At 66.1% G+C, this 53,634-nt stretch carries 72 protein-coding genes (1 of these 72 running past the window's edge); all 72 read right to left on the reverse strand.

Translation table 11 applies throughout. The annotated features are described in order from the left end of the window. Nucleotides 1-77 carry the 5' end (the start) of a hypothetical protein gene (locus ABFX54_RS10100; RefSeq protein WP_346103486.1) on the reverse strand. 208 nt of this gene lie to the left of the window's left edge, so only the first 77 of its 285 coding nucleotides appear in the window; it begins with the start codon at nt 75-77; its stop codon lies beyond the left edge, outside the window. Nucleotides 78-763: 686 nt separating this feature from the next. After that, nucleotides 764-1,090: a hypothetical protein gene (locus tag ABFX54_RS10105; protein ID WP_346103488.1), complete on the reverse strand. Its 327-nt coding sequence runs from the start codon at nt 1,088-1,090 to the stop codon at nt 764-766. A gap of 125 nt (nt 1,091-1,215) precedes the next feature. Then, nucleotides 1,216-1,530, reverse strand: a complete 315-nt coding sequence (locus tag ABFX54_RS10110) for a hypothetical protein (protein WP_346103489.1) — start codon at nt 1,528-1,530, stop codon at nt 1,216-1,218. A gap of 36 nt (nt 1,531-1,566) precedes the next feature. Next, nucleotides 1,567-1,980 (reverse strand): hypothetical protein, encoded by a 414-nt coding sequence (locus ABFX54_RS10115; RefSeq protein ID WP_346103491.1) that lies wholly within the window; start codon nt 1,978-1,980, stop codon nt 1,567-1,569. 165 nt (nt 1,981-2,145) lie between these two features. Continuing rightward, nucleotides 2,146-2,340, reverse strand: coding sequence for a hypothetical protein (locus ABFX54_RS10120; protein WP_346103493.1), 195 nt, complete (start codon nt 2,338-2,340; stop codon nt 2,146-2,148). 103 nt (nt 2,341-2,443) lie between these two features. Further along, the gene (gene dprA, locus ABFX54_RS10125) at nt 2,444-3,355 is read right to left on the reverse strand and encodes a DNA-processing protein DprA (RefSeq protein ID WP_346103494.1); all 912 of its coding nucleotides are present in this window, start codon (nt 3,353-3,355) and stop codon (nt 2,444-2,446) included. 229 nt (nt 3,356-3,584) lie between these two features. Continuing rightward, entirely contained in the window at nt 3,585-4,064 is a 480-nt protein-coding gene (locus ABFX54_RS10130; protein ID WP_346103496.1) for a hypothetical protein, read from the reverse strand. A 21-nt stretch (nt 4,065-4,085) separates the two neighbouring features. Further along, nucleotides 4,086-4,838: a hypothetical protein gene (locus tag ABFX54_RS10135; RefSeq protein ID WP_346103498.1), complete on the reverse strand. Its 753-nt coding sequence runs from the start codon at nt 4,836-4,838 to the stop codon at nt 4,086-4,088. A 465-nt stretch (nt 4,839-5,303) separates the two neighbouring features. Continuing rightward, nucleotides 5,304-5,597 carry a hypothetical protein gene (locus ABFX54_RS10140; RefSeq protein ID WP_346103500.1) on the reverse strand — a complete coding sequence of 98 codons (294 nt, stop codon included), beginning with the start codon at nt 5,595-5,597 and terminating at the stop codon, nt 5,304-5,306. Between the two features lie 290 nt (nt 5,598-5,887). After that, nucleotides 5,888-6,580, reverse strand: coding sequence for an Lsr2 family DNA-binding protein (locus tag ABFX54_RS10145; protein WP_346103502.1), 693 nt, complete (start codon nt 6,578-6,580; stop codon nt 5,888-5,890). Between the two features lie 235 nt (nt 6,581-6,815). Continuing rightward, nucleotides 6,816-7,208: a hypothetical protein gene (locus tag ABFX54_RS10150; protein WP_346103504.1), complete on the reverse strand. Its 393-nt coding sequence runs from the start codon at nt 7,206-7,208 to the stop codon at nt 6,816-6,818. 129 nt (nt 7,209-7,337) lie between these two features. Further along, complete coding sequence (locus ABFX54_RS10155) at nt 7,338-8,084, reverse strand: hypothetical protein (protein ID WP_346103506.1); 747 nt, start codon at nt 8,082-8,084, stop codon at nt 7,338-7,340. Nucleotides 8,085-8,401: 317 nt separating this feature from the next. Then, nucleotides 8,402-8,752, reverse strand: a complete 351-nt coding sequence (locus ABFX54_RS10160; RefSeq protein WP_346103508.1) for a hypothetical protein — start codon at nt 8,750-8,752, stop codon at nt 8,402-8,404. Nucleotides 8,753-8,916: 164 nt separating this feature from the next. After that, nucleotides 8,917-9,255, reverse strand: coding sequence for a hypothetical protein (locus ABFX54_RS10165; protein ID WP_346103509.1), 339 nt, complete (start codon nt 9,253-9,255; stop codon nt 8,917-8,919). A gap of 848 nt (nt 9,256-10,103) precedes the next feature. Then, a complete protein-coding gene (locus ABFX54_RS10170; RefSeq protein WP_346103511.1) occupies nt 10,104-10,505 on the reverse strand; it encodes a DUF6197 family protein in 402 nt (133 codons plus the stop codon). After that, complete coding sequence (locus ABFX54_RS10175) at nt 10,502-11,011, reverse strand: DUF4262 domain-containing protein (RefSeq protein WP_346103513.1); 510 nt, start codon at nt 11,009-11,011, stop codon at nt 10,502-10,504. The genes ABFX54_RS10170 and ABFX54_RS10175 overlap by 4 nt, the downstream gene beginning before the upstream one ends. Next, nucleotides 11,004-12,326, reverse strand: coding sequence for a vWA domain-containing protein (locus ABFX54_RS10180; RefSeq protein WP_346103515.1), 1,323 nt, complete (start codon nt 12,324-12,326; stop codon nt 11,004-11,006). Before ABFX54_RS10180 ends, ABFX54_RS10175 begins: the two co-directional genes overlap by 8 nt. A gap of 78 nt (nt 12,327-12,404) precedes the next feature. Then, on the reverse strand, nt 12,405-12,884 hold the full coding sequence (locus tag ABFX54_RS10185; RefSeq protein WP_346103516.1) for a hypothetical protein: 480 nt from the start codon (nt 12,882-12,884) through the stop codon (nt 12,405-12,407). Next, nucleotides 12,881-13,561 carry a hypothetical protein gene (locus ABFX54_RS10190; protein WP_346103518.1) on the reverse strand — a complete coding sequence of 227 codons (681 nt, stop codon included), beginning with the start codon at nt 13,559-13,561 and terminating at the stop codon, nt 12,881-12,883. The genes ABFX54_RS10185 and ABFX54_RS10190 overlap by 4 nt, the downstream gene beginning before the upstream one ends. Nucleotides 13,562-13,639: 78 nt before the next feature. Continuing rightward, the gene (locus tag ABFX54_RS10195; RefSeq protein WP_346103520.1) at nt 13,640-14,116 is read right to left on the reverse strand and encodes a hypothetical protein; all 477 of its coding nucleotides are present in this window, start codon (nt 14,114-14,116) and stop codon (nt 13,640-13,642) included. A gap of 28 nt (nt 14,117-14,144) precedes the next feature. After that, the gene (locus tag ABFX54_RS10200) at nt 14,145-14,750 is read right to left on the reverse strand and encodes a hypothetical protein (protein ID WP_346103521.1); all 606 of its coding nucleotides are present in this window, start codon (nt 14,748-14,750) and stop codon (nt 14,145-14,147) included. Nucleotides 14,751-14,753: 3 nt separating this feature from the next. Further along, a complete protein-coding gene (locus ABFX54_RS10205) occupies nt 14,754-14,930 on the reverse strand; it encodes a hypothetical protein (protein WP_346103523.1) in 177 nt (58 codons plus the stop codon). 43 nt (nt 14,931-14,973) lie between these two features. Then, nucleotides 14,974-16,878: a hypothetical protein gene (locus tag ABFX54_RS10210; protein ID WP_346103525.1), complete on the reverse strand. Its 1,905-nt coding sequence runs from the start codon at nt 16,876-16,878 to the stop codon at nt 14,974-14,976. Continuing rightward, nucleotides 16,875-18,065 carry an AAA family ATPase gene (locus tag ABFX54_RS10215; protein ID WP_346103527.1) on the reverse strand — a complete coding sequence of 397 codons (1,191 nt, stop codon included), beginning with the start codon at nt 18,063-18,065 and terminating at the stop codon, nt 16,875-16,877. Before ABFX54_RS10215 ends, ABFX54_RS10210 begins: the two co-directional genes overlap by 4 nt. 26 nt (nt 18,066-18,091) lie before the next feature. After that, a complete protein-coding gene (locus tag ABFX54_RS10220; RefSeq protein WP_346103528.1) occupies nt 18,092-18,490 on the reverse strand; it encodes a WGR domain-containing protein in 399 nt (132 codons plus the stop codon). Between the two features lie 149 nt (nt 18,491-18,639). Beyond that, nucleotides 18,640-19,395 carry a hypothetical protein gene (locus ABFX54_RS10225; RefSeq protein ID WP_346103530.1) on the reverse strand — a complete coding sequence of 252 codons (756 nt, stop codon included), beginning with the start codon at nt 19,393-19,395 and terminating at the stop codon, nt 18,640-18,642. Nucleotides 19,396-19,550: 155 nt separating this feature from the next. Next, a complete protein-coding gene (locus tag ABFX54_RS10230; RefSeq protein ID WP_346103532.1) occupies nt 19,551-20,300 on the reverse strand; it encodes a hypothetical protein in 750 nt (249 codons plus the stop codon). 38 nt (nt 20,301-20,338) lie between these two features. After that, on the reverse strand, nt 20,339-20,725 hold the full coding sequence (locus tag ABFX54_RS10235) for a hypothetical protein (protein ID WP_346103534.1): 387 nt from the start codon (nt 20,723-20,725) through the stop codon (nt 20,339-20,341). After that, entirely contained in the window at nt 20,722-20,964 is a 243-nt protein-coding gene (locus tag ABFX54_RS10240; RefSeq protein WP_346103536.1) for a helix-turn-helix domain-containing protein, read from the reverse strand. The genes ABFX54_RS10235 and ABFX54_RS10240 overlap by 4 nt, the downstream gene beginning before the upstream one ends. A gap of 164 nt (nt 20,965-21,128) precedes the next feature. Continuing rightward, nucleotides 21,129-22,898, reverse strand: a complete 1,770-nt coding sequence (locus ABFX54_RS10245) for a ParB/RepB/Spo0J family partition protein (protein ID WP_346103538.1) — start codon at nt 22,896-22,898, stop codon at nt 21,129-21,131. A 164-nt stretch (nt 22,899-23,062) separates the two neighbouring features. Continuing rightward, complete coding sequence (locus ABFX54_RS10250; RefSeq protein WP_346103539.1) at nt 23,063-23,593, reverse strand: hypothetical protein; 531 nt, start codon at nt 23,591-23,593, stop codon at nt 23,063-23,065. A 19-nt stretch (nt 23,594-23,612) separates the two neighbouring features. Beyond that, complete coding sequence (locus tag ABFX54_RS10255; RefSeq protein WP_346103541.1) at nt 23,613-24,563, reverse strand: sigma-70 family RNA polymerase sigma factor; 951 nt, start codon at nt 24,561-24,563, stop codon at nt 23,613-23,615. After that, the gene (locus ABFX54_RS10260) at nt 24,560-25,621 is read right to left on the reverse strand and encodes a DUF4192 domain-containing protein (RefSeq protein ID WP_346103543.1); all 1,062 of its coding nucleotides are present in this window, start codon (nt 25,619-25,621) and stop codon (nt 24,560-24,562) included. The genes ABFX54_RS10255 and ABFX54_RS10260 overlap by 4 nt, the downstream gene beginning before the upstream one ends. Before the next feature lie 184 nt (nt 25,622-25,805). After that, complete coding sequence (locus tag ABFX54_RS10265) at nt 25,806-26,615, reverse strand: hypothetical protein (RefSeq protein ID WP_346103545.1); 810 nt, start codon at nt 26,613-26,615, stop codon at nt 25,806-25,808. 250 nt (nt 26,616-26,865) lie between these two features. Further along, nucleotides 26,866-27,549, reverse strand: coding sequence for a hypothetical protein (locus ABFX54_RS10270; RefSeq protein ID WP_346103547.1), 684 nt, complete (start codon nt 27,547-27,549; stop codon nt 26,866-26,868). Between the two features lie 669 nt (nt 27,550-28,218). Continuing rightward, nucleotides 28,219-28,467 carry a hypothetical protein gene (locus ABFX54_RS10275; protein WP_346103549.1) on the reverse strand — a complete coding sequence of 83 codons (249 nt, stop codon included), beginning with the start codon at nt 28,465-28,467 and terminating at the stop codon, nt 28,219-28,221. 243 nt (nt 28,468-28,710) lie between these two features. Beyond that, nucleotides 28,711-29,499, reverse strand: a complete 789-nt coding sequence (locus ABFX54_RS10280; RefSeq protein WP_346103551.1) for a hypothetical protein — start codon at nt 29,497-29,499, stop codon at nt 28,711-28,713. A 146-nt stretch (nt 29,500-29,645) separates the two neighbouring features. After that, nucleotides 29,646-30,170, reverse strand: coding sequence for a single-stranded DNA-binding protein (locus ABFX54_RS10285; protein ID WP_346103553.1), 525 nt, complete (start codon nt 30,168-30,170; stop codon nt 29,646-29,648). 306 nt (nt 30,171-30,476) lie between these two features. Beyond that, nucleotides 30,477-33,575, reverse strand: coding sequence for a hypothetical protein (locus ABFX54_RS10290; RefSeq protein WP_346103555.1), 3,099 nt, complete (start codon nt 33,573-33,575; stop codon nt 30,477-30,479). A 9-nt stretch (nt 33,576-33,584) separates the two neighbouring features. Further along, the gene (locus ABFX54_RS10295) at nt 33,585-33,884 is read right to left on the reverse strand and encodes a hypothetical protein (RefSeq protein WP_346103556.1); all 300 of its coding nucleotides are present in this window, start codon (nt 33,882-33,884) and stop codon (nt 33,585-33,587) included. Between the two features lie 161 nt (nt 33,885-34,045). Further along, the gene (locus ABFX54_RS10300) at nt 34,046-34,501 is read right to left on the reverse strand and encodes a hypothetical protein (RefSeq protein ID WP_346103558.1); all 456 of its coding nucleotides are present in this window, start codon (nt 34,499-34,501) and stop codon (nt 34,046-34,048) included. 220 nt (nt 34,502-34,721) lie between these two features. Next, on the reverse strand, nt 34,722-34,979 hold the full coding sequence (locus tag ABFX54_RS10305; protein ID WP_346103560.1) for a hypothetical protein: 258 nt from the start codon (nt 34,977-34,979) through the stop codon (nt 34,722-34,724). A 403-nt stretch (nt 34,980-35,382) separates the two neighbouring features. Beyond that, nucleotides 35,383-35,523 (reverse strand): hypothetical protein, encoded by a 141-nt coding sequence (locus ABFX54_RS10310; RefSeq protein ID WP_346103562.1) that lies wholly within the window; start codon nt 35,521-35,523, stop codon nt 35,383-35,385. A gap of 578 nt (nt 35,524-36,101) precedes the next feature. Then, nucleotides 36,102-36,569, reverse strand: coding sequence for a hypothetical protein (locus ABFX54_RS10315; RefSeq protein WP_346103564.1), 468 nt, complete (start codon nt 36,567-36,569; stop codon nt 36,102-36,104). Then, a complete protein-coding gene (locus ABFX54_RS10320) occupies nt 36,566-37,282 on the reverse strand; it encodes a hypothetical protein (RefSeq protein WP_346103566.1) in 717 nt (238 codons plus the stop codon). Before ABFX54_RS10320 ends, ABFX54_RS10315 begins: the two co-directional genes overlap by 4 nt. A gap of 125 nt (nt 37,283-37,407) precedes the next feature. Further along, complete coding sequence (locus ABFX54_RS10325) at nt 37,408-37,701, reverse strand: hypothetical protein (protein WP_346103568.1); 294 nt, start codon at nt 37,699-37,701, stop codon at nt 37,408-37,410. Between the two features lie 251 nt (nt 37,702-37,952). Next, the gene (locus ABFX54_RS10330) at nt 37,953-38,297 is read right to left on the reverse strand and encodes a hypothetical protein (RefSeq protein ID WP_346103570.1); all 345 of its coding nucleotides are present in this window, start codon (nt 38,295-38,297) and stop codon (nt 37,953-37,955) included. Nucleotides 38,298-38,362: 65 nt separating this feature from the next. Next, nucleotides 38,363-39,589, reverse strand: coding sequence for a hypothetical protein (locus ABFX54_RS10335; protein WP_346103572.1), 1,227 nt, complete (start codon nt 39,587-39,589; stop codon nt 38,363-38,365). Between the two features lie 8 nt (nt 39,590-39,597). Continuing rightward, nucleotides 39,598-40,398 (reverse strand): hypothetical protein, encoded by an 801-nt coding sequence (locus tag ABFX54_RS10340; RefSeq protein WP_346103574.1) that lies wholly within the window; start codon nt 40,396-40,398, stop codon nt 39,598-39,600. Nucleotides 40,399-40,505: 107 nt separating this feature from the next. Then, on the reverse strand, nt 40,506-40,844 hold the full coding sequence (locus tag ABFX54_RS10345; protein ID WP_346103576.1) for a hypothetical protein: 339 nt from the start codon (nt 40,842-40,844) through the stop codon (nt 40,506-40,508). A 159-nt stretch (nt 40,845-41,003) separates the two neighbouring features. After that, nucleotides 41,004-41,300 (reverse strand): hypothetical protein, encoded by a 297-nt coding sequence (locus ABFX54_RS10350; protein WP_346103578.1) that lies wholly within the window; start codon nt 41,298-41,300, stop codon nt 41,004-41,006. A 711-nt stretch (nt 41,301-42,011) separates the two neighbouring features. Then, nucleotides 42,012-42,305, reverse strand: a complete 294-nt coding sequence (locus ABFX54_RS10355; RefSeq protein WP_346103580.1) for a hypothetical protein — start codon at nt 42,303-42,305, stop codon at nt 42,012-42,014. A gap of 32 nt (nt 42,306-42,337) precedes the next feature. Then, on the reverse strand, nt 42,338-42,532 hold the full coding sequence (locus ABFX54_RS10360; RefSeq protein ID WP_346103581.1) for a hypothetical protein: 195 nt from the start codon (nt 42,530-42,532) through the stop codon (nt 42,338-42,340). Between the two features lie 123 nt (nt 42,533-42,655). Beyond that, the gene (locus tag ABFX54_RS10365) at nt 42,656-43,090 is read right to left on the reverse strand and encodes a hypothetical protein (RefSeq protein ID WP_346103583.1); all 435 of its coding nucleotides are present in this window, start codon (nt 43,088-43,090) and stop codon (nt 42,656-42,658) included. A 242-nt stretch (nt 43,091-43,332) separates the two neighbouring features. Further along, on the reverse strand, nt 43,333-43,641 hold the full coding sequence (locus tag ABFX54_RS10370) for a hypothetical protein (protein ID WP_346103585.1): 309 nt from the start codon (nt 43,639-43,641) through the stop codon (nt 43,333-43,335). 393 nt (nt 43,642-44,034) lie between these two features. Next, nucleotides 44,035-44,415: a hypothetical protein gene (locus tag ABFX54_RS10375; protein ID WP_346103587.1), complete on the reverse strand. Its 381-nt coding sequence runs from the start codon at nt 44,413-44,415 to the stop codon at nt 44,035-44,037. Further along, entirely contained in the window at nt 44,412-44,636 is a 225-nt protein-coding gene (locus ABFX54_RS10380; RefSeq protein WP_346103588.1) for a hypothetical protein, read from the reverse strand. Before ABFX54_RS10380 ends, ABFX54_RS10375 begins: the two co-directional genes overlap by 4 nt. A 1-nt stretch (nt 44,637) precedes the next feature. Then, nucleotides 44,638-44,979 carry a hypothetical protein gene (locus ABFX54_RS10385; RefSeq protein WP_346103590.1) on the reverse strand — a complete coding sequence of 114 codons (342 nt, stop codon included), beginning with the start codon at nt 44,977-44,979 and terminating at the stop codon, nt 44,638-44,640. Between the two features lie 68 nt (nt 44,980-45,047). After that, nucleotides 45,048-45,332 (reverse strand): hypothetical protein, encoded by a 285-nt coding sequence (locus ABFX54_RS10390; protein ID WP_346103591.1) that lies wholly within the window; start codon nt 45,330-45,332, stop codon nt 45,048-45,050. Nucleotides 45,333-45,527: 195 nt separating this feature from the next. Further along, on the reverse strand, nt 45,528-45,662 hold the full coding sequence (locus ABFX54_RS10395) for a hypothetical protein (RefSeq protein ID WP_346103593.1): 135 nt from the start codon (nt 45,660-45,662) through the stop codon (nt 45,528-45,530). A 166-nt stretch (nt 45,663-45,828) separates the two neighbouring features. Continuing rightward, nucleotides 45,829-46,293, reverse strand: coding sequence for a DUF6166 domain-containing protein (locus ABFX54_RS10400; protein ID WP_346103595.1), 465 nt, complete (start codon nt 46,291-46,293; stop codon nt 45,829-45,831). Nucleotides 46,294-46,324: 31 nt separating this feature from the next. After that, entirely contained in the window at nt 46,325-47,149 is an 825-nt protein-coding gene (locus tag ABFX54_RS10405) for a hypothetical protein (RefSeq protein ID WP_346103597.1), read from the reverse strand. Continuing rightward, nucleotides 47,116-47,547, reverse strand: a complete 432-nt coding sequence (locus tag ABFX54_RS10410; RefSeq protein WP_346103598.1) for a hypothetical protein — start codon at nt 47,545-47,547, stop codon at nt 47,116-47,118. The genes ABFX54_RS10405 and ABFX54_RS10410 overlap by 34 nt, the downstream gene beginning before the upstream one ends. A 67-nt stretch (nt 47,548-47,614) precedes the next feature. Further along, the gene (locus ABFX54_RS10415) at nt 47,615-47,752 is read right to left on the reverse strand and encodes a hypothetical protein (RefSeq protein ID WP_346103600.1); all 138 of its coding nucleotides are present in this window, start codon (nt 47,750-47,752) and stop codon (nt 47,615-47,617) included. A gap of 322 nt (nt 47,753-48,074) precedes the next feature. Next, complete coding sequence (locus ABFX54_RS10420; protein ID WP_346103602.1) at nt 48,075-48,371, reverse strand: hypothetical protein; 297 nt, start codon at nt 48,369-48,371, stop codon at nt 48,075-48,077. A 239-nt stretch (nt 48,372-48,610) separates the two neighbouring features. After that, on the reverse strand, nt 48,611-48,862 hold the full coding sequence (locus ABFX54_RS10425; protein ID WP_346103604.1) for a hypothetical protein: 252 nt from the start codon (nt 48,860-48,862) through the stop codon (nt 48,611-48,613). A 373-nt stretch (nt 48,863-49,235) separates the two neighbouring features. After that, complete coding sequence (locus ABFX54_RS10430; protein ID WP_346103605.1) at nt 49,236-49,523, reverse strand: hypothetical protein; 288 nt, start codon at nt 49,521-49,523, stop codon at nt 49,236-49,238. A 235-nt stretch (nt 49,524-49,758) separates the two neighbouring features. Next, nucleotides 49,759-50,082, reverse strand: coding sequence for a hypothetical protein (locus ABFX54_RS10435; RefSeq protein ID WP_346103607.1), 324 nt, complete (start codon nt 50,080-50,082; stop codon nt 49,759-49,761). Next, on the reverse strand, nt 50,079-52,016 hold the full coding sequence (locus tag ABFX54_RS10440) for a hypothetical protein (protein WP_346103609.1): 1,938 nt from the start codon (nt 52,014-52,016) through the stop codon (nt 50,079-50,081). Before ABFX54_RS10440 ends, ABFX54_RS10435 begins: the two co-directional genes overlap by 4 nt. Nucleotides 52,017-52,052: 36 nt before the next feature. After that, the gene (locus ABFX54_RS10445; protein ID WP_346103611.1) at nt 52,053-52,688 is read right to left on the reverse strand and encodes a hypothetical protein; all 636 of its coding nucleotides are present in this window, start codon (nt 52,686-52,688) and stop codon (nt 52,053-52,055) included. 152 nt (nt 52,689-52,840) lie between these two features. After that, complete coding sequence (locus ABFX54_RS10450; protein ID WP_346103613.1) at nt 52,841-53,251, reverse strand: hypothetical protein; 411 nt, start codon at nt 53,249-53,251, stop codon at nt 52,841-52,843. A 15-nt stretch (nt 53,252-53,266) separates the two neighbouring features. Continuing rightward, nucleotides 53,267-53,626: a hypothetical protein gene (locus ABFX54_RS10455; protein WP_346103615.1), complete on the reverse strand. Its 360-nt coding sequence runs from the start codon at nt 53,624-53,626 to the stop codon at nt 53,267-53,269. Nucleotides 53,627-53,634: the final 8 nt, after the last annotated feature.

Raw genomic sequence — 53,634 nt, forward strand, 5'->3', positions numbered from 1 at the left:
CGCGGAGTAGAGGTCCAGGTGGGCCTACGGGTCGATTTGCTGGTCGGCTTGTTCGTAGCCGCGGCGGGCGGCTTCACCGTCGTGCTGGCCGACTGAGGAGGGGTCCACGCGGGCGGCTTGACCGTCGTGCTGGCGGGCTTTGAGGGAGTCCATGACTGCGACTGCTGGCGGTTCTGGGGGGTGGCGGGCTGCTGCTTGGTGACGTTGCTCGGCGCCCGGGTTACGGCGGTTGCTGGAGTCGGAAGCATGCGGGAGGCAGCGCACGCGGGTGCTGCATCCACACAAGCGACCAGCACCGCTGCGGCGAGTACGCCGACAGTGGCCGCAGTAACGAAAGAGCGGTTGTCCACGGTGGCTCCGTTCAGTTTGGGTTTCGGGCGTTCAGGCAGACCCGCGGCCAAGAGGTCCCGCGACGTGGGTGAGGTCGTCGTGGCTACGGGTGGCGGCCTCGACGAGCACGCCAAGAGACCTCGGGCCCCGTTCGGGTTACTGCTTGTGGAACTGGCGAAGGTTCCTGTGCGCTTGGGGAAATGCGCAGCGTCTGGGACAGCAACAGCGCCAGAGCTGGCTACGCGTGCGTGCCTGCGAGGTGTTTCCGAGCGATCAGGGACTGTGTCGAGGGCCGGGCAGCGCGTGCGGCATGGCCGCTCCTTGCGTCGCTGAGCAGGAACGGCCCCTCCGATCAACGGAAGGGCCGTGATAGTTCGGGCTGCGGCGACGAAGGCTGCCGTGAGGGGTGGCGGCTAAGAATCGGAAGGATCGGCTAATGGAGGCTTGCCACGCCGTGGTGGTGCTGGAAGACCGGCGGTTCAGTGATCACCTGGCCGGTGATGTTGTACTCCCGTGCTGTTGCCTGGCAGGCCTCGCGGGTGCGCCGTCGGTCGGGACACCAGCCCTCTCCTCGAATGTCCTTCCGGTCTGGCTTGGGGTGAGTGAACTTGACCCCGAAAACGTAACCGGGAGCGTCGGGGTTGACGCGGCGCAGCTCATGCGTCCAATGCCAATCCCGCAGTTCATCGGGGTTCTCGGGCCTATTGTTCCGAATGTTGGTGATCTGCCAGACGAGCTGGTCCTTGTTGGTACGGGACATGGTTCTCCACGGGTACTGGCAGAACGGTGACGGTCAGGCGAGCGCACGTCGCTCGCCGGCGGTGGGGTGGCGTCGGTTTGCCGCGGCATGCACGGCTTACCGGCCCGGGCCCTTGCGGCGGTCGGTCAAGGCGTGGCTTTGCCGCGACTCTCGTCCACCAAGATGTCGAGTATCTCGGCCCAGCACTTGCCCCGGGCGATCAAGTTGATGATGCGTACGGCGAGAGCGTTCTGCCCTCGGTAAGCCTCCGCGGTCGGGTTGCGGCGGCTCGGGTGGGGCGCGAAGCGCCACACGGTGGCAGTGACCCATCCCATCGGATCGGTCACATGCCGATACCAGGCGTACATCGTGGTCGTGTCGGTGTGGTCTTCCCAGTCGGCGTGGGCATCCAGGTAGGCGATGATCGTCTCGTGGTCGGCATCAGCCGGAAGCTGAGTCACTGAACCCCCTGCGTGTAGGCCCGCCTTGGCGTGGATCTAGCGGGACCGCTGCGTTCGAATGAGTTCGTGCACGACCGCCAGGTGTTGTTCCACGGCCTGCTGGACATCAGCAGCGGTTCCGTGTTCGGTGGCGAACTCGACCCACGCCGCAGCCTTCTGTAGGGCAGCAGAGTGCGAGCTGACCAGCGTGCTGGCGGTTGTGCCCGTAGCATCGGCCGGGACGGCCAGGCGCGGGTAGGCATCCTCCAGGCTCCGCCAGATCAGTTCGTCGTCGTGGTCGGCGGCACGCCAGAGGAGGGCGATCTCCTCACCAGGACAGATTTCGGCCTCACCGTGGTGGAGGAGTGCGGCCCACCGCACCGTCACGCGCAGCTCGATATCGCCGGTAGGACCAGTCAGAATCCAGCGCAGGCTCTTGGCTGTGTGGTCGGTGCGGCGAGCGAAGCTCATGCTGGGATCCTTTCGAGCAGGGGCGAGGCATTGGGCTGGTGGCCGCGCGGAGCGTCGGGCCGGTGGCTGGTCTGGCACGCGGGCGGGTCTGGTTCCTGGATCAGCAGGGCCGTATGCGTTGTCTGTAGCCCAGCAAGGAGGGCTCCGGCCGGTGGAGCGGCGATGTCACTTGGCCCTTCGTCTGGCCGCCCGGTCGAGCTTCTTGGCCGCCTTCTCGAGCTTCTGGGCGTCGTAAATCCGGCCGTTTGCCTCCCACGCCGGGATGACCTCACGCGTGGTAGCAAGCGTGTTCAGCGTGTCCGATCCGTACTTCTGGGTGGCATCGGCCTCGGTGATGCGGGGACGGCGGAGAAAACACATGGCAGGGCCTTTCGTGGATGGGCGGAAATGGGCATGACGAAGCCCTCGCCGTGCCGGGTGCGGAGAGGAGTCGCCAGCACAGCGAGGGCGGAACCGCCGGGGGTTATGGCTGCAGCAGGTCGAGCAGTTCTCTCGGCGCGGACACGCAGCGTGCGTGACCGCGGCTCATCAGGCGATGGCAGCCGCGTGACTGCTCAGAGGTCACCAGGCCCGGGACTGCGGCGAGAAGCCGGCCGAGGTCGTGCGCGTGTCGGGCGGTGTTCATGGTGCCGCTGTGTAGCGCGGCTTCCACGACCACCGTGGCTCGGCTGACGGCCACGATGCGGTTACGGGAAAGGAAGCGATGCCGGGCAGGGCGTACGCCGATCGGGGCCTCGCTGACCAGCGCTCCGTGGGCCATGATCGCCTGGAACAGGCGGCGATGGCCGGAGGGGTATGTGATGTCGACTCCGCTGGCCAGAACCGCGATCGTCGGGCCGCCCGCGGCCAGCGCGCCACGGTGAGCGGAATAGTCGATTCCACGTGCGCCACCTGAGATGGTGTTCCATCCGTTGCTACCAAGGTGACCTGCGAAGTTGAACGCGACCTGCACTCCATAGGGGGTGGCTGCGCGAGCCCCCACGATCGCGATCGATCTGTCGAACGCCGGAGCGACGTTTGCCTCTCCCCTCACCCACAGGGCATGCGGTGCGGCCGCACCGAGGTCGTTCATCTGCGCCGGCCAGTCTGGGTCGCCGGGTATGACCAGGTCGGCTTCGAGTTTCTGGCCCGCCTCTAGGTCGGCCTCCGGGTTCGCCTTTGCTAGCGCGGTTCGCCACCGCTGGCATGCCTGGGCCCAGTCCGCGGTGGGCTTACCCTCAGGGCGAAACGCATCGAGATTGTCGCCCGAGCGGAGCGCTTCGACGACTCCCGTCGGGGTGAGCCGGTGGACCAGCTGGCCCATGCCGGTGTCCCCGGGCGTGGAGATGCGAAGAAGGATGAGACGTGCGAGCAGGTCGTGATGCTCCTGCGACATGAAGCCTCCCAGGCAGAAAGATTCGCCATGAAATGGAAGGCAGCCGGTTGAGGTTCGGCGCCTGGGTCCTCTCGCCAGCGGGTTCTCGGAGCGTGTCAAGGTCCGCCGCAGGCGTGGCCTTGACACGCGGAGAGGTTCCGCTGGAGACCCATGGAAGGCGCCGGGCCCGACTCAGCACCGCGGTGTTTGCTGGGTCGCCTCTCCGCTTCGGGCGGTGGAACGAAGCGATCTATGTGGCCGACAGAGGCGGTTGCGCGTAACCCTCGATGGCGTACCCGCTGGGCTGGAACGCCACCTGGACTTGCTTGCCATCCGACTGCTCGGCGCAACTCCAGGAGGAGTGGAGGAAGTTGAGCGCGTCGCGTGGATCTCCGTCGCGGCCATAACGCACTCCGGCGAGGTACGACGAAAAGGCGGCAGCAGCTCGCTTCTGCGCCTCGGTCATGCCGGGCAATGGGGTGTAGGTGCGCGAGTTGCCATACATGATGCCGGGGGTGTACCAGGTCGTTGCGATCTCGGATAGGACGTCGTAGTCCGATTCCTCGGCGGCACGGTGGATCCGCTGCGCCAGATGAGGAACGTCAGCCACGGCACCGGTGCCATACCCGGCCGCTAGCAGCGCGTGAGCAACGCGCACGGCTGCTCTGTGCAGTTCGTGCGGCAGGTATTGCTCTGCCGCACGGCGAGTGATGTGGTCCCGTACTCTCATGCGTGTCCATGAACTTGACGTTCAGACCAGGCGAAAGGCGCTGCGTGCACGCTGCGCTCGGCGCTCGGCGACCTCGGTGACCCACCTCTCGTACCGAGCGCGGAACTCCAGATCGGCGGGGGTATCGAGGTTGGGATGGCGGATGTGCCGGGGCTGTAGGTGCTCAGGACATCCGGTGCCGTCGCCGGGGCTGTGGGCCGCGGCCCAGGCGAAGCCGCACGCACACGCGGCGCGGTCGAAGTCAGGGTCGTCCTTACTACCGATGGCACGCCCGCCGGGGGTGTACCCATAAGGAGGGATCTGCTGTTCGGCAGCGGTCTTCCACTGCTGGAACCCTTCCGGGTCGATGACGGGATCGGGCCCGTAGTGCAGCATGGTCCTGACGTACAGATCTCGGCGGGCGGCGAAGCTGGCCCTCCGATCGGTGTGACTGCGAGGAGCGCGGAAGGGATTGAGGTCGGCAAGAGTTTGCTCCATCCGAGCGTCGGCCAACTCCTCGGCTTGCAGGCATCGTTCCTTGACGGAGAAATACAGGGAGAAGCGATGTGGGCTTCCCTGGTAGCACACGGTGCAGCCGCAGCAGAGGAAGCGCCAGCCGTGCAACTGGGTAAGGGAGAGCTGATGGGTAGGTGTGCTCAGGGAACCCATATCGCGATCTGCTCCGGGACCGGATGCGTCGCGATCAGGGTCCGGAGCTGGAGATCCAGCCGTCAATGGTTCCTCCTGATGGGTGCGGACGTGGCCGTGCAGGGCAAGGCGGGCGACCTTCGGCATGTGCGCGCTGTGGAGACATCGATACACCGTTTGCCCTGCTCGAATAGCAGGTCGCTGTGGGCGCGCGAAGTATGGTGGTGCGCTATGCAGCGTGCTCGCGTTCCAGCCCAAGGTTCGAAATGAGGTTGCGCAACGGTTCATCGTGCCCTGCTCGACGGGGCGGAGGAGTCGTACGGTGTCGGGCGCACACCCAGCGGCGCGTACTCGCGAAGTACAAGGCTGGCCGCGCGGCCGCAATCTCTCGCTTTGACCGTGTGTCCGCTGGTCGTGGCGAACCCCCGGTGTGGTGGTGCGGCCGGCCCGCCACGACTGTCGCGGCCAGGGCTTGCACTGGGAAGCCCCCGCTCTGAAGAGGATGAAGTTACACGTCCCGATTTCCTCGATGTCTGGGCAGGCAGGGCCGCCAGGACCTCCGGTAGAGATCATCTTTGGTAGCCCACCCGGGCACAGTTTCCATGACGCTTCTTAACCTTCGACGCTGGTGAGGTCCACCACGTCGACCTCACCGAGCAACGTGTAGCCCAGGGATGTTAGGAGGTTTTGCAAACCCTGTTCGAACGCCTCCTTCCCGTCGGTCTTGCCGCCGCGTATCTGCAGCTCCTGCCACTGCTCATCGGTGATGGCAGCCAGGTCAATTTCTACCTGGCATGCGTCCTTCGGTCGGTCTGGAGTGATCGCGTACCCGGCGCTCCACTCAGGATCGGCCTCGGCCCGCCCCGATAGGGATATGACGAACAGCCCGTTTCTGAGGTCGCTCAAGATGGGTATGCCTCCGGACGATGGAGGTCGAGAGTCTGCAGCACGGCGAGCTTGGTCATCACGCCTCTTTGCCCCGTGGAGAGCTCGTCTACTGGGTGACCTGCGCTTCTGTGGACGGGCCGCGCTCGGCGGCTCATCATCGGTGGCGCGCAGCCGTTCGTCCCGCCAGCACCTGAGACCGGCCCAGCCGTAGTCATGCCGGTGCGGGATCGTTGGCACTGGCTGGCGTGGTGGGAGTGCTACATCGGGTCGATGTGATCAGGGTGTTGCTAGCGCGCATGCCGGGTTGTTCAAGCGGTTCGTTGCTGATGGGCGGCCTCGTATTGAGCGCGAATGTCTCGGGAGATCTGGCCGCGGTCACTGACGGGGAGACCCCGAGTTTTGGCCCACTCACGGATCCTGCGGTCGCGTCCACGGTCGCCGCCACGGGAAGCGCGCGTGGTGCTGGCACCCAGTGCTTTGGCCTGCTCGCGGGCGGCGAGCAGTTCCCGCTTGAGGTCGGCGACGCGCTTGGCCGCGGCCTGCTTCGCAGCTTCGTGCTGAGCTGCGGCGGCCTCCTGCTCAACGACGCTGTTGTAGGCGGTGCGAAGCTTGTCCAGGGCCTTCATGGCGCTGTTGAGCGCGGTCCGCACCTTGTGATCGTCGCAGGTGGCGGCGGCGGCGAGCAACTCGCTAGCGCTGAGCTGCTTGTCCTCGCTACCGATGATGCGGGGCTGGCCGGTCCACGTGGCGGCCAAGGCGACGAGTTCGGGGTCCAAGACAGGGGTGAAGTCGTCGCGACTGGAGTCGGTGGCACGTTGGTTGGTGGGGTGGATGGCCCACCCCTGTTTGCGGGCGAGGTCAACGAGACGGTTGAAGGGAACCCCGGTGGCAGCGGCAGCGTCCTTGGGCGTATGACCTTGGGCGAGGAATAGCAGCGCGCGAGCGTAGGCTGCCGTGATGCCTGGCTGTTTAGTGGGTGGGGTGACCAGAGCGGTCGTCATGCTGAGGTGTCTCCTCGAAGTGGAGATGAGCGCGTGGCGCCGGCCAGGGTGAAATCGATCTGCGGGGTCCGGCCGATGGCTGGGCTCAGCGAACGACTTCCGGCGATCCGTAAGACAGCGCGAACAGTCGAGATCTTTCGGCCGAAGCGGTGAGGTGAGGGGCCGGCGGCAGCGGTATGGGGAGCCGGGGGAGTGCCTGGTTCACGACGATGGGTCAGAACAGAGAATGCAGTGCTCAGAGGTCGGCCGAGCGGTCGACGACGTGAATCGCTACATCCCAATCGTGACCGTTGAGGGTGTGGTGCTCATTCGCCTCGACCTTGACACTGACCGGTATCACGAAGACGCTGGTCTCGTTGTCGGGCAGTTCCTCACCGAACCGAATGGTCCGGCCGCCCAGCTGGAACTCTCCGTCATCAAGGATGTCAATGATGTCCGGGTAAACGTCCGCGCCGTCGGCGGCGCAATCGGCGCATGACAGCCAGGGGCACTCACCGCGATCGCCTTCGACGGTCCAGAGATGGCCCGTCTGCCGGGCGGCGCACTCTGCGATCCGGCGCTGGCCCTCGGCATACCAGGCGGGCGGGGCACTGTGATCGAATGAGTCACTCACCGACACGAACTGCACAGTGGCCCCTTCGCCGGGTTCTCGGTGGTTCGCCGGCCAATGTCCCATGACGGTCGGCCAGCTGGTGCTGAAACGCGGGCTGGGCCCGCAGTCCATTCGGGCGAGGCCATCGTGAATGGCCATACGCTGCTAAGTTGGGGGTGCAACTGGACGTGCTCCAGAGCGCTGATCTCCTGGACAGGCGATACGCTCCATGTGAGCCCAGACCACGGTTTCGGCGATATCCCACTCGAAACCGCGTTCCCCGGAGTGATGCACGACCTGATACGTACCCGGTGGAATGTCCACGACGGTGTCGCCATAGCCGAGCTTCGCCGGATCGCCCCCTCGAGTCTTCCACGCTTGGAAATCAACCATCGAGTACGCCCACAGATCCGTGCAGATCTTCGCCAGTTGGGTGTCTTCGGCGATCGATGGATTGTCGTCATCGTCGTACGTCGGGGTGGCGATGATGTAATTGTCCGGGCCGGTGCGGTAGAGGCCGAGCCCACAATTACTTGCCGGGCCGAAAGCGCATCCGATGGCGGCCATCGCTTTGATCGCTTGAGCCTTGCCGATGGCCGAGCTATAGCTGGCGAAGTTCGTGTCATACCAGTCATAGATGGGACGCAAATCGTCGGCAACCAGGAGCTTCCCAGACGGGATGTTGAACGTGATCGTGGTGGTGATACCGTCCGGATAGGGACAGGGGTCCCGCACCGCGACCACGGCCTCGGTGATGTTGAACGTCGGCCATTGGTCGCAGAAGGCGCAGCGGTAATGGTCCTCACCGAAAACGACCAGTTGGCCACCGATGTCCAGTCGGAGCACCTCGAGTTCGCTCTTGCGTGAAATGAGGTGGCCGTTGGCTTCCAGCGGAAGCCGGTAGATGCTCATGCGCGCCTTTCGAGGTCGTGAGCCGCGTAGTTGTGCAGGCCGTCACGTTATCGGCGGCGCCACTTTGCGGCGTGAATGGCTCGGGGTCGTGATCTACGCCGATCTCGATCTTGATCAGGCGCGGTCGAAGTGACCTGCATGCCGCGCTTCATCAAATGCACGGTGTTGGTCGGCTATGACAATTTCTGAGTCGTGCGTTCGTTGTCGCAATACACGGTGACGGCGAGATTGGTCGTCACACCTCTTTCACTCATAGAGCGCCTTCTCGGATGAGGGCCTGGCCGTAACTCTGGTGGACGGGTTGTGACAGGTGCTGGCTACTCAGTGGCGCGCAGTCGCTCCTCCCAGCAACTCTCATGCCCGACCCAGCCGCCGTCGTGCCGGTGCGCCATCGCCCTGTCGGCGAGCTTGCCGCAGACCTTGCAAAGCACCACCTTGGGGTACAGCGAGCACCACGGAGCATGGTCGATATTGCACATGGCGGAGTTGGCATCGTTGATCCACTCCTCACACTCGTTGCAGAGAGTGGCAGTGCCTGGAGTGGGGTCGAGTTCCTTGGCCTGTGCCTCGGTCAGCTCATTGGGAGCTGAGAGCGGAACCCAGTACATGGTGGCGGTCGGCTGGCCCGCAGTATCATCGTCCTGCTCATAGAAGACAGGCCGGGTCATGGCGCTAATTGGTTCTCCCCCTTGCGGCTGCTCCCGAAGAGCGGAACAGCTCTCCGGGTACTGACTTCTTGACGGCGCTCGTGGATGCTGTCGGATGTGGGCGTAGGTGACGACTGCTGCTGCGGTCGCTAACCCCCACACCCGAGCGATGATCAAAACAGCGGTCACGATGTGGTGATCGACGGGTACTCGTACACGAAGACGCTCTTGATTCCGTCCGCCATCGCGTTCGCCTTGGAGGGTTTGCTCCAGGTGCCGCCGCCGGCCCAGGGCTTGCACGCTCCCGCCTTTTGCCACCCGTCGAAGCGGTAGAGGTTCCCGGTTTTGCCCGGCAGCGCGTAGCTGACCGCGGCTTTGACAGGCCAGTAGTCCCAGCGAGGTCCCAGATAATCTCGCCAGAGCCGCAGCATGACCCGCATGATTCCCGGATGCGCCGGATGACGTGCTATGCGGGCTAGATCCACGACTTCCTGGCGCGCGAAGCCGGCGGCGCGCGCGCCCACCGTGGAACCGGAAACGGCGACGGCGACGGCTTGGCCATCAATTGCCAGACCCCATGCCTGGTAGCCGAAAGGGCGGGTGTAAGGGCCGAGTGGGTGGTCGAAGGCGATGAGTAGTTCGTTCGCCTGCCGTTTGGTGAGCGGGGCGAAGAACAGAGGATCTGCCTGCCCGCGGTTGCAGCCCGCTGGCCACAGTGTTCCGGGCAGGACGAGTTGCTGCTGCCCGCCAGCGATGTGGATATGACGGGCTGAGTCGCCAAGGAGTTCCTCGGTGTCTATGGGTTTCCTTCCTTGGCGAATGCCTGGATGGGCATCGCGCCTGGGACGTGTTCAGGTTTGGGTCCTGGGAAAGGATCGGAGGTGGTTGGCCATGGCTGGTCGAGCTCGTGAAAGCTGGCAGCTACGGAGCGCAGAAACTCGTCGTGGTGCTCACTTTTCAGGTCGTCGAAGGAGGCATTGGGTGGTAGCCGTCGAGCATGTCGTAGATGTGCGCGGCGTGGTCGCGGACGCTCTCCTCGCTCACGGCGTTGCCGACGTATCCAGGCGATGAGTCAGCAGGCCTGTCGAAGGTTCCCAGTATCGCCGCTTCTCCTTCCCGCACGCGGGGCACGCCTTAGGGATGGTGGGGAGCTTGGTCCGGTCCTCGCGCCGCCAACGAATCGTCTCGCGGCACAGCGCGCATTGGCCTGACCACCTGAACACTACGCCGGTTAAGAGGGCGCGGCTTTCCGGAGGTGTAGGTGATGGTGGGTGCGGGTGCTGTGGCGTGGTCGTACAACACGATGTCGGTCCTCGGGGAACGCCTTTCGGCAGGAGGGAGGAAACGAAGCGGGGGCCAGCCAGCCCGGGTTCTACGCGGCGGCCGCCCGCATCGTCGTGGCAAGGGAGGACGCTGTCTGGCCAGGCTTGTCCGCCCAGTTCGGGCCGATCACGTTAATGGCTTCGCCCACTTCGATGTCGCCGATGCCCCCGTCGTGGGGCGGTTCGGCCAGCCGGTGCTCGATGAGATAGGTGGCCAGGAGCACTGCGGCCTGCCGTGAACGTTGGGCGCCGGAATAGCTGCTGGTGATCTCAGACGGGAACAGGCCGGCCGCGGTGGCGATCGCGCCGATCGGGCACACCCGGCACTTGCGTGGATCCAGGAGCAGGGTGGCGGCCTGGCCGCGGTCGTACCAGCCGACCTGGTGGAGCCCATTCGCCTCCTGCACGTCGGCTGCCTTGAGCAGGAGCTCTATGGCCTCGCGCAGGATCACGTCGCCGTCCCCGGCTCGGGGTTGATCACAGGGTCGTTGGGCCAGCCGCCGGGCCAGGGCTCCCACAGTTGGGGCTGGTCGATGCCGAGTTGGTGGCCGGTGTCCCAGGGGAAGCGGCCTTCCTTGTCGGCCATGACCACCTGCATGGTGGCGGGGTCGCTGCCCCAGTAGGAGCGCGCGATGTTGAACAGGTGCGTGTCGTGCCACGTCGGATCGACGGGGCGGAGGTTCAGGACCGCGGGGTCGTGGCCGAACTCCTTTGCGAGCAGGGACGGGTTGCTAACGTTGAGGCCGCGCCTCACGCACGTGCCGATCCGGTTCAGTACGGTGCCGCCGGCATGGAAATTGATTCCCGTGATGATGAGCTCTGGATGCCCGCGGTCGCACAATCCGATCGTGTAGATCCACGGCGTCGTCGGGTCACCGACGCCTTGCAGTGCCCAGCCGACATTCCGGATGTGATCGGAGATCGCCGCCCTCAACACTGGCCAGTGCCGATCACTCATCGCCTCGTGTTGCCTTTCGGTAGTCGGCGGTGGTGGTGGCCACCTTCGTGCGGGTGACCTGAAAGGACGCGATCCAGGACGGCTCCCCCTCGTCGATGTCCTGCTGCCAACGCACGGCGTAGAGGATCTTGCAGGCGTTGCAGAACACCGGGTTCCCGTCCTGTTCCACCTCGTCATCATCGGTGTCGGGAGGGGCGGGCAGGCGCGCCCACCGGTCGCAGCAGGGCGCCGGCGCAATCCACTGGCCACTGCGGATCTCCTCGGCCTCGCGCAGCACCGCTCGCCCTGGCTCCAATAGTTCCGCGACGATGTAGGAACTCGGGCCAAGGACCGGCAGCGACGCTTTCTCCGGTGGAGACTCGCCCTGTCGGGCCACCACGTCGAACCCGGCCATGCGTAGCCTCTCCACGACGTTCACGGCCGCCTCGTCCGGGTCGAGTTGGTAGACGATCGCTGCCTCCCCGTCCTCATCCTCCTCACTGTTCGAGCTCCACGAGCTGCTCGACGTCTTCAGCGCCTGCCGGACGATGTCGACAATCAGGGGATCGCTGCTCATGCCTGCCACCCACGCGGGGAGCCGCTCGCCCTCGGCGCGGTCCTGAAATTGCGCCGGCAGCGGGGCAGGTATGTCTTGGCGCTGATGGACCGGCTCAGTGTCCGCAGGATGGCCCCCTCCGTTAGGAGGAGAAGCAAGCCTCCGGCACAAGATGGTGGAGCCATGGTGTCCGGTCTGAGGTACGGGGACGATGATCTGACTCGCTGACGGGAAGAACTCCTCGATGTGGTCGTGGTAGTAGCGGATGACCGCGTCCGAAGGGATGCCGATTCGCCGGGCCAGCGCATGTTCGGTCTCGTCGGCGCTGAGGAGGATGAACGTCCACAGGGGGCGCCTTTTGCTCTGCTGTCCCTCGATCAGCGCGCGGATCGAGGACTCGTTGAACACCTCAGAGGCGTTCTCCTCAGCGTCGGTCAAGACGACGGTGAGAATCTCGTCGGGCCGGAACGCCTTGGGCAGGCTGCGAACGAAGCGGCGGGCCCGGTGGATGGTGTTCCCGACCGCATCCAGCAGTGCCGTGTCCCCGCGAGGCGTCAGCGTGAAGTCGGCCACGCGCGACAGCTCGCAGTTGGCGAACAACGTCTCAACCTCGTGGTTGAACTGGGTCAGGGACACTGTGATCAGGCCGTCGGTGTGGCTCTGCTCGAGCAGGAAGGCGCGCACCACCCGCTCTGTCTCGTCCTTGCGCGGCGCCATGGAGGCCGACCGATCGACGACGAGCTCGATGTGCCGCCAGCCGACCGGGTTGATCGAGGTCAAATGCTCTCCTAGCCATTGAGATGAAGACGTCCATCCGCGGTCGGCGGATGGACGAGGCGGCCGCAAGGAAGCAACAGGTCAGGTGCCGCGATGTGGGGATACGGCTCGGCGATGGCGCAACCGTGCCCAGCGCAGGAGCGCGGCGGGCAGGAGGAGAAGACGGGACGACTGCGGTGTTCCAGCCGTCGGATTCTCGGCCGGAACGGCGCTCAATACCGCAAGCACCGCTGGCGATGGCTGATGCTTTGCCGCCTCATCGGTGATCCACTCGGGCCATTCCGCCCGCGCGTAGAACTGGCTGCCGACAAAGGCGTTGTGACCGGTCGGGTGCTGCTTACCGGTCAGAGCCTCACCTCCGACCCGCCAGGTGACATCCCATGTGTCGGTCTGGTCCGTGGCAGTGTAGGTGAGTTGCAGGAGGACGGGCCGGAGCCAGGAGTTGTAGGCCCGGTCACGGCACACCATCGGCTTGATGTGGTGTACGGGAATCTCGATCCGGATCTCCAGGCGGGTTCGGCGGCCCGATGGGACGGAGCTCTGAGTGTCGACTCGCTTCACGTGATCCCCTTTGCGAGCACCTGCTGGAGGCACAACTCGACGAAACGGCGCCGCTTTCCTGAGGCGTCGAAGGTGTCGTGGCCGTACAGGGCGTCGGCGATTGCGCCGACGATGCGGGTGAGGACCTCCTTGTCGCGGTGCTGGGAGCGAGCTTCCCCATGGGCGGTGTTAAGGGCGAGGGCGACGAGCTGAACAGCGTCGGTCATCTGCTGGCTGGCGTCGGTGGCACCGGTGCCAGGCAGGGGCGTGTCGGCGTCGGGAAACGGCGGCCCGGCGATGAGCTTGCCGTCCAGCAGGACACGCAGCCGGCCAGATGTGCTGTCGTCGCGGCCGTGCAGATCGACAACGATCATAGCGTCGCTGGTTTGGAAGACGTAGGCGGTCAGCAGGCCGTCGACCTCTGTGTGCGCGATTGGCCAGTCACGGCTGCTTTCCATCAGCTCGACCTCGATGTCAGCGATGGCATCGGGTTCCACGATCGGCCGGCCCGTGGCCTCAATGAGCTGGGAGACCTCGTTGAGGGTGTCCGGATTCCACTGGCCGGGACGGTTGAGCCGGCGGTGGATAGCCTCGACGGCGTCCGTATCACTGATGATGATCGTTCTGCGGGTGGAGGGGATCGACGTCGGGGGCGGCCCCTTGCTGGGTTCGCCGAGATCAGAGGTGTGGCCAGACATAAGACTCTTTCGATGTGCGACAGCGGACTGCCGGAAGGCGCGGCTCGAGCGGCGGGTGCGTAGAGAGGGTGAGGCAGGTCAGTCCGGCGCGGCGTCAGCGCTGGCTTGACGAACCATGGCCGGGTCACCGGGGCAGATGGTGATGCTCAGCGGCCGCCCCTCATAAGAGCGGCCGAAGTAGCGGACGAACTTGGTGACGCGGTCGTCCAATCGGGTGAGTTCCCTGGCGAAGTAGGCCGTCATGTCGTGCCCGCTGCGCACGATCGCCGGATTGGCCGAGGCGTCCCAGAGTCGTTCGCAGGCGAAGCGCACCCAGGCCAGCCCTTGCCAGCAGGCACGCGTGGTGCGGGGCCGCTCGCTGACGTCGTGCACGGTCACGGGCCCTGATGCCAGGTGCTGGTAGAAATCCGGGCCAAGCGTCCAGAGGACATCGGCCCAACGCTTTTGCTCACACCAGGTGGACTGCAGCCGCAGGTAGCGGGGATTGGGCACGTGTGGTGCGCACAGCAGGCCGCGCGTCAGGTTGAGGTAGTGCACGCCCTCGGCGTTGCTCATGGCGGTCCTTCGGCGGCCAGGCGGCCCATCACAGAGCGCCTGCCAGATCGAGGATGGACAGTTCGCGGGGCGTGACCAGGCGCACGGACATCGGTTCGACGCCGGCCAGAGCGACCCCGAGCAGGACATCCTCGTGTCCGCTGCGGGAGCCCCAGTGCGGCCGGTATTGCTCCTGCCGGTAGGTCGCCAGATAGAACGGCGGGATGGGAGCGCCGGCACGCCTGCGATGATCATCGGAGTTGGTCCACCGGTGGCAATCACACTTGGGGTCGCCGCATCGATCAGCTTCCAGGTCGCGCGGAGCAGCCCGGTAGTGGGCCATTTGTCCGTTCATGGCCGGGCAAGCGGCGATGGCGTAGCGAGCGCAATCAGAGGCGTGCAGCGCCGGCTCGCTGGAATAGCCGCGGATGATGTCGGCCAGGCGCAGCAGCAGCGCGTAGCGCCCGCCGGGGCGGGCCGACAGCGGCTGGCCGCAGGTGCCGCACAGCTTGCCGAGGAGGCAGTCGTTGGCCCGGTTCGGGTGGTTGATGCCGAACAGGGCCCGGCCTGAGCGGTGGCGGGCGACGACGGCGGGAACGACCAGCCCGCCCTGCATCGGGCAGGTCGCCAGACGTCGGGGCTTGTGAAGGGTCACTCTTTACAGGCCGTCGAACATGATCGCGCGGTTGACGCTATCGATCGCCTCGATCGCCTCGTCCTCGTTCATCTCGTGCAGATGGGCCAGGGGAGTGGTGTCGACGCTTACGTCGGCGAGGCGGGCGTCGGCGACGGCGATCCGGTGGATCTGCTCGCTCTCGTCGGGGGTGAGGGACATGGATCTCCTACATTCGGGGGTGGGGCCCGCCGGCGCTTGCCGGTCAGGCGCTGGCTTGGCGTAGCGCGGTGACGGCCGCCTGGCCCAGGGCGAGGGCGACGTCCTTGGGGGTGGTGGCGTGCACGGCGACCGCTTTGCCGAGCACTGTGGCGGTGCCGTCCAGGCACAGCCACAGCACGCCGCATCGATTGGCAACGAGCCGGTTGATCTTCCGGGTAGAGGCGCGGACATCGGCGTTGTCCGTGTCGCCATCAGAGGCGATCACGAGCAGGCGTGCCCCTCGTCCGGTGGCGAGGTTCAGCGCGCCGTCCAGAGCGTCAATAGCTTGGGCCAGCACCTCGGTGCCCTCGTTGGCGATCAGCTGCGGGACCTGCTCGGGCGGTCGGCCGGGCCAGGTCACGGCGGTGACAGCACTGCCCCATGCTGCGCACGCGGATCGGCCTTGAATCTGAGCGGCCGCGTGCGCGATCACCCACGACGCCGACGCCATGGCGTCGGCGGTGTGCTGCATGGAACCGGACACGTCCACCGCAATGCCGACCGCCAGCGGGGGCTGGTCAACGTGAGCTGTGCGGCGCTGCCGGAACGGCTGCGCGGTGATCGGCAGGCCTTGGGACCGTTGCGCTTCACCGAGCATGGCCGAGCGGCCCAGCAACCGGCCCGGTGGGACCGCGCTGGGCACGACGGTGATATGCCGATCGCGGAAGCGGGCCTGGCGGAGCCGGGCCGCCAGAAGGTTGGCAGCGATGCGTTCCTGCGAGTTCGGCGCGCGCCAGCCGCGGACGGGGCCGCTCTTGGAAGTCGTCCTTCCCGCGCCCTTGCCGCCGAAGACCTTGCCTGCCTGGTTTTGCGCGGAATGGCGGGCAGCATTCTCCTGGGCACGGCTCTTGAGCAGATTCTGGTCGGGACCGCGGCCGGCCTGCTGGTCGGCGAGGTCGGCGAGGTCGGCCGCGGCCTGTTGGGCCGTATCGTCGGCGACCGCGTGGGCGGCCTGAGCCACGGCGGCCAACAGGGGGTTCGCCTGAGCTGAATCTGCCTGCTCTGTCTGCTCGTCGCCCGCTGCGGGAGATGGTAGGTCGGCGCCGGGAACGCCGGCATCAGCAGAGTCGGCGTCATCGTCCGAGTCGCCTGCGTGGGCCGTGCAGACCAGGCCGAGCGCGGCAGCCGTCTGCTGGGCGAGCGGGTCTTCGGTCAGGTTGGCCACCTGGACGAATCGCCGGGCGATCTCCACCAGATCTGGAAGGCTGCCTTCGGCCAGCGCGAGCGCCTCGCACCACAGGTCTTGCAACTGCTGGAGTGTCTGCTGGCCGAACTCCGTGCCGACGGCAGCGGTGACCGCGCTGACGTCGGTGGGGTCGAGCACGCCCACATCGACTCGGCCGAGCACCAGCAGCGCCGCTCTGGCGGCTAGCCACCGCTGCTGGCTGGGCGTCAGGTTGGTGGGCAGAGCCTGCGAAGGTTCCAGCACGTGTTGGGCGGATGCGCGGAGCCATCGGCGCGATGTCGGCCGTTTATCCAGTTGCAGCGCCTCAACGCACAACTCCTCCAGAAGAGTCGTCACCTCGGCGACGGCGGGCGATCCTGCCAGACGGTGCAGTTCCTCCGCCGACCATGGCGGTCGGCGTGCGTGGCCGCTCTCGTGCGCGCACAAACCCACGAGCACGGGGTGAGCCAGCCGCCCCTCTACTGTGGTCGGGTCGATCTGATCCGGATGGGTGCCGAGGGCGAATGCTCGGTCGGCGTTGATGAAGACCTCGGCGCGTTCGGGATCGAACATGGCCGGCGGCGCATCGTCGGGTTGATTCCACACCACGTGCAAGAGCAGATCGTCACGATCGGCCAGCACATTGATGATGTCGTTGGTCCGGGCGGTCAGTTCGTCGCGAGCCTCTACCAGCGCCGGGCTGACCCCCGGCGCTGGTGCGGTGAGGCGCAACCGGCTCGTCATATGCCGTACCGGGGGCCTACCGCGAGGGGCACGATCTTCGGGAACTTGGTCTTCAGTGCCTGCATGATCTCGTTGCGGTCATCCTCATTCTGAGCCTTGGAAACCAGGTTGGCGGCTGCATATTCCCCGCCCAACTGGTCGGCCAGATTGCGGAAGGACAGCAGGTCGCGCAGCTGCGGGGACCAGGTGAGCTGCCCCTTGCGGCGCTTGAGGTCGAGATTCTTCGAGATCGTCACGATGTCACCCGAGACGCCGAGCTCACGCGCGAGGTCCCAGTCGGACTCCACCAGGATGTGGTGGTCAAACCTGCTGAGCAGAGCCTCCGACAGGTTCGCACCGGGTACGTGAGGGTTACACGCGGCGATGAGGAACCAGTTCTTGCGCAGCGGCACGGGCGGCAGTTGCGGGTTGGCCGGGATGTGCAAGACACCGCGGCCGTCCATGAGCCCGTAGACGATGGGCAGCACCCGAGGGTCGATGAGTGCGATCTCGTCGATCAGGAGCGGAACGTCGTTCATCACCGAGCGGTGCAGCGGACCCGGTGCCCAGTCCCAGGGCTGGCCACTCCCCGGCGCGGCTGGGACGAAGGTGCCCAGCAGATCCATCTCCGTGGTGTCCGCGCTGCCGATAAGCGTTTCCAAGCCGACTCCGTCGTTGGAGGCGAAGGCGGCCTCCACCATGGCGGTCTTGCCGGTGCCGGGTGGTCCATACAGCAGAACGTGCGAGCGGCTGTTCTGGGCGGCCCGTAGCAGTGCCAGGTCTTCATGTACGCCGATGTGGCGGGGCTTGTAGACCTGGCTATTAGGCCGGGTGCGTTCTCCGATCGGGTTCAGGGTGGCCGGTTTGCGCGGTCCGGGCTTGCCCACCGGGGGTTTGCGCGTCACCCGGGTGGTGTTCGGCAGAGTAGCGAGTTGGTTGGCGATGCGTCTGGCCTCGATGAGGCTGACACCGTTGTCCTGGAGGTGCCGAAGGGCGGCGACAGCGTTGCCTCCATGAGCGAGGGCGTGTGCCTCTTCGCGCACATCGTCGGGCAGGCGATCGATGGCCGCCATCGTGGCCGCGCTCGTCGGCGTCGCAATCGTCGGCGCTGACCTCGCCGGCGCCCCGGCAGGCGGCGTGGGGAGGAAGTCGTCAGAGGTCACCTGGTTCAGGAGGTCGTCGACCTGAGCGGTTATCGGCGAAGTCACGGGGACCGGTGGTCCTTTCGGTCTCGTCAGGAGGGCGCGCTGTGCGCGTTGGCAGCGTGATCGAGGAAGGCGTCGATGACGCGCTGGGCACTGCTGGGGTCGCTGTCAGCACGTTGGAAGTCGCGTTGACTGACCTGAAAAGGCGTCACGGGCAGCGACGGCACGTAGCCCTTGGCCTGCTTCTCGGTGGCGAGTTTGCGAGCCTTGGCCGCAGCGGCCGCGAAGGAGTCGCAAGAGTGGCGCTGGACCTGACCCTTTTTGTGCCGTCGGCCGTAGTTGATCACCACGTCATCGCCGGACAGGAAGACACGGTAGAACTTGTTGGTTCTCAGGTCGGGCGTGGTCATCACCACTTCCCAGCCGATGACCAGAATGGAAGCCTCGTCAGAGGGATCGTGAGCAGCCATAGCCGCCGGGTTGGACATCAGGAAAGGCTCTCCTTCGCCTTATGCGAGGTACGGTGCTCGTGCCAGCCCGCTGGGGGCTCCGGCGGTGGGAGCACAGCACTGGTCATGAGGCGCCAATGGCCCGTCGGTCCTCACCGAGGGCCGACGGGTCCTGGGCCGATGCTGGTCTAACCGTCGCTGGGCGCGTTCAGGCGGGCGAGCGCCGCCGGGCTGAGCTGGGCCAACCGCGCGAGCGTCGCGGCATCCAGACCAGCGGCGGCCAGTTGGTCTGTCACCTCCGCCGGGGCGCCGGTCGGCGCAGGTACCGGGGGCGTGGCCTGAGCCGGTGCCTGCGCCAGCACCGGGCCCGGGGTCTGGCCCTGAGCTGGTGCCTGGACGGGAGACGTCATCGAAGCGATGGAGCCAGCCGCAGGCATGTGCGGTGCCGGAGCCGAGATCGCCGTAGCCTGCTGCGGCTGCTGCTGCAAGATCGGATCAGGCGGCAGGTACTCGGACTCCCATTCCCTGCCGATGTGCCCATTTCCGTTCGCCTGACCCCATTGGGTGAAGGTCACCGACAGTACCCCGCCGATGTCCATCTCCTCGACACCGACAGCTTCCATCGCGAGTGCGACCGCATCGGCGCTGGCTGCCTTGAGATACAGGACCCGCCACCCGTTGTCGTTCGGGATGTTCGGGTCGCACTGCCCGGTGTCCAGCACGACGCGCAGCTGCATGCGGGGGGTGCCGTCAGAGAAGAAGAGCGGGCGGCGAGTGATGTACTCGGTCTGCTGTATGACTCGCGGCTTCTCGACGAGCACGCCGATGACCTTCGTGCCCGGAACCTTGAACTCCGCAGAAGGGATCTTGGGCCGGTTCAGTGCCCGAATCTTGTTGAGATGGCGGGCCAGGAACTCTCGCGCGGTGGTCGGAGGTGAGAGCACAGCGCGAGGCTGCGCCTGAACCTGCGGGTACGCCGGCGCGGGGGGCTGCGCCTGAACCTGCGGGTACGCCGGCGCGGGGGGAGCGGTCGTTGTCTGCGGTGGCTGCGTCGGGGGGTAGTACGGTGCGGCATTCGGGTAGGACATGAAACCCCTTCTTAGGGACTAGCGGTGGCAAGAATGGGCGACGGCGGGGTGGGGAGGCTGAAGTCGCCAGGGCAGCCGATGCGGGGATCGGTGCTGCCGGGCAGGAAGTAGGGACAGCTCTCGCACCAGGCCGCGGTGGTGCTCAGCAACGGCAATGCCTCTCGCCCAAGGACTTGCACGACCTCGTTCACTTCTTCGGCGCGGGTGAAGGCGTCCAGAGCGACCTGTTCGTCGTACGGCTCGTGCCAGTACCAGCGCGCAGACAGGTCCTGGGTGCGCGGCAGAAAGGCGATCACCACATCGGTGATCGGCAGGCCGCGCATCCACCAGCCTTTGCCGTAGATGTGGATCTGGGACTTGTACTGCGGCGGTGGCCCATGCACGCGGTAGCGTTTGAGCGACTTATTGCCGACGAATTTCCAGTCCAAGACACGGCCGGTCAGGCGGTCGTACAGGTCGCTGGTGCCGTCGATGTCGTCGCCGGCCAGCTGCCCTACGAGGTTCTTCTGTTCGACCAGGAAGCGCGGACCGGTCAGGCCGAAGCCTGGCGGGATCTGAACGCGCGCCAGGTCGCTGGCCAGTTGTGCGTGCCCAGCGACGCCGAGGTAGCTGTACCAGGCTGTCGGCCAGTGCACGCGGGGCACCTTGGCGAGTTGGTAGCCGAGTTTTCGATCGCAGGGACAGCCGAGGTCGGAGGGGCCCGGCCGCTGCTGCAGCGACCGGGGTTGATGGGAGGTGGCATGCCTGATCGCGGCGTCCACGTCGTTCGTGAACGCCGTGAACGGGTCAGGCGGGGTTGTCACGGTCCTGCGCCTGCTGGCGGGTCTAGGAGCTTGAAGCGACGCGACGGGGGGATGGCCTTGGAGTAGATGACCTTCTCGGGGATCAGGTCGGGATGAGCTTTGAAGAATTCCTTGCTGTCGAAGCGCATGCCGCCAGCGATGTGCTGCCAGCGCACGGCCGGGACGCCGTTCAATGTGCCCTCTTCGGCGCTGCCGAGCTTGTTCTGGATCACCGCGATGGCTTGCTCGGCCATGCGATCGAGCTCAGCCCTCTTGGCTTGGATCTGCCAGAGAAGGTGGAGCCATTTCGCTTCGCCGCCGTCCAGCGGTACCGCTGCTGGGGTCGTGGATGGGCTGGCTGCTGATGCTGTGTCCGCGGTCTGAGGCGGGATCGTGCCGGTCATCGCGAACCAGAGACGCGAACCAGCAGGGCGCGCAGTTCGCCTTCCGGGTAGCGGCGTTGCCCGCCTAGCGTGCAGGTGTAACTGAGCCTGCCGGCCTTGGCCCAGCGAGCCATGGTTCCGGCCGTGACTCCGAACATGTGGCCTGCTTCACCTGGGGTCAGCTTACGATCGTGAGGGCAGAACTCCTCGTGGGTGGCAGTGAGCGGGGTGGCGATCTGCAGGGGCAGTGCGACGGTCATGGACGCCTTTCAGAACGACGGCAGGTGGAGGGAGAGCTGCTCTGTGGCGGTTTGGGGCGAAGCGAAGCCACTGAGCCGTCACAGAGCAGGTGATAGGAGAAAAGGTGACGTTCGGGGTTTGTCTGGGACGTCGATCCGTTGTGATGTTGGTCGCGGACGAGATGTCAGGCGTCGGCGAACTCGCCCATGACGGCGTCGCTCTCAGGGTCGGCCCAGGTGTCCGCGTCGTCGCTCAGCGCGCGCGGCACCGACCGGGCACCGTCGCCGACGTCGTCTTCGTCTTCGGCTTCACGGCTGCCCTCGTCCGGCTCGGCCTCGTCCGGCTCGGCATGCCCGCGGTCGGCGTCGCTCCCGGCATCGCTCTCGAGGGCTGGCTCGGTCTTGTCGTCCACCAACGCGTCATCGCCGGCATGCTCGCCCTTGTAGGGGACCTTGCTGACGACCGTCTTCTCGAGCAGGGACGGCTCATAACCGAGGCTGATTAGAAACTGCAGCCAGACGGCGGTCTGCTCCCGAGTGATTGCGCCCTGCCGGTCCGTCCGCCAGACGTAGCTGGGCGACGTTTTCGTGGAGGAAATGGTCTCCTCGTACGCGGCCGCGAGCGGTGCCAGGAACAGCCAGGCCAGCCGGCCGGGCTTGGCTGCGGCGATCTGCTCGGCGGTCGGCGGTGCACCGATCATGTGGTTGCGGGAGCCAAGGCTGGACCCCTGTACGTACTTGGCCCGCACCTCGTGCGGCATGTCCTTCGCCACCTGCGCGCAGACGAACCGCAGTACCTGCTGGTCGGGGTCTGTCTTGCGGGACAGCGCGCTCTTGATGAAGTCCTGGCGCAGCTGCGTGCACGCCTTCCAGGCGGTGTTGCCCTCCTTGACCACCTTCACCGGCAGAGCGTTCTTGTCCCGGGTTCGCTTCTGCTCGCTGTGCGGCTTGTAGCCGTGCTGGTCTGGCTGGGCGCAGTAGTGCGACAGGTTGGTGCGGTAGGTGAAGTAGGCGCCGCGGCCGGGGCAGTTGGCGTGCGCCTGCTTGTCGATGCTCTTGCCGTTCTTGGCCGGCAGGCTGTAGAGGTGGACCGCCCCGTCGGGAAGGTCGTCAGTGACGGCGACTCCGGCGGCTTCTAGCTCGGCTTTTAGCTTGGCGCGGTCGGCTTCGAGCTGGCGCTCCTCCTTGAGGAAGGCGATCGCATGCTGGACGCTGGTGCCTCGATGGGCTCGGCTCGTGATGTACTCCGTCGCCGCCTCATCGTCAGCGAATTCGGCCATCTGGCCCATCTCGAGCAGAGTCCAGTCGCTCTCAGGCTTGATCTTGATGAGCGCGTCGCGCTTGTTGCGCACCATCTTGCCTGCCGTCATGCCGCGCTTGACGTCCTTCTGCGTCAGCCCGGTCTTGGCGGCGATGTCGCGTACTTTGCCACCCGCCTCTTCGGCCGAGAACAGAGCCATGGACTGCTGCAGGGCGGTCAGATCCTTGCGCTGCACAGCGGTGGTGATCATGTCGGTGAACTGGTCAGCGACATTGTCGGCGAGCGCGGGGTCGATCATGCACGGGAACTCGCGCGTCACGCCTCGCTTGCGGGAGCCGAGCAGCCGCCGGTTGCCGTCCTCGACGATGAAGGCACCGCTGCCGTCCGGGTCGGGAAAGACCAGGAGCGCCTGCTTGATGCCAGCCTCGAGGGAACGGCAGAAGGCGTCGGTGAGGTCGAGGTCATCCTCGCGCACATTGCGGGGGTGGGGCCGCAACCGCTTGTCGGGGATCCACGCGAAGGGAGGGTAGTCGGGGCCGGAAAGATCGTCGTCGTTTCCGTTGTCGGCTTCGTCGTCGCCGGCCTTGCCGCTGTCGAGCTCGGCAGGCAGGTCTACGGCCGCTGTGTCAGGAGGGCAGCCGAGCTGGTCATGGTCGGTTTCCGTTTCCGGTTCCGTGGTGATGATGACGGTCATGGGGTGGGAGGTGCCTCCTCATCGAGAGCAGCGCCCCGGTGGCGCTAGCGTCGTTGGGGTCGGTTCGGGCGCGCATGAGGAGGCCTCCGCCGTTCCTGACGAGCAGGCGGCCGGAGGCCTCGGATGAAGCGGCCCAGGAGCCGGTGGGAAGAAGATGGGAAGGGTCAGGTGGGCTGCGGTCCGTTGAGCGAGGTGGAGCCCGCAACGCCTACGTCGGTGACGGTCAGCCGCCCGGCGACCTGCCGATAGCCGATCGGGTTGTAAGCCCAGGCGAGCTCGCCGATGGCCACGACGTCGCCGACCGACAGGGACCGCAGCCGGCGGGCACGGTAGGAGCGAGCCAGTTCGTCATCGCCGACGTTGAAGATGCGCCACGTCTCAGCCAGGACGCGATCAGGTGTACGGGCAGCTTCGGCGGGGATCTGGAAGGCGAACACCTTGATCATCGCGTCATCCGGCTGCCAGGCGGCGAACATGCCGGTGGTGTTGTGCCAGACCGCCACGGTGATTGTGGAACTGTCTAGGGTGAGTGCGGGCCGTCGGGTCATGCTGACCTCCCGTTGCCGGTGGGCGGGAGCGGTTCCCGCTGCCTGATTTCGAGCGGCCGAGGAACGTCGGAGCGCAGGAAGGCTCGCCCGGAGGGCGACCGCGCGCAGCGCGGCGTGGCCTTCCGGAGCGAAGAGGTTGTGCGGCATGCTGCCAACTGGCAGCGGGTCAATCGTCGGCAGATGCCGTGGGCTGAAGGTGTTCCACGAGCGGTGATGCGTCGAGCAGTGCGCGTAGGGCAGCCAGGGCCTTCGTTTCGATCTGCCGGATACGTTCACGCGTCACGCCGAACTCGCGCCCAACGTCGTCCAACGTCCGAGGCTGTCCGTCAAGGAGGCCGTATCGCAGGATCAGGACACGGGCCTGCCGGTCCGGAAGACTTCGCACCAGCGCGTGAAACTGGTTGATGTGGTCGGCTTCGGCGATGGTGTCGGCGATGTCGGGGGCGGCGTCGCCGATGATGTCGGTCAAGGTGCCAAGGTCATCGGTCAGCGGTTCGTCGAGGCTGAGCGGGTGAAGTCGTATGCTCAGCAGGTCCGCAATCGCGGGCGGGGCCAGGTTGACGGTGGCGGCGACCTCTTTGAGGGTTGGTTCCCGGCCCAAGGTATGCGACAGGCTCCGGACCGCCTTGTCGATCTTGACGAGTCTGTCTTCGATGTGGCTAGGCAAGCGGACGAACCGTCCAGTTTTGTCCTGACCGCGGAAAACGGCCTGACGGATCCACCACGTGGCGTAGGTGGAGAACTTGTAGCCCTTGGTGAAGTCGAACTTTTCCACTGCACGGATCAGCCCGAGGTTGCCTTCGGCGATCAGCTCGGGCAGGGGAAGGTGTCGGCGGCGGATGCGCTTGACGGTGCTGACGACCAGCCGCAGGTTGCACTCGATCATGCGCTGTTTGGCGCGTTCACCTTCGTCGCGTAGCGTCCGCAGGTCCGCCTGGAGTTCAGCCTTCAGATCGGGCCGGGTATCGAGGAGTTCCCCGGCGAGCAGGCCGGCCTCGATGCGCTTGGCCAGTTCCACCTCCTCATCTGCGGTGAGGACCGGCATCCTCTGCAGGTCCTGAAGGTAGGTGGCGAAGGCTTCGGGCATGTTGTCGCGCGTTCTGGTCGGAACGCTCACCGCGGCTCCTGCGGCAAGAGGGGCCGGGTGTCCTGGGGAAAGCGTTCGGCCAGCGCGGCCAAGGTTGTGGGAGCGAGCTGGTAGGAGCGGATCTGCGCGGGAGTCACACCGGTGTTGGCGATCTGCTGCATATGCAGCGCGGTGAGGTTGCCTGGGTCGGCCTCCAAAGCTCGGCGGAGCGCGATCTGTGCGACCGGGCCGTCGCCGCTGCGCAGCGCATAACTCGCGGTCAGGAGCGCGGGAGCGACGGCGTCAGCTGGATCGACGCGGCGCAGTACTTCGCTCCACATACGTAGGTGCACCTGATCTTCACCGGGTTCGGCCACCGTCGCGGCCAGTTCGCGCAGGAGTGCCGAGGAGGTGAGCGTCTCCAGCCAGGCCACCTGAACGTTGTCGAGCTCCTGGCCGAGGTCGACGGCGCGGGAGGAGGATGCGATCCGGTCGAGGAGCTCGGCGCGCCAATCGTGGTCGCGGGACATCAGTTCGCGGGCTTGGGCGTGGACCTGCCGGGTCGCTGCCTGCATCTGTTCGCGCGCCGCCCCGGCCAGGGAGGCAAACTGGGCAGCGTACGCGGCCTCGTCCGGCAGCGCGGTCAGGCCGAACATGGTGGCTTCGGCGGCCGCGAGGGAGCAGGTGGGGTCGAAACTGATGCCCTCGGGCGGGCAGCAGGTGTCGCTGCAGACGTAGGACCAGTAGGTGTTGTCGCAGAAGCGCAACGCCTCGATGAGGTCCAGGCGGCTTTCGTGGTCCAGAAGAAAGCGCATCATGTCCATCAGCGGCGTCACAGCGGCCTCGGTGCCGTAGCCGATCAGGACGACATGATCGGCATCGGACCCGTTCTCCAGAGATTGCTTGATGTGCGTGGCCATGGCTCCGAGGTCGGCGTCAGGCCCGGGCAGGTCAACGCACGCTACGCCCGCCACCCGCGTCTCGCAGGTGAAGGCGATGGCGATGATGGCATTGCAGGGGTGGTAGCCGAGCAGGTACGGCGTCGCACCAAGCACCGCGCTGGCCTCGACCGTACGAAGGGGCCGGTCCGGCGGAATGTCGGGAAACATGAGGTGAACCTCCAGGTGAGAGAGCCTTGGTCGCGTCACGCTCAGCGGCGCTGATGCTCTGGGTGAAGTCAGCGCCAGCCAGGCCACCTTCGTGTGCTGCAGCGCCGGATGATGGCAGGGGAACAGCGGGCGTCGCGGCCCCGCGCGGGGCCGCCTGAACGGGAACGCCGGATCTAGGCCGCGATTACCGATGCTGCGGGGGAATCTTCCACTGCATGACAGCACCGGTGATGAGGTCGTACGCATCGTGCGGCAATGCGGAGGAGGAGGTGTCGGCGAGGTGCGCGGCCAGCGGGCCGACAACGAGACGCCATCCGGACGGACTCACGTGCCAGCGAGAATCCTCGGAGTTTGGGCCGCTCCACCACTGGCCGTCGCCGGCAATCCGGCATCCCTGCCCCGGTAGCCTGTCATCGATGCCGATGACGTCGCCGACGTCCAGCGGGCGTAGGCCAGACCGCTGATAGCGGCGCAGATCGTCGTCAGCGGCAGGGTCGGCGGTGAGGCCGAACCGGGTGAGCACACCGTCCAGGTCCCGGCGCTTGTCCCTCTCGCTCCGCAGTGGACGGACATGCAGGGCGCAGGTGAAGACTGGAGCCATGGGATGGTCAGGTCGCCAGCCCAGCTGCCGGTCGGGGTGCAGGTTGTGCCACAAGGTGATGGGAATGCCGTCACCATCGGCACGTGCCCTGGTGACGCTTACGTCCGCGAAGGTACCTTTGCCTGCCCGTTTGCGGCGGAGGCAATGGCGCAGGAAGCCGATACCCGCGGCGGCCTTCACGACACTGCTCGTGGCCGCCGGCGGTAGGCGCTCAGGGGCTTCAGGCGCGGCGAGAGCGCTGAGAAGAATCACCGCGGCACCGAAAATGAGGATGGCCACCCACACCAGCGCGCGCGACCATGGGCGCTGCATGAGACGGTCGACCACGAACAGTATGCGCATGACGAGGGCAATCCAGAGCTTCGACACGGCGAGTTTTCGATCTTCACTCATGCAGCACGTCTCCTTCACAGGACGGGGAGGGTGGTGCCGCTGGCCCGCTGGCCCGCCAGGGGCGCGGACAAGCGGAAGGAAAATACAGAGAGCGGCGACCGGCATGTCCCTGGGATCGACCGGCCCGCGCGTGGGTACGGACGGGGTTGAGCTCGGCGGACAAGCCCGTTGCTTGGGGCGCGCTCCTGCGTTGGCCAGGACCGGCTGTCGATCGCCGGTCAAATGGCCATGCGCGAGGTGTGGGTCGAGGTCATCCCATTGGCGTGGACGTGGCCTGTCCTGGTGTCGCCGCCGGGGTCAGGCTGCGCGCGAAGGCCAGGAGGCGTTCCAGCTCCGCAGGGCTGAGCTGGAACGCCGTGAAGTCCACGGTGTAGGTCAGGTCACCGTCGTCTGAGCTGAACACGTGGATACCCCCGTGTGCGCGGTGCACGTGTGCGCGGCGGGCGTCCCAGCGGGCGGTACTGGACACGCCCATCCAGGTGTTCGGGAAATAGCGTCCGCCAGGTAGCACACCGGCCAGCCGAGCTGCTTCGGCTTCCCGGATGGTGTGCCGGTGGAAGTCGAGGTCCCACTGGGCGCGCTCGGTGACGGCGCGAGAGCGGTAGCGGGGGAGCAGCGTCCTGTTGATCTGGCGGGCGATCGAAACGGGCGGGCGGTTCATCCGCGCCGAAATCTCCAACCCAGAGGTGCGGGTGCGGAAGGCGCGATCGAGCTCGGGCCCCGGCGGGAGACCCGTAAGTCGTAGGCGCCCTTTAGCGCGCTCGCTCGTGTTCTTGTGGTGAAGAGCAATGCGCAGATCGCCGCTGACCAGCGCCAGGTGCACACCGTAGTAGGGACCACGGTCCCATTGCTGGACCCGGAAGTCGGCGCCGAGTTCGTCTGCTACTTGCTGAGCCAACGTCAGGGTTGTGGGGAAGTCGATGTATCCGTACACAAGCTGCTTTCCGTAGGCCGCAGATGGTGCCTGGTGCGTCGTTGGGGTGGGGAAGTACCCGCGCCCCGGACGGTTGTCGCCCGGAAGGGCGCCGCCTCGCCACTTCAGCGCCTGCCGCGTTGAGCCAATGGGGCATGAGCCAGGCGGCCAACGTAGGTCTGTAAGCCCCCACGGCACGAAGGCCCTCGTGCACACAACGACCGTCGAGAGCCTGAACGAGTTGTACGGCGACCTCGTCTCGGTGGAAGACCAGTGGCGGGCCGCCGGCGAGCACGAGCGGCAGGAGGTGCGCGCGTGATCCGGTTCCGGATATGTTCAGTCAATTGCCCGAGCTGCCGCAACCGCCCCGACAGGGGCGTCCCGTTCCTGCACCGTGTCCGGCCATTGCTGCTGCTGATGCACTCCCTGTGCGACGCCGTCCCGCGCCCACTGCTGGCTGGAGAGGGAAGTACTGCGACGCGAACATCGCCATGGTGGCCGAGGTTCTCCAGGCGTTCCAGGAGGGCGGCATCCTGACGGATGAGTAGATGGCGACGGTCCAGCGGGTGATTGAGGAGGTGCCGCACCGGACGCAGGTGGCGCTGTCGGGGCTTGTGACGGCAATGGTGAAGAAGCAGACCGCCTGACATGACGAGGGCCCCAGCGAACCGGGGCCGTCCATCAACGCTCTCAATCCATAGGGTCCGGGTCGCGTATGGTCCCAGCAATGATCGAATACAAGTGGTTGTACTGCGCTGGCGCCTGCCGAAGGTCCCAGAACCCGATCTCCGCCACCGCCCGCGCCTGCCGCTCGGTGCCCAGGTAGACGACCTGGTGGGAGAACTTGCCGCTGTGCGGGTTGATCGCGTTGACGCGTTGGAGGGCGGTGCCGGGCTGGGTCTCTTCGGCGGGGTATTCGGCGGGAATCGTGGTGGCCATGATCGGTTCCTTCCGTCGGGTATTGGGCTGGTGTAATTACGGTCACGGGTGCGGGTTAGAGGTTCGGTTAGAGGTCGGGTAGGAGGCCCGGTTCAGATCGCGGCTGGCGGACTTCGGCTCACTCGTCGTCCTCGTTGGCCAACCAGATGCGCCCGGAGCTGCCCCAGGAATTTGGCCGGGGGAGATGCCGAGGTCGCGGGCCGCACGGACCTAGAGGCTGGACTCTTGCGGAGCGTGAGCGCGTCAGAGATCGCCGGCCAGCCGGCTGAACGACATCCGCATAGGCTGGGTGACCGGGTTCCACCCGTTGGGGCCGACGTGCCACGCCTTATGACCGATCACAATGACATCACCGGTTTCCAGCCCGCGCTGGGCAGTGGTGAGATAGCGGCGATCGAGAGGCATGGCGGGAGTCAGGGCATGCACATTGCCGAAGCGGGCACGAATCGCGTCAAGCTCGTAGTGCCAATCCTTGTCGCGGCAGGGCGCAGACGTGGTGTAGCGCAGGACGGCCGTCATCTCATGATCGGACGCCCACCCGGTGAGCCGATCGGGGTGAGTGTTGTGCCAGAGCGTGACCGTGGCGGCGCCGAAGTCATCACCGAGCAGATCTGCGAAGAGCCATGCCCAGGCCCCATCGCGGGAGATGGCGACCAGGACCGGAACCGAGTCGGCCGCGAAGCCCAGATCGTGGAGAAGATGACGATGTCCGGACGGGTGGAGGTGCGAAGCGACCTCGTCGCGGAAACGGGCAGTGATGAGCCACCGGCCCGCCTGGTCCGTCCACAGGCCGCATCCGTCTAGCGCGGGAGGGGCTGGGCAACTGGCAGGCGCCTCTCCGACGATCTGCCGTGCGGCGTGATGGACCGCTCGGCGTAGCGATTGCCAGCTGGCCAGGTCGAGATCGACGCGATTCCTTCTGACGTGCAGGTGAATCGTGCCCTGGCCCAGGTCGGCGTGAACCTCGGCGGAGGTGCCGTCGAGGAGGGTGAGATGAGTGCTTCGAGTGTGTGGTGCTTCATCGAGCATCATGACGCTCCCTTGCATGGGCGGCGAAGGCGGGGCCCGCAGGACGGTGCGGAGCCGGCCGGGGCAACGGGTCCGGAGACACGGAAAGGGCCGACGGACTCCGCCAAGCGAAATCCGTCGGCCCTTGTCGGGTCACGCCGAGGGGAAGGTTAGAAGGGGGGCTCGTCCCCCGGGAAACCTCCGTCATCGGACGTGGATCCCTCGGACGTGCCAGACGTGCCGGACGTGCCGGGACGCTGGCGGGACGCGGAGGCCCACGGGTCGTCGGCCGGACCGCCGCCGAAGCCACCGCCGCCCCCGCCCTGGCGGGAGGTGCGGTTGACCTTGGCCGTCGCGTGGCGCAGAGACGGGCCGACCTCATCGACCTCGACCTCGTAGACCGTGCGCTTCTCGCCTTCCTTGGTCTCGTAAGACCGCTGCTTGAGCCGCCCCTGCACGATGACCCGCATGCCACGCTGGAGGCTCTCGGCGGCGTTCTCCGCCATCTGCCGCCAGACGTTGCAGGTCAGGAAGAGGCTCTCGCCGTCCTTCCACTCGTTGGTCTGGCGGTCCATGAACCGCGGAGTGGACGCGATGCGGAACCGGGCCACTGCCTGCCCCGTCGGAGTGAAGCGCAGCTCCGGGTCGTCGACCAGGTTGCCAACGATGGTGATCACGGTGTCGCCTGCTGCCATGAGTGCCTCCTTGTAGTCACGGGCCCGTCATCACCTGGTGGTGGCTGGGGCCGTTCCGGCGTGGCATGGTGGGACACCCCAAGCGAGTTGGCTGGTCAACCCCGGCTGCGGGATGTTGTGGGGGCGGGGTGGTCGAGGAACGAGTGCCACCCCGCCCCCACAACATCTTGCGGTTAGCCGGGGTTGACCAGCCGGCCGCGGGGTGTCTAATGCCCTCGTGCCGGATGGTCGTTCCCAGCTAGCGCCTTTTTGTTGTCCCTTTGGGCGATGCGACGTGCGGGCCTGCGCTGAGGCGACGACCGCGTGTCAGCGGCGCATGGTGCTCGCCCGAGTGGCTTCGGTTTGGCGCCTGCCATGGTCGGTGGGCGCGTTGGCGGGGCTCGATATGGCCGGACGGGGCTGAACGTTGCCGGTGGTGGATCTGAGCGCGGCCGCGGAGCGTCGGGCGGAGGCTTGATGGTCAGCGATCAGCTTCCGCGCTCGATCAAGGTGGGGGTTGCCGGTGGTGGGAGCAGGGTTGCGGATGGCGTCGATCTCGCGGTTGCCTATCGTGCGCTGCCAGGTGGCGGCGTCGAGGTTCGGGTTGTTCCACAGCTCGGCGACCGCGGGGGACAGCGGTTGATAGGTCCGGGAGGCCTTCTTGGACTCGCGATCTTTCCTTCCACCTCGTTGATCGTGAAGCCGCTCGGCAAGCTGGGTGTCGCTGTCGGTCCGTTCTGCGGAAGCCAGTTTGGCGGCTACTTCGTCGAGGAAGCCCGCCACCTTGTCGTGCGGCGCCCAGAACGCCAGGGCCGGCTGATCTTTGCGGGCGATGCGCCAGTCCAGCCACTGCCGGTCGTCCTCGGGCGGCCAGGCGATGTCGCGAGGGTCTGTGCCCTTCTGAGTCGCTTGATGGGCGGTCTGGCTTGCGTCCGGAGCGGGGCGCATAGCCAGCCGTGGCCCAACAACGGTACGGCTCAGGCTCGCGTCCATTGTGTCGAGTTTGACGGCGATGGGGCGCTGACCTTCCATGTGGACCTGCATCTGGTCGGGACGTTCGGCCCGGTGCGTCAGCGTCACCATCATCGAAGGCGCGTCGGGATTGCGGTTGGTGGTGTGCGGGCGCAGCCGGATGTGGTGCTCGGTATCGACGAGGTGATTGTCAGCGCCCCACGCGTCTCGCAAGGACATGCGCCGGTTGCCTTCCAGCCCGGACAGGTAGTCCTGGCTGCGTTTGCGCAGTTGTTCGGAGAGCCGGTCCTGTGCGTCAGGGTCGTTGTGCGGCGCGATGTCGTACAGGGCGATGCCGGGACGCGAGTCGGGATCGAGGCTGCCGTCGATGGTTGTGGGCGCCGTCTGAAGCGCGGCCTGGGAAATTTTGGCGGCTTCGCGGTATTCGGCCAGGTCAGGGTGGAATCGGCGGTGAAGGAGTTTGCCGTCGGCCAGCAGAGTGGGGTCGTTGGTGCTCTTGGCCACCTCACGGACGGCGTCCAGGAACGCCAACCGGCGATCAGCGCTGATCGCGTCGTCTTTCACCGTCGCGAACAGCGCTTGGGCCTGCCGTTTGAGGGCCTCATCGCCACGCTGGTGCCCCAACTGCCACACGTCCCGGGTGAACGTTCGCGCTGCGATGGCGAAGAACCGGTAGGGGTCGGCCTCGGAGAGCATCTGGGGCTGCACAGAAACGACTTCGCCGTAGCCGGTGACCAATTCGCCGCGTCGTATCCGCGCCACGGTGGGATGGGTGACGCCGTACACGAGGTGGAAAGTGCCTTGCGGTGTGTCAATGGGCCGTGAGCGCAGTCCAGGTACCTGGGCGGGAGGGCCGGCCGCTGGCGAGGTGGCCGGGAACACCGGGTGGTCGATGTCGCGGCTCAGGTCAGGCCCGCTGGCCGCCAGCGCGCGGATCTCGCCAGCGACACGTTGCCGCAGCTCCGCGGGCAGGGCGTTGAGCTGGGCGGCGAACTCGGTACCGGGCGGGTAGATGTCGTAGCGGCGGCGAGCGTCCAGGTTGGTGGGGTCTGCTCCCGGGACATGCTGTGCGGCAGCCGACTCGGCAGCGGCTGTTCGCGCCGGTGGTTGAAGAGCCTGCGCTCGTCCGTTGACATGGGGGGCGGGTGGGCGGGTGGCGACTCTGACTACCCTTTGCCGGTGCTGGTTGGTCTCGATCAGGGAGAGCCTCTGCGCGAGGTAGATGTGATCGGGGTCCGGCTCGGTGCGGATTGCCGCTATGTGTACTGCGGCGTGCCCGGTGGGCGACTTCCGGCCGCCGACGGTCTTGTAGACGATTTCACCTTGGGCGACCGGCGTGATGCGCTGCTGCAACTGGTCGCGCAAAGGCTTGAAATGCTCGCCGTGGAGTTTGACGATATGGCTGCGGCGGGCTGCTTTGACGCCCGCCGCCTTTTCCGCCGCTTCGGCGTGGTCGGCGACCCGTTCCCAGGTGCGCACGATGCGATGGAGACCTGCCTGAAACTCCACCTGGGCGGCGATGCTTCCTGGGTCGGCGGCGCGCACCTCGACCGGGAGAGCTGGCGCTACCTCCCCCCTTGCGGCGGCGATGCGTTCAGCGGCCTCGGAGGGCCGGTCGCGCACCGCGAGGTTGAAGTCCAGATCGTCGGTCACGGCGAGAATCTCGATGGCGGGTCGGCCGGGCGGCCGGTCCAGCTCAAGTGGCGACTCGTCTTTGTCGTAGGTGGCCTGAGTTGCCGCATACAGGGTGGGCCAGCGCCGGAAGACCAGCGCGTGGTCGACGCCGATCGGCACTGCGTAGACCTGCCGATCACTTCCGGGGACCGTCACTTTGGGGAGCAAGCCCAGCCCCGCCAACCGATTCAGACCGGTGCCGCCACCAGGAACCGCGGCGATGTCGTGCAGGACATCCAGCACCCCGGTGATCTCTTCTGCGGGAAGCCGTGCGAAGTCGGCCAGCACCCCCCGAACGGGTTCAATGGAGGTGTGCGCCCGGGCCAGTCGATTGGTGGGCGTGTTTCTGGCGATCATTTCGTTGTCGAGCTGGCGGGAGAAGGTCAGCCGTACCGTCTCCGCGGGGGAGGGGGTGCGGGTGGCGAAGGGAGCAGACTGCCATGTGCCATGGACGATCGGTCCGCCGCTTCCCTGCTGACCGTAGACGAGCGCACGCAGGGCGAAGACCGCTCGTTCCTGGTCGGCCGGCGTGAGTTGACGCAAGTCGGCGAGCGCGCCGTCCTCGAAGACGACGTCGAACTTGGGCCTGTCCGCCGGTACGGCCGCGGGCCGCACACTGCTGCTTCGGTCGCCCACGATCGCTTCGGCTCGCCGGAACTGGCGGGCATCGTCGTCGACGTCCTCGCGTCGAAGACGGATGAGCGGTGCGTTGGGAACTTCGTCTGCCCAGGCCCGCTCGTTCGTGCTCGCTTTCGGACTGACGTTGCGGTCACCGGCCATAGGGTTGTCCTAGAGATGAGGAGGGTGGTGGGCCGGTGAAACGGCCTCGGTTTCGGGCGTCTCTGGAGGTTGTGTCAGGAAGTCGGCCAGCTCCGTGTCTGTCATGGGCCGCTGGCCGGCAGCTGCCTCCTGGGCGACGAGCCGGTTCAGGAGGTCGACCTGTTCCATGCTGATCAGCGCGGCGGGCACGCCATCGTGGGTGACGACCTGTACGGACTGGGCGAGAAACCCTGCAGCGGCGATGTGACGCACCACGTCGGCGAGCGGACCGTCGACGAGGAGCGGCTGGGGCTCTTGGAAATCGGTCATGTTCTGTTATAGCGCTACTCCCGTCACATCCGTCAACGAACTTAACAGCAAAAGTCAGACATAGTGCGGAAAGTGCGTCAAGCCCGCGTTCGTGCATGCATGTGTGGTCCCGCCATGTTCGTGCGGGCGGGACCGCCGCATGCCTGCGCAAGCCGGACAGGTCATCCCATGACCACTGTGGTGTAAGCAGACTCGGGCCGCTGCTGCTGATCAGCTGCTCTCGCGGCTTCGGGATAGTCCGCGCGAAGCTGGGCGAAGACCGCCTCGAGAGCGCTGGTGACGGCATCGCCGACGAACCTGGGCGATTCGCGAGTCGGCTTCTGGAAGGAACCGGCGTAGCACCATTTCGCCGCTCCGCACCGTGGGCACTTCCGAGGCACCTCAGGGCACTTCACGAGATGCCGGCGCGACCAGCGGGCTTTGCTGCCGCTGCCTTCAAGTTCAACGAGTATGTCGCCATCCTCGGTGAAGAGCGCCGCATCCGTGCGGCAGTGGATGCACCGGCCCAACCATCCGAAGACGATGCCGCTGAGCCGAAGGAGTGGCTTGCCTGGAGTAGGCGTGGCGATGATGGGAGCCGGTGCGGTAGCGGGGTCGTAGGAAATGTGGTCGCGCATGGTAGCGAAGGACAGCCTTTCGAGGAGAGGGCCCGTGCATCAACGGGGCCGGCGGTTCGCGTCGCTTCCCCACGACTCGGGTGGGGGCGTTGTGCAGCATCAGGCCGATGAGCGGGTCGGCAGATCGGCAAGGTGGTGAACTTCTGGACCCCTTCGCACCTTTCCGATGGCGGTGGAGGGCGGCGGTCGCTCAGCCGCATGGCTCACCAGTGGAGGGGATTCAGCCCTGAGCAGGCCGACGCGCGGTACGCAACAGGCGGTCCTGCTCGGAGGTCGCGATGATCTTCAGGTATTGCGTACCGTCGCTGCCATAGCGGTATGCGATGTAGGCGGGAGAGGAGTCGGGAAGGATCACGGTGTACAGATAGGCACCGACGCTCACCTCGACCCGGCCGTCGATGTCCGCGCAGGCGATCTCCAGCGTGCTGGCGTGTGCGAACACTGCGTCGCTGTTCTTGTCTTGCGTGATGTAGCTCATGATGTGTCCTGCGGAATGGGACGGCGGCTGGCCAGCCGCCGCTGTGGGTTGGCGGAGATGGGTGATGAGTCGCCAGGATGGAAGCCGTCGTCCCTGATGAGGCAGGGAGTCGCTTCCGGCGTGCGTCCGGATTGATCGGTTTGGCGTCGTCCTCCCCGCTGACGCCGCTCCTCTAGACGCTGACGCCGGCTGTGCAGGTCGATTGACCGGGAAGGCAAGCTGTTGCGGCGGTTTCCGGGCGGCGAAGCAGAAGTCTGGCCGGTGGGACTTCCTTGCCGAGCGGCCTTGAGACTCCGCGTCATCCGCCCCTGGTGACGATTTGGGGCAGCGTCATCTCCTGCGCGCCCCACGTGGTCACCAGGGTGGACGGTGTCGCCATGTCCACCCTGGTGGCTTCCGCGGCTTAGCCCTGGCTGTGGGTCTCCTCACCGTCCAGGATGATGTGGTGGACCAGCCATGCGGCGCCTATCCCGATCAGCGCCCCGCTCAGGTGACGTCGCCGGCGCAGCTGCGCCGACAGCGTCTTGGGCCCCGGAGTGGACAACAGGGCCGCGGTCTCGAGCGCCGCGAAGGACACTCCAACTGCGACGGCCCAGGCTGTCCAGGCCCGAGGAAAGATTCCTCCCGACGGGGGGAGGATCAGGTCTGCTCCTGTAACGGTGACCTCACAAACATCAGCCATCTGCGTTCCTCATCGATCGCAGCCGGGCTGCTCCCGGCGCCTGAGCATTGGGCATCGCTCGGCCCGGAGTGCAGGAAGGCTCGCCCGGGGGGCGACCGCGCGCAGCGCGGCGTGGCCTTCCGGAGCGCAGGGGCGGGCGATATCACTAGGCATGCGCCGGGTTTAGTCCGTCCTGGGACTGGAGTTGCGCACGCACCTCGACTGCAGAAAGGGGTCGTTGCGGACCCGTCCCTTGCGGCGACGACTCGCCATGATGCAGCACGCCTGGTCGAGTCCACGATCGTCCATGTGGCGTACGGCTGTGCCGTAGTGAACGGCATGGGGACGAGGGCGCTGTAAGGGGCTCAGGGCCGACTATGAAAGTCCGGGCCTTGTCCGGGCCGAGGGGTGAGGGCCGAACGGAGTGTTGCGTCTGTTCATGATCGAGGGAGAGCGCCTGGTTAGATCCACGCGTAGCCGTGTTCGGCGTGGGGTGAGGGGCGGGCGAAGACGGCGTGCTCAGCCCAGAGCACCGGGGTTCCGTTGGACAGGACGAATGTCTTCGGCCGATCCGGGGCGGGGTTGTAGGTGACGCGCATCAAGAGCGATAGATCGTGCTCGGCGTTGATGGCGGTGACGGTGCCGTTGACCCACGCGTGCACGGTGCGGTGTCTCAGGGCTTCGGAGCGGGCTCTTCCCGCAGCGGAGACGTGGAAGGCCACCTTAGCCAGGGCAACGGTCTCGGCGTACCCAATGACGCAGCCACGCGCGGCGCCTGTTCTCGCCACGATGGACCACAGATGCTCGCGCAGATTCCAGTGCACGCGGACGGTGATCCCAATCAGCGGCGCGAAGTCGCGGTTCAGCAGCGCGCGTACGCGCTCGCGCCGCGCTCGGTTGCGACTGGTGGGCAGGATCACCTTCTTCATGCAATGCCTGATCGCCAGGCTGCGCGCAGCATATTGACGACCGACGAACCGTTCTCGGTCAAGGTGACCCGGCGGCCACGCGAAGGAAGCAGACCACCGACGGTGATGAGCCCGGCGTGCAGAGCATCATCTAGATGCTTGTCGGTCAGCCCCTCGGGCAGGCCGTTCTCCTTCGCGGTGGTGAAGAAGCCAGGCCCATCTGCTCGTTGGAGGATCTTCATGAGGGTGGTGTCGAACGCAAGATTGCCCTCGGTGGCGGCCCAGGCGATTCCGACGCCGTCGGGTGATCTGGCCCAGTGCAGAAGGTGGATGTACCGGACATCGCCGGGCTGACTCTGGTGGCCGCAAGGCTTTTCGCAACGTAGAGAGGACGGGGAGGTAACGAGCCTCGCGGTGCAAGCAGGAACCGCCTCGACCGTCGCCCGCGATGCGCGGGCAACCTCTCGCACGTGCTGGTGCCAGTTCTCAGGGAATGGCACGTCGAACCTGGTGACGTGTGTGAAGGCGAGCATAGCCAGGTCAAAGCCGAAAGGCCCGAGCGTATACGCCAGAGCGATCGCCCTCCCGAATTCGTCAATGACGTCGTCAACGTCGCGTGGACGGGCGACGAACTCCCCGCCTGGACGTTCGATATAGGACTGAATGCGGTTGTCTACGGCGGCCTTGCGAACCGCGACTGCGGCTTGGTCGGGAGTGAGGCGGATTGTGTGCATGGCGAGTTGTCCTCGGACTGAGAATGCATATAGATGCCGCCGGATAACGGCCCGTGCGCACGGACCGCCTTGGACAGCGGTGGGAGAAGACCAGGGAGAAGGCGGGTCTGCCATTGACGGTATTGTCAGGAGGGACCTTGTAGTTCGGCGTAGATGAACTCAAGCCTCTCGTAGATACGCTCCTGATCCATACGCGCCTGGAGCCATTCCTGCCTCAGCACTAGGCCAGCAACCTCGTCCCTCAGGACTAGACAGGGACGTCGGAGTATGGAGCAGTTTTTGTGTGGCTGATATGCCTGGTGACCTTGGTCGTCCTGCGTGAGCCGCGACAGGTGTTCCCATACAATGGCATTCTCCCATTTGCCGTTCCCCTCCAGCCCTGCATTTTCGGCCATCTCGAACACGACGGCACCAGCCATGCCTGTCACCATCCAAAAGTGAGCTATGCGACGGTGAACATTGCTGCCCCGAGAAACATCCTCTTGCCAGCTGCTTCGTTGATTCGTCACTATCTCCGGTATCCTTCAGGTGCGAGATTTCGGTCAACTTGCGAGCCTGCATACAGCTGGGCCGATGGGCGAGATCCCCTTGTTCAAGGGGTTCATGCTCGTCTTTCTCGTCGCAGGAATGAGAAGGGCCCGGTATGCACCGGGCCCGATGGGTTGATTGGTCAAGCGTCTTGGAGTGCAGTGATCTGCTCGCGCCAGATGAAATCGAGCGCCGCGTACTGAGCGTCCTTGTCGGCCGCCGAGAGCTCACACACGAAGAGACCGCGATGTTCGGCGTCCTCGTGTTCCCACTCGAAGTGTTCGAGCCCCTGGTTGAAGCTGCCGTAGGTCTGGCCGAACGAGCAGGAGTAGTGGCAGCGGAGGTTGAAGCGATCGAGATCGAACATGTCGATCCACTCAGGATCGTCTCGGTGCAGGGCTCGAATCCCGGCCTGTACCCGCCGCTCCAGCTCGCCCCAGGTGACCGACTTCAGGTTCGCCGCCAGCTCGTCCTTGGTTACCGCCATGGGGTCTCCTTTAGCCATAGAAAAGGCCCTGGCGCGTTCGCCGGGCCCATCGAATGAGGTCGTGATCAGTGCTCGGAACAGCAGTCCTCACTGGCGTCGATAAGGAGGTGGTGCGCGGTGCACGAGCAAGCGCGGCACTCGGGATCGGCGGCCTGGCCGCAGTACTTGGCGGGCTGCTCATGTGGGTTGACCAGCGTGCTGCAACGCCCCCGGGCACGGAGCGTGGACTGCTGCGACTCGAATCCAAACAGTCCCTCGACCTCGCGGACGACTTCCTTGCAGGAGACGTCGAAATCGTCCCACCCGACGCCGCCCGTGCGCTGGGCGATGGCGTAGAGGTCGTGCGTACGCTGGAGCAGCTCCATCAGCTTGGCGATGGGGTTGGCTGCCTCGACCAACCCCTGGTTCTCAGCCGCCTCGCGCTTGGCCTGCTCAGGGTCCTCGGCGTCGCTATCGCCCATGACCTTGGTCCATATCTTGCGCTTGTGGGCCTCCACCGGGTCGCTGCTGCCCAAGATGCTCCAGTCGTGGCTCTCGCCGACGTCCCGCCCCACACCGAGCACGTCCACCTTGTGCGGGGTGTCCACCACCAGCTCGACGTGTAGCCGGCCAACGATTTCCAGAGTGACTGGGGTGTCTTTGCCGAGCTGGGTGTCAGGCGGCAGATCCTTCGGCCTGGTCTCTACCGACACGTACGAGCGCGACGTCTGGACCGCGGGCCGCTCGGGCAGCCGCTCATCAGCAATCGGGGCCGGCTCGTACAGCTTGGACATCGGGATGGACGCCTTGGTATAGCGCGCGAAGTCCTCAACCATCTTCTGCTTGTCGGCGGCCACCTCCGCAAGTCGAGCGACGACCTCCCCCGTGACGTAAGCGTTGCGGTCCGGGTGTGCGGCGATCCACTGCTTGTTCGCCTCAATGGCGGAGACCTCCGAAGGGTGCATTCCCCCTTCGACCTCCTGCTTGGCGGATTCCATCCTGAGGTACCAACGCTTGGCGGCCTGGACCTCGGCAACGTGCGCTTCTCTTTCCGGATCGCGTGACTGGGCCACTGCGTGATCGTTCGTGGCCGCCCTCATCGCACTGTCGGTGGTGAGGTACAGCGCCGCGTTCTTCGTACCGAGCTTGACGATCACACCTCGCCTCATCCGATCGCGTGACCACCCCCAAGCGACCGCCCCTTCGGCAGGGTTAGCCATTGGCACCAATCCGGCGGCCTCCGCAGAGGTCGTCAGCGGCAGCGCCTGGCGCACCTTGGCGGCGAGCCGCTTGTAGTGTTCGGGGATCTCCATGCTGCTCCTCATCGAATAAGCTCGAGTTGGTCGTAGCGCTGTCTCTGATATGCCGCCCAGGCTGTGGGCATGGCTGGATCGATGAACCTGATTGGGTATTCGTGCTCGTCGCTCTCGAATCGCCTGACGATGTATGCCATGAACGCACCTTGGTCCTCGGCGGGGGACTCGTGAGGAATCGCCCAGACCCGGCGCGGATGCTGTACGCGGCGGGCTGCGGGGGAGTGTCGCTTAGCCGTGCCAATCTTGTGAACCTCCTCAAATGGACTTCCAGGCCCCGTGCTCGTCCTGGTGCTGGATGTCGGTGTGCTGCACCCCGCGTTCGGCATCCCGCAAGGGCCCGAGCTCGGCCCGCCTGGCTGGCACCAGGCCCGTTCATAGGAAGCCACTGCAGTAGATGAGATGTAGTGCGGATGGGTGATCAGCACAAGGAACCGCCGTGGTTCGCCTGGGCAAGGGTCAGGATCTTCACCGAGATACGCCTGACCGGTGAGTGGCTGATATCCCTCCGGGCTTGCTGAGGTTGTGATCCATACCTCGTGGTGGGCAGGAAACGCTCGCAGCCGTTCGGTCAGTTCGCCAGTCGTGACCCGTTCGACTGCCGCGGGTCCCTTCTGAACCTGCAAGACGCGCACCACCGGGCCGGATATTTCGTCGTCGAAGACCGTGGCATGACCCAGGTCGATCTGGATGGGGACGGTGAAGTCGGGACGGAGAAGCAGCTGCTCGTCGGTGGTGTCGAGGTGGATCGACACCCTGACCTTCTCGCTGTCGGCGTCGAGGTAGAGAAAGACAAGGACACCAGCCACTTCGATGCACGGCAGGCTCTCCTTGCTGGCGCCCTGCTTGGGGTGGAAGACGGCGGCGTCGTTGGCGCGTTCGCAGGCCTCGGCGTCCGGGAATTCGTACGGCTTGTTCAGGTGGAGCTCCTTTCGACGATGCCCTCGTACTGGCCGCTCCGTCCGATAACGGGGGTGAGGGTCAGGAACGGCTCGTCCGGCTTCTGGCTCACCCCGCCGCCGCAGAGCCGGATCACGCCATTAGCATCAATCGAGACCTGTGCTGCCCTCGGCCACTCGATCGGCGACTCGCGTCCGCCAGCGTCCTCCGCCATGTAGAAGCGGTTGGCGGTAACGCGGGTGACGGCCCTGCGGGTGGTGCCGTAAGCGGGGTGGTCGGTGCGGGTGATGTAGTGATTGGTGACGTCGTAGACCTGGCCCGGCTGGACCCTGCGCTTGATCTCCGCGAGCGTCATCTGGGCGTCCCTTCGTATATAGAGGGCATAGTGGGTTTCTGGCCGTGACCCGGCCGGTGATCATGCCGGATCTTCGGTGTCCTCGGACTCGAAGGCGGCACATATCGTCGGTGTGAGCAAACGCCGCCGAGTCATGATCATCTCTTGGTGTGCTGCGCGTCAGGGATTGAGCCGGGCGGGAAGGACGTCGACGTCCATGCCGACCACCCCGGATCTGATGGGCTTGATGTCCAGCATGTCGGCTTCGAGTAGGACGGCCATGCTGTGCTGCGAGCCAATCTGAAGATCACGGCCATCAGGACCCAGCGCGAACCAGGACCAGGGGTCCTGGCTCCGCATGGCGCGGCTCGAATAGATGCGTACGAGGCGCGTGCTCTCCGGCAGGTCGAGGCCGGCCTTCTTGAGACAACCATGATCACGGTGCAGGTTAATTGAGACGCGAGCCCTGATGCGCACCTCCGGAAGCGACCGCAGGGAGCAGGTTAAGTGAGACAAACGCGGAACGCGAGCAGGTCGCGCGAGATACCGAGCAGGTCATCCGAGACGGGACATCTGGTCACTGGCCAGACCGCTCGCACTCCTGGTGGTGGCGAACAGCGACTACCGCAAGATGCTGCCCCGGATAAAGTGGGTGTTAATTTGGACAGTAGATCCTATACCGGACAGAACGTGAATTCTGTCTGGTATAGCCTATATTGACACAAAACGGTCAAAGGTCTCCGGTGGCCCGGTGGCTTCCCGCGGTGTCCGTTCTCACTGAATCTGGCCCGGGGGCATAGCCGTGACCTGGAGCGGACCAGATTGGGTGAGACGCCCTGGCTCGACATTCCCGGTTGAGCCGGTCGCCGCTCGGCGGCAGACACCTTCACCCACCAGCAGCCGGTGCCCGCGTGTCCGTTCTCACCGAAGTTGGGTCCGGCGTCTCATCGGACCTGGTCCATGTGTGCCGGATGGGCCAAATACAGTGAGACTGCCTGCTCACGTAACTGGAGTCTCGCCGCGCGAATCGCTGAAATGATGTCTGTGACCGGACCTCCGCGCACGGGTTCTCATCAGCGAGGAACTGCGGGCGCGTTGTGGGCCCGTCGGCCATCGACTGGTTGGCGCTCGTTGTACTACTCTCCGCCGTCCGGATGAGCGCCCGTCTGCCGCACGGCCGACTAGGTGTCAGCGGAGCCGTTCGTCCCAGCAGTCGCAGCAGCAGTACGGGTTGCTGCCGGGCTCCGCCGCGCCGACACGGCGGGCATCGCGGTAGATGCGCTTCTGGCAGGAGCGGCAACAGATGGCCTCGCCGTCGTGGAGGTCGTCGAGGACGATACGCATCTGCTGCTCGGTGGGGTAGGCGTCCCAAGACTCTCCCATGGTGAGGGTGCCGAGGGTGTCGCCGTCGAGCAGGTCGTAGCTTGCGCCCTCGACGGGCCAGAGCGTGCGCTGCACGACGACAGGCCATCCGCCGATCATGTGTCTGCCGACGATTTTCTCGCTGTGGGCCACTACATTTCGTCCTCTCTCAAGAGCTGGATGAGGTTGATGACCTCTTCGCAGTGGTGCTCCAGAGCCCGCCGCTCCCCCGGCATCATGTCGGCCAGGAGTGCGCGGCCGTGGTGGATGTCCTGCGCGGCCAGGGCCACCAGGATCTCCGTCTCCGCGTACGGGGTGCCGTACTTCCTGTCCTCGGCTGGCGTCACGCTGCTGCCTTCCCGGTGCATCCCCAACGCGGCCGGGCACCGCCGAGGCGGCACTCTGAAGGGTGACCGGCCCTGACTCCGTTCGGGCAGGCGGTGCTGCTCGGGGTGGACGAACTCACGGGGTCAAGCCCGGGATACTTTGCGGTGCAGCAAGCCGGTGAGGGCGGCGGCAAGCAGCTCGACCGCCGTGGCCACGTCTCCCGCATCCTGCTGGCCGGAGGGATACCAGCGAGCGTGTGTCTGCCCGTCGAACTCGCCTCCGTGGTGCGTCATGAGGTGGTAGAACCGGTGTTCGCGATCGGCAACGAACAGCATGCGTGCCTCTGCGCGGTCAGGGAGCAGTGAGATAGTCCGTTCCCGTGCGGCGGCTTGCAGCCGGGATACCGCTGCCTCATCGGTGGGCTCTGCGGTGGCCGACCACGCTTCTATGAAGATGCCGAAGCCGTACCACGTGGGTGGGATGCAGCGTTGCAGCCGATCGCGGAGGCTCTCGTCGGTGACCGCAGCGTTGGCCAGCCCGTACAGCTTGCCCAGCGGGTTGGTCGCGTCATGATGCATAGGCAGCTCAAACTGGTCGCTCAGCCGGGGGCCCCGTCCCGGCTGGTCCTCCCACAGCCACACGAGGCGGCGGTCATCTCGCTGGTCCAGTCGCGATGCTGGAGGACGTAGCCTTTCAACCGCAGCAGCAGGCGTTCAGGGGTCACTGCGCCAGCCCCACGAGTGCAGCCTTTAACTTCTCCAGGCGGTGCACCTAACCCGTACATCGCCGCCTATCGTCGCGGGCATGGTGCGTAGCTGGCTCACAACACCTCCCACTTGCCGTTGTCAGCGTTGAGATAGCGGACCTCGGTGGAGCCGGTGTCACGCTTGGCCCAGTCGAGAGGCGCGAACCACAGCTCGCCGCCCTCTTCCCCCGGTGGGACGATGATCCGTCCCACGTAGTCGAGGCCGCCGTCGCTGTCGAAGAGGCGGAACTGGACGCCTTCCCCTGCCTTGAGGCGCAGCTCCAAGTCGATTTTCTCCGCTGGCGTGCCGACCAGCCGCATGCGGTCCTTGTAGGTGCCGCCGCAGTGGTCTTCGGTGAGGATCCAGCCGTAGGGCATGGCCATTCGTCATCTCCTTTAGTTGGAAATGGGTGATGCGGGAAGGGCGGCTGCTTGTCGCCTCCGTGCACGTAAGTCGGGAAGCAGCCCGCGTCGTAACGGGATGACACTTAGCGGCTCGTCCAGGGGCGCGGTGGTCGCGCGGCCGGGGTCGATCGCGACACTGAGGACGCCCGCCCGGTCGGCCGGCGCGAATCTGTCATGCGGTTCGCGTCTGACGGCCAGGGCCATTGGTCGCGGAGACGTCCCCGGGGTAGGCCAGCATGCGTAACGTCTCGTCGGGTGGTGCGCTGTTCACCGTGCCAAGCCCGACAGGCAGCGGATGGCAGACATCATGCCTCTCTTCGTGTCGGGCCGTTTGATGAGGCTGCCCGGTCGGTGGAGACATCGACGGCCGGCTCAGGCGTTTCGACGCTCCCAGCCGTGCGGGGTGACCTGGTTGATGAGGTCACGAATGGCGCGGGTGCCCTCGGCCTTGCGGGTCTGATACGGCTGGTCCTCCGGGTGCCAGGTGATCGAGGCGCGCAACGGCCGTCCTTTCCGCTTGGACACCCACAACACGCCGAGCCACCGTTCGCCGGGCTTGTCCAAGACGAGCTGCCACGCTGAGCCGTGTGGCGCGTCGGGTACCTTGACGGCGAACCCTTCCTTTTCCAGGCGGGTGATGATCTGCTGGGAGGTCCGGTTCGGCGACCATGTCGCGCCGGGCGATGCAGCGGCGTCCTCGGCCGCCAACGCGGTGTGGCTTTCCCGGTCGTGCGGTGGATCGCGGTCGATCATGTCGTGCTCCTTTCGAGCAGGTCGGGGGTGAAGCCGGGGATCAGCTCGCCGTCCTCGACGCACACGGGGTAACGGCGTCCGTCGATGAGTGCGGTGGCGGCAGCGCGCCCGGACTTGCAGCCGGCGGCGCGGCAGGGTCCGTGCTCGTCGGTGCGTAGCCGGTCCCACGAGATACCCTCGGGCGGCTTGTCATGACCTCGAGGCTGCTGCGTCTCGGCCATGTCAGAACACCGTCACGTTGTTTGCGCCATGGTTCTCGCCCAGGCACGGGCAGTCGCAGGCAGGGCCGGTGGCGCCCATGCACCGGCCATCGCAGACCTTCGCGAGATTCACGGGCGGCGTGTGGAGCTGTCGCCACGTCAGCAGGCAGTGATGCTGCGCGCAGCGTGGCCGGGTGTCGGGCAGCGTCTCGGGCCAGAGCTTGCGAGTGTGGTAGCGGTAGTCCGCGACGTCCCAGAACCGGTACCAGCCGCCGTCGCCGACTCCCTCCCGCTTGAACACCGGCTTCAAGACGATACCGCCGACCACGTGACGGTCCGGCTCCTCGAAGGCGAGCACGTCCACGACAGCCCGGTATGTGCACCTCTTAACGGGGCAGCGGCCGAACATGCGTGTTGTGTGATCGGCTCCCATCACAGGACTCCGGCCTCTTCGAGCCGGGCATAGGAGGTGTTCCGGTCGTCGGTAAACCATTGCCGGGGTGCGATCTTGCGACAGAACGTGCACCTGTAGCGGGGCGAGTTGGCAACCGGGGCCTCTGCTACGGGCAGGACGACCCCGTGCAGGCAGATGGCCATCTCGTCACAGGCGGCATACAGGGCATCGCCTGCGGCGTCCATGGCGGCCTGCTCTAGGTCTGTGTCCAGTCTGGCGGTCGCGATAGCTTCGGCCTCGGCACCGAAGTCGTCGTCGAACATGCTGATCTCGCTCTTTTCGGTGTGCTGGGGGTTGGTGTCTAACGTGGCGAGAGCCAGATGCCGGGCGCCTCCTGCGGGAAGCGCTCGGCGATGCGCACGACGTCGTGGTTGGGACTCAACGGCTGCACGGAAACGCTCGGCCCGGCGCTGCGAGACCTCGGCCCGGGTCCAGCAACGCGGGCATGGAATTCATGCTCAGCCGCAGAACCGGCTGCGGCGCAGGCTCAGGCCCGGCTGGCTCATCCCGGTTGAGTGGCGACGTCGGACCGGTTCGCGCTCGTGGTCGATGATCTGCCCAGTGGCGAGCAGCGCCTGGTCCTCTTCCAGCACGAGGGTCAGGGGCGCGCGCTGGCAGCCACGCACCGCAGGGGTGCTCCGGCATGCGGTCAGGCCGCTACCGACGTACGGGCGCCACGCGGCGGCCGCCAGGTGGCGTACGGTGCGTGGCTGCCGCTGATGGGGGCTGAGTGTGGCATCCACATTCACGGTGGGGGCATCACGCCTCTCCCAGTTGGCCGGCAAGCCAGGTGAGGATGGCCGAGCGGGGCATGCGCCACTCGTCGCCCCACTGGGAGACGAACGCGACTTTGAACGCCTGGTAGATGCTGGGCCCGATGCGGTAGCCATCCTCGCAGGCACAGCGGAAGAGCAGCTCTGGGTTGTAGGTGGCGGCCTTGCCGAGTTCGTACGGCAGTTCCTTGCCGGAGCCGGGGTCGAGGACCACGTTGCCGGTGCCCTTGCAGCAGCGGCACGCCGCGTCGTCGTCCAGGGCGGCGATGAGCAGGCTGCGCGCGCAGTCGGCTGCGCCGGAGCCGTAATAGCCCCAGCTCAGGCCGGTGGGTGAGTGGAGGGGAAGGTGCCTGACCACACCGATGTGCTCGCCTGCCGGTGTTTCGATCGCGATGAACGACCCGCCGACCGCGCGCCGATATCCGTGGTAGATCACGTTGAGCGCGATCATCGGATGGCCTCGTACGTGGCACTGAGCTTGCTCAAGACGGCTTCACGGGACTCGGATGTCTCCCATATCGGCTTTCCGTGCGATGGACTCTCTCGCGCATGTGTAGGCGCATGCGTCCAAGCTTTCGGAACGGGCTGCCGCGCTCCTGTGGAGACTCGGCGCGTTTCCCGGCTGCCGGGTGCGAGGGGTGCGAGCGCAGCTTCACGGGTGCGGCCGCGCATCCACGGGTCGCGGATGTCAGGAGGAAGACCATTGTCCAGCTTCGTCTGGGCGCCGGTCGCCTCAGGCTCGCCGGCCGGCGGCGTGGCGTGGAACGGCCCTGGGAGCATCGAGCTTCAGCCGCCGTGCGCAGCGCAGCTCGCCATTCGGCGTACCGGGCTGCTCCGAACCGCCTGCTCTCGAGCAGATCGGCATCGCTGTAAGCGGCCAGGTTGCCGAGGGTGCAGATGTCCGTCTGCGTCAGGACGGTCTGGATGGCGATAGCCGCTGCCAGGTTGTGGAGGTTGGTTTTCAGCGGCATCTTGGTGCGTCGCACCAGGGTGGCCGTCGTTGCGGTCTGATCGGCGAGCTGGTCCACGATCTGGTCGCGCCAGGCACGGACGTGCCCACCGTACTCGGCCGTCTGCTGAGGCCGGAGGCTTGTGCAGGGGTTGACCTTGTCACAGTCGTGGCAGTCGTTCAGCCACGGGCGCTTTTCGGCCTGGTCGGCGTAGTCGCCGAGCCGGTCAAGGATGTGGTCCCAGGTGCTGCTCGTCCGGGTGAGGGTCAGCTTTCGGTCCGGGTTGTCAGCCAGAAGAGGGTCCGTTGAGGGTGGGGTGCTGGTTATGAGGTCACGCTGCCTTGGCAGATGCGGCACCGGTTGCGGCGCGCCAGGGAGGTGCAGGCGTAGCTGTGGGTGCCGTGGCTGCTGAGCAGGTGGCTTTGGTAGGCGTTGATCGCGCCGCCTGGGTGCAGGGCGGCGACCCACCGCTCGTCGAACGCGGTCGTGTGCGGCAGGAGGCAGCGGATGTAGGCGTTCCCGATGGCCTTCCATCGGGCCCCGTTGCCGACCATTATCCCGGCCACGCGGACTTCCACGGACTCGCTGCCGATGGCGACGTCGATGCCGTCGATGTGCTGGTGCTCGGGCACCATGTGGCCCGCGCATGGATGAGGGCGCCCCCGGGGCCAGCCCAGCCGGGCGTTGATCGTGTCGAGTGCCGTAACGACCTCCTCAGGAACGGAGTCGATGCAGGGGCCGCTGTTCCAGGTCATGAGGATCTCCTTCGAGGGATGGACGCTGGCAGTTCTGCTCGCATCACTGCCAGCGCTGGAAGAGGGATCAGCGAGAGATGACGACGCAGGCCGTGCTCACCGTGATCCTGGACAACGTGAACGCGCCGACCGGGAGCGGGTTGATCTTCCCCGGGTCCTCGACGAACGGCTCATCAGGTTGAACGAGCTGCAGGGCGCGGGTCACGTGCTCGGATCTCCCGGCAGGGCGAGAACGGTGGGCTCATCACCACGGAGTCGGAAGTCGGTCCGGCGCAGTCAGCGCCGGAGAGGGTCCTGATGGCGGTCAGCGGCGGCATGGAGATCTGGTGGTATTCCAGTGGCCGCATTCTGTGCACGTCCAGTAGATGGGCACGCCCATGCCTCCGGTGCTCACTCGGATGCCGCACCCGGCGCAGGTCAACATGGCCTTCACTTGGCGGCCGGGGCATCTGCGGGCGCGGTGCGGCACAGGCCCGGGTGCCGGTAGCTGAGTCGGAACGAGTCGCGCTCGTGAGCCGACGGGCTGGTCATGCCTTGTTCTCCTTCATTCTCATCACGGAGGATTTGAGGGCTGTTCTGTAGATCGGTAGCACCTGCGTGCGGCACTGTTCGCCGGTCATCAGCTCCAGGTGCCAGCCTTCGTTGAGCTTGCGCAGGGCCTGACCGGGCTCGGGCCAGAACGAGCGCGCTGCTTTGGCGGGATCATCGGCGATACGAGGGTCGTTGTCCCATATGCCGTACGGCTGGCCATCCGGCCCCCATACCACCCAGCTGGTGTCGCGGACGGGGACATCGCGGCCGTCGATGGTGACGTGACTCGCCATCACTTCTCCTGAGCGTTGAGGTGGGTGGGGTGCCGGGCGGGGGTTGGGCTCGGCCTGGTTGAGGGGCAGGGATACGCAGGCGCCCCGCTCCCCCACTTCCCGTTGGCCGTGAGCGGCCTCGCCAAGGGCGCGAGCTAGGTTGAGGGGTTCGCCTTCGTGGTGAGCAAGAGGGAACGGCTGACGTCCGGTGGCGGACAGGACTCGTCCCGTACGGAGTGGCGATCGCTGCGCGATCTGATTCAGCTCTGCGATTTGCGGGCCTCGGGGGGAAGGCTTTGGGGCGGATCGGCGGACATCAAGGCCCGAGTGGCTGCGGCCAGGTCCAGGGCGTGCTGGTACAGCCCCGCCGGAACCTGTACGGGCTTGTCGTAGTAGAAGTCGAAAGTTCGTGCGAGTGCTTCGCGGAACCTGACGACGGCCGGGTCCCTTTCGTTGCGGACGGACTCGCGCAAGAGACGCGCCGTCTCGGCGAAGCCGCTGGTGGTGGACATGGACCTCCTTCACGGAGCGTCGTGGATGACGTTGCTCGGGGGCGAGGCGGCTCGACGATGGGACCGTCTGTCGTAGGTGCGCCACTGGTGTTCGCGTGCTCGGCTAGCCGCGCCGGCAAGATGCCCGGCTTCGCGGTGACAGAGACGGCGCCAGCGTGCCAGCGCGTCGATCGAGCTGGTGCGGTTCTGCACGAGGGCCGGGCCGGGCGGTTGGAGATCAGCCCGGCCGTCGCGGCGGATACGCCCGGCAGCCTGCCTGGACGCCCGCGACGGTCGATACCCAAATGGGCGTGAAGGCGGGCTTACCTCAACGACCTGAGGGCGCCCAGCACGGTTCGGAGGCAAGGCCTCAGGGCGGCCTTCGCAGCGCCGTCTACCCGCGGCTGCGTCCGAAGATCAGCCAGGTGCCGTCATCGAGGAGGATGACTCCCGCCGGTCCGTCCGGGTCGGAGAACAGCGGGTCGGTGGCAGCCAGTTGGCGAGCGAGGGCGTTGGCGTCGGCGTACGGTCGCGCACCACCTTTGACGAGGACGTAGTCGATTTTGCCCTGCAGGGGCTCGCCTCCCATGAGCATGCCCCATGACCGGGCGGCGTCGTCGAATGCTTGGTCTGCGGTCTTGCCCTCGTGGGGGCCGGAGGAGAAGTAGCCGGAAACAGTCATGGGATGGTCTTTCTACGTGATGAAGAGGAGGTTACGGAGAGGCGCGGGCGATGGACCGGGCGGTGAGGGCTCTGTTCTTGGCCGAGCGCTCGGGAACAGGTGCGTTGCACGCTGTATGCGGCGGACATGATCGCGGACGGTGGTGTCGTTTTCCGAGGTGAAGGGGGCGTTCGCGATGAAGGTCATCGCTGAGTGCAGTCGGTGCCGTAGGCCGCAGTCCGGGGGTGCCGTATGACTATTTGATGTCGGCGAAGATCTTCCAGTACTCGGTGGCCCGGGTCGAGCCGATCTGCGCGGGGCTGATGGCTTGCTGGACGCGGAAGGCCAGTTCCGCCATGGCGCGCATTTCTCCCGCAACAGCGACCAGGGCGACGGCCCTCTCGTGATCGCCCTTCTCCACAGCGGTCAGGGCCCGGCTTACGAGGTCCTGATGCTTTTGCAGGTAGTAGGGCACCTTGGCTCTTGTCATTAATGGGCTTCTTTCTTCTGACCACGACCGCTCAACCGCCCCCTTGAAGTCATCCCTGCGCTGCTTTTGCAACGGGGCGGCGAGCGTCACGTCCGGTCATCGACGCGCTGGCAAAGATCGCCGCGACGGGAGATCCGTTCGGCTCGTTCAAGGGCGCGCAGTGCGGTTTCTATCTGGCCATAGGTGCAGTCGGCGATGCGGCCGCCGATCCGGGCAATGAGCTGGTCGACGGGCAGCGCGCCGTCGTGGAGAGTTTCCTCGATGGCGGCCTCGACGTCGCCCTGGGTGGGCGGCGGGGAGTGGCCGGGCTCGCCCTGGGCCAGCGCTTCCACACCGGTCCTGCCGCGTTTCATCATGCGGTCGTAGTCATCCAGGAATCCTGTGGTCAGCTCGTCGAGCTCGCCGGCCGGCGGTTGCTGGGTGAGCCCGTACACATCGCGCGCAAGAAGCCCGCGGGCCTTGGCACGAGGTCGCGCGTCCGGACCGTTGAGGTAGCAGAGCCCGGCTGTCGATTTTCCGGTCGAGACGAAGAATTCTTCAAGTTTGGAGGGGTCGGCCGGGAGGCCCACCATCCCGTGGTCATCGTTGCTGCGGGTGCGGAAGCCGGCGACGTTGCCGGCGAGGTTCGACCGCAGCCCCTGGTCGACGAGATAGTCCAAGCCCACGTTCTGCGCGACGCCCTCGACGCCGAAGCCCGTCTTGCGCATCGTGGCCACGCCGGCTGCGAGCATTCGGACGGCTTCCTTGCCGAATTCGGGGTCTTTCAGCAGGAGCGGCAGTTCATCGAACAGGCTCCAGACGCCTGGCATCCGGAAGACGTCGCCGGTGCGGGGGTGGATCAGTTCGCTGCCGGGCAGCAGGAACTGCTTGCCTGTCCGCTCTCGTCCCCTTTCGTCGATCCATTTGGCCCGGCCGAGGAACTGTGAGCGGCGGCGGGAGGCATACAGCAGTTTGCCCAGGCACTGGAATACGCCCTCGACCCCCACTGCGCGGATCTGGGCCACTTGCAGGCACTCCGGCATGGACTGCCCGTCCTGGGCGTCCAGGACGGCGGTGACAAGCGTGTCGCACTGGTGCGCGAGCAGGAATTTCGTCTCGGCATACCGGGTTTTGCCGCACTCGGTCCGGCCGAAGATTAGGCCCATCTGCATGCCGCCGGTGGGAGTGTAGAACTGGGCGTGTGCCGGCTTGCTGTCATAGAAGTACGCCACGCGGGCGATGCCGGTCACAGGATCAATGGCGGCTTCGTCGTCTTCCAGGAAGCGGGTGTGGGCGAGCAGGTCGTCCCGGTCAATGATCGTTAAGCGTGCGCGGGAGTCATTGGGCGGTGACACCTCCTCCACGCCGACCAGGCGGACGGTGGTCCCATAGGCCGAGGAAATGGTGCGTTTGCCCGCGAGCATCTTCTCGAAGTCAGTCTTGCCCTTCTTGCCGATGATGAGCGCGGTGAAGCCGCCCGGCAGGTGCTCGGGTATATCCAGTCGTGTGCTGGCGTAGGCCGGATTGTTCGGCACTACGTCTTGCTCCCAGGTGCGCTGTTCGGGCTCGAGCCCGTCGTCCTCGTCCTCTTCTGGTTCCGGCTCGGGCTCGCCGGGAGGCTGCGGTGTATATCGGCGTTGGTGAGCTCTCCAGTAGGGCACCGACCTCACGAGACCGGCTGTCCAGAGCATGAACGCTTGCACGTCGGACAACCCCATCGCCGCCGCGGTGAGCAGCCATGCGAGAACTGCTGCAGCGCTCCCCCACCACACGCGTCCGTCGGTGCGCATGACGAGGATGACCGGGAGCATGACCAGCGCAACAGCCCAGCAGAAGCCCCACACGATCCCGGGCTGAGTCGTGTGGAACAGCCACCCGGTGCCGTGGGCTCCGCCGAGGAGCATCAGCGGGACCAGGTTGGCAAGGGCTTGCTTGCGGCTGTCGTAGAACCTTCTGATGGGTGGCTTGAAGGGCGAGCGCTCGAATGGTTGTTCAACGTCGGAGGGTGGAACAAGGTCAAGGCCGTCGTCGCTCTGTTCCGTCATTGGTCCTCCTTCCTGCGCGGGCTTCAACCGGCTCGGTCAGTCGCCGATCTTCTTGCCGATGGCTTCAGCGATCTCCTCGGAACGCCTCTTGGCCTGACCGATGCTCTCCTTCAGGAGCGGCAGCTGGGTGACGACGTCGGTGCCTTCGGCCAGCAGCCTCAGCAGCCCGGCCTGCATGTTGTCGAGGCTGGTCAGCAGGTCCGACAGCTCACTCGCAAGTCGCTCGAACTGGCGCTGTGCAGGTCGCAGGGCGTGAGCCTCACCGGTGACGAGCGGCTGTTCGGTGGACATGGGTACATCCCTTTCGGTTCGGGTGGACTCGGTGGGTGCAGCAGGTCTGAGCTCTGGAGGGACGGCTGAGGCGGGGGCGGATGGAGCAGTGGATATCGCGTCGTCTGATGGGGTGTCGTGGGGTGGAGTCACGTCGGCCGGCTCCGCCGCCGTTTCGACGGCGTCCACGGGCTGTGCTCGTTCGCGCTCGGTCCGATATGTCCGCCAGCCGGTTCGGACGCCGCGCACGAGAGCCCACCCGGTGAGCCCTATGGCGAACGGCACGCTGAGCACCGTCGTGAAGAAGGCAGCAGCGCCGCCAAGCAGCGCCGATTCCAGGCGCGCACCAAAGTCGTCGCGCTTACGAAGATCTTCTTGCCGCGCGCGGTAGTAGCTGCGCATGCGCCGAAATCCGCCGCGTGTATCCGCAGTGAGTTGTGCTCCCCCAGCCCGACAGCCCAGCCGTATCGCCTGGCGTACGTGGGGCTGCTGTCTGCGATATAGCAATCCGGTCACTCCGGCGGCGATTGCCATCGCCAGGAGCAGCGTTCCCATCATTGGCCGGCTCCGGAGGTGATGAGGTTCACCGCGCTTGCGGCGCGATCGAAGAGCCAGGGCGCCGCGTGATCAATGGTCAGGATGACGAGCAGGGCCAGCGACGGCAGGGCTAGCATCAGCCATTGCCCCATGCGGTCGAGCTGGCCGTCCTTCCAGTCCCAGCCGATGGCGCCGACAGCGGCGAGCAGAGCAGCCAGGGTGAAGACGCCGATCCCGGTCTTCCAGTCCTGGGAGGTGATCTCGTTGGCTGCCACCCAGCAGACAGGGACTGGACCCAGCCCGCCGGTCAACATGGCCACCCCGACGAAGCGGGAAGCCTTGCCGCGCTTTTGAGCCGGCAGCGCGATCGCCAAACACACCAGGGTGAGGCCCAGCGCGAGCGCTGCCTTGAGCAGGTTGAACACCATGACGGGACCTGCCTTTCAGGTCAGGAGCCAGGTCGCGACGGCGGCGAGCGCGTCGACGAGGGTGGAGGCCACCGCGCGGAATTGCGGATTGACCAGGACAAGGAAGCGCTCCACGAGCAGCGCGGTGATCGCGCGCTCCGGATAGCGCAGGAACCACAGGGTGAATTGACCCAGCGAGTGGACGGGCAGCACGACGGTGAACGCCCAGGTTCTGAACCACACCCGGCCCGCCACGTGGTCGCGGCTGTCACCGGCTCGTGCTTGTCGCCACAACTCGGCCATGGATGGCAGTTGCTCGGCCAGAACGCTGTCTCCGACGACGAGCCGGGTGAGCCGCTCGCGGGCACGCGAGAGCGCGTCGATCACTCGTTCCAACCGCCCGG

The sequence above is a fragment of the Nonomuraea maheshkhaliensis genome (assembly GCF_039529435.1).
GTDB classification, from domain to species: Bacteria; Actinomycetota; Actinomycetes; order Streptosporangiales; family Streptosporangiaceae; genus Nonomuraea; species Nonomuraea maheshkhaliensis.

Bases quoted from the DNA above. Each gene is read 5' to 3' on its own strand.
- ABFX54_RS10105 (WP_346103488.1), bottom strand. From the start codon at position 1,090: ATGTCCCGTACCAACAAGGACCAGCTCGTCTGGCAGATCACCAACATT.
- ABFX54_RS10115 (WP_346103491.1), bottom strand. From the start codon at position 1,980: ATGAGCTTCGCTCGCCGCACCGACCACACAGCCAAGAGCCTGCGCTGG.
- ABFX54_RS10120 (WP_346103493.1), bottom strand. From the start codon at position 2,340: ATGTGTTTTCTCCGCCGTCCCCGCATCACCGAGGCCGATGCCACCCAG.
- dprA (WP_346103494.1), bottom strand. From the start codon at position 3,355: ATGTCGCAGGAGCATCACGACCTGCTCGCACGTCTCATCCTTCTTCGC.
- ABFX54_RS10130 (WP_346103496.1), bottom strand. From the start codon at position 4,064: ATGAGAGTACGGGACCACATCACTCGCCGTGCGGCAGAGCAATACCTG.
- ABFX54_RS10135 (WP_346103498.1), bottom strand. From the start codon at position 4,838: ATGCCGAAGGTCGCCCGCCTTGCCCTGCACGGCCACGTCCGCACCCAT.
- ABFX54_RS10145 (WP_346103502.1), bottom strand. From the start codon at position 6,580: ATGACGACCGCTCTGGTCACCCCACCCACTAAACAGCCAGGCATCACG.
- ABFX54_RS10155 (WP_346103506.1), bottom strand. From the start codon at position 8,084: ATGAGCATCTACCGGCTTCCGCTGGAAGCCAACGGCCACCTCATTTCA.
- ABFX54_RS10160 (WP_346103508.1), bottom strand. From the start codon at position 8,752: ATGACCCGGCCTGTCTTCTATGAGCAGGACGATGATACTGCGGGCCAG.
- ABFX54_RS10175 (WP_346103513.1), bottom strand. From the start codon at position 11,011: ATGAGTGATCGGCACTGGCCAGTGTTGAGGGCGGCGATCTCCGATCAC.
- ABFX54_RS10190 (WP_346103518.1), bottom strand. From the start codon at position 13,561: ATGTCTGGCCACACCTCTGATCTCGGCGAACCCAGCAAGGGGCCGCCC.
- ABFX54_RS10195 (WP_346103520.1), bottom strand. From the start codon at position 14,116: ATGAGCAACGCCGAGGGCGTGCACTACCTCAACCTGACGCGCGGCCTG.
- ABFX54_RS10205 (WP_346103523.1), bottom strand. From the start codon at position 14,930: ATGTCCCTCACCCCCGACGAGAGCGAGCAGATCCACCGGATCGCCGTC.
- ABFX54_RS10210 (WP_346103525.1), bottom strand. From the start codon at position 16,878: ATGACGAGCCGGTTGCGCCTCACCGCACCAGCGCCGGGGGTCAGCCCG.
- ABFX54_RS10220 (WP_346103528.1), bottom strand. From the start codon at position 18,490: ATGTCCAACCCGGCGGCTATGGCTGCTCACGATCCCTCTGACGAGGCT.
- ABFX54_RS10235 (WP_346103534.1), bottom strand. From the start codon at position 20,725: ATGACCGGCACGATCCCGCCTCAGACCGCGGACACAGCATCAGCAGCC.
- ABFX54_RS10240 (WP_346103536.1), bottom strand. From the start codon at position 20,964: ATGACCGTCGCACTGCCCCTGCAGATCGCCACCCCGCTCACTGCCACC.
- ABFX54_RS10245 (WP_346103538.1), bottom strand. From the start codon at position 22,898: ATGACCGTCATCATCACCACGGAACCGGAAACGGAAACCGACCATGAC.
- ABFX54_RS10250 (WP_346103539.1), bottom strand. From the start codon at position 23,593: ATGCCGCACAACCTCTTCGCTCCGGAAGGCCACGCCGCGCTGCGCGCG.
- ABFX54_RS10260 (WP_346103543.1), bottom strand. From the start codon at position 25,621: ATGTTTCCCGACATTCCGCCGGACCGGCCCCTTCGTACGGTCGAGGCC.
- ABFX54_RS10265 (WP_346103545.1), bottom strand. From the start codon at position 26,615: ATGAGTGAAGATCGAAAACTCGCCGTGTCGAAGCTCTGGATTGCCCTC.
- ABFX54_RS10275 (WP_346103549.1), bottom strand. From the start codon at position 28,467: ATGGCCACCACGATTCCCGCCGAATACCCCGCCGAAGAGACCCAGCCC.
- ABFX54_RS10280 (WP_346103551.1), bottom strand. From the start codon at position 29,499: ATGATGCTCGATGAAGCACCACACACTCGAAGCACTCATCTCACCCTC.
- ABFX54_RS10285 (WP_346103553.1), bottom strand. From the start codon at position 30,170: ATGGCAGCAGGCGACACCGTGATCACCATCGTTGGCAACCTGGTCGAC.
- ABFX54_RS10290 (WP_346103555.1), bottom strand. From the start codon at position 33,575: ATGGCCGGTGACCGCAACGTCAGTCCGAAAGCGAGCACGAACGAGCGG.
- ABFX54_RS10295 (WP_346103556.1), bottom strand. From the start codon at position 33,884: ATGACCGATTTCCAAGAGCCCCAGCCGCTCCTCGTCGACGGTCCGCTC.
- ABFX54_RS10300 (WP_346103558.1), bottom strand. From the start codon at position 34,501: ATGCGCGACCACATTTCCTACGACCCCGCTACCGCACCGGCTCCCATC.
- ABFX54_RS10305 (WP_346103560.1), bottom strand. From the start codon at position 34,979: ATGAGCTACATCACGCAAGACAAGAACAGCGACGCAGTGTTCGCACAC.
- ABFX54_RS10315 (WP_346103564.1), bottom strand. From the start codon at position 36,569: ATGAAGAAGGTGATCCTGCCCACCAGTCGCAACCGAGCGCGGCGCGAG.
- ABFX54_RS10320 (WP_346103566.1), bottom strand. From the start codon at position 37,282: ATGCACACAATCCGCCTCACTCCCGACCAAGCCGCAGTCGCGGTTCGC.
- ABFX54_RS10325 (WP_346103568.1), bottom strand. From the start codon at position 37,701: ATGGCTGGTGCCGTCGTGTTCGAGATGGCCGAAAATGCAGGGCTGGAG.
- ABFX54_RS10330 (WP_346103570.1), bottom strand. From the start codon at position 38,297: ATGGCGGTAACCAAGGACGAGCTGGCGGCGAACCTGAAGTCGGTCACC.
- ABFX54_RS10335 (WP_346103572.1), bottom strand. From the start codon at position 39,589: ATGGAGATCCCCGAACACTACAAGCGGCTCGCCGCCAAGGTGCGCCAG.
- ABFX54_RS10345 (WP_346103576.1), bottom strand. From the start codon at position 40,844: ATGACGCTCGCGGAGATCAAGCGCAGGGTCCAGCCGGGCCAGGTCTAC.
- ABFX54_RS10355 (WP_346103580.1), bottom strand. From the start codon at position 42,305: ATGATCGGCGGATGGCCTGTCGTCGTGCAGCGCACGCTCTGGCCCGTC.
- ABFX54_RS10365 (WP_346103583.1), bottom strand. From the start codon at position 43,090: ATGCATCATGACGCGACCAACCCGCTGGGCAAGCTGTACGGGCTGGCC.
- ABFX54_RS10370 (WP_346103585.1), bottom strand. From the start codon at position 43,641: ATGGCCATGCCCTACGGCTGGATCCTCACCGAAGACCACTGCGGCGGC.
- ABFX54_RS10375 (WP_346103587.1), bottom strand. From the start codon at position 44,415: ATGATCGACCGCGATCCACCGCACGACCGGGAAAGCCACACCGCGTTG.
- ABFX54_RS10380 (WP_346103588.1), bottom strand. From the start codon at position 44,636: ATGGCCGAGACGCAGCAGCCTCGAGGTCATGACAAGCCGCCCGAGGGT.
- ABFX54_RS10390 (WP_346103591.1), bottom strand. From the start codon at position 45,332: ATGTTCGACGACGACTTCGGTGCCGAGGCCGAAGCTATCGCGACCGCC.
- ABFX54_RS10400 (WP_346103595.1), bottom strand. From the start codon at position 46,293: ATGATCGCGCTCAACGTGATCTACCACGGATATCGGCGCGCGGTCGGC.
- ABFX54_RS10410 (WP_346103598.1), bottom strand. From the start codon at position 47,547: ATGACCTGGAACAGCGGCCCCTGCATCGACTCCGTTCCTGAGGAGGTC.
- ABFX54_RS10420 (WP_346103602.1), bottom strand. From the start codon at position 48,371: ATGGCGAGTCACGTCACCATCGACGGCCGCGATGTCCCCGTCCGCGAC.
- ABFX54_RS10425 (WP_346103604.1), bottom strand. From the start codon at position 48,862: ATGTCCACCACCAGCGGCTTCGCCGAGACGGCGCGTCTCTTGCGCGAG.
- ABFX54_RS10430 (WP_346103605.1), bottom strand. From the start codon at position 49,523: ATGACTGTTTCCGGCTACTTCTCCTCCGGCCCCCACGAGGGCAAGACC.
- ABFX54_RS10440 (WP_346103609.1), bottom strand. From the start codon at position 52,016: ATGACGGAACAGAGCGACGACGGCCTTGACCTTGTTCCACCCTCCGAC.
- ABFX54_RS10445 (WP_346103611.1), bottom strand. From the start codon at position 52,688: ATGCGCAGCTACTACCGCGCGCGGCAAGAAGATCTTCGTAAGCGCGAC.
- ABFX54_RS10450 (WP_346103613.1), bottom strand. From the start codon at position 53,251: ATGGTGTTCAACCTGCTCAAGGCAGCGCTCGCGCTGGGCCTCACCCTG.